Raw genomic sequence first — 57671 nt, 5'->3', positions numbered from 1 at the left:
TATGTCACATCGTGATGAATGGAATGACCGGGCGATCGAACCAGCCGAAAAATGCCGCGGGGGGCGGCAAATTCACCCACTCAGGACTGGCTAATTAGTGCCCAGATTGTGCTAGAATGCGCCACCCGGCCAAGGTGACTCCGTATGCACTGCCGGGCCAATAAATCTAAGAATTTGTGAGCACCTGCGATGTCCGCCATTGATGAAGAACCGCAACCCAGCGGTACCCTGACCCTCCAGACCCAGTCCATGCCTCGGGACACCAACCCGCAGGGCGACGTGTTTGCCGGCTGGCTGATGTCACAGATGGACGTGGCCGGTGCCATCCTCGCCCAGAGTATCGCACGCGGCCGTGTCACCACTGTCGCCGTCGGCAGCATGGTCTTCCTGCGCCCGGTACCCGTGGGCTCCACCGTCAGCTGTTACGCGGAAGCGGTTGAGGTTGGACGATCGTCCATTAAAACCATGGTGGAAGTCTGGCTGACCCGGGTAGATACCGGCGAGCAGGTGAAAGTCACTGAGGGTGAGTTTGTATTCGTCGCCATTGACGACCGCGGACGGACCCGGCCGCTGCCCTGAAGCGATCAGCAGATATCAGCTCAGATTGGGGCCGTCAGCGGCCTCAGTGCATTCCCCCCGATTCCGGCAACACCACGCCCAGGCTACGCAGTTGGGCGGCCAGCTGTGGATCATTGGTCTGTCGCCAGCGCTGGAACAGTTGCAGGATATCCGTTGCATCCATCGCCTGGTGGCGACCACACACCGTCGCCACCAACTCCAGCAGGCGGGCAAAGCGCTCCGCCAGCTCACTGAAAACACGCCGATTGTGCCGGGCATTTTCACCCAGATAGTCGTAAGCGCCTCCGCCCATCCCGATGAAATAATCCCGACTGATCCCCCGACGCGCGTAGTTTTCCGGAAAGAGCGCACCCATAAACAGAGCCAGGTCACCCAGTTGCCGCAGGATCAGACAGCGATGGTAATGACTGTCGACCTCCACCGCATCGCGATATAGCAGCGCCAGCGGACGTACAGAGATCTCACCCTGGTCATAACTGAACACCTGATCACTATCCCCAAACCGTGCCAGCAGGCTACCCAGATACCACAGAGTTTCCTCCTGTGGACGAGGGTCCAGATCGTCGGCACCGGCCTGCAGGCGCTCGCGAAAAAACTCGGCCAGTGTCTGCTCAAAGGTGGTTGGTGATACGGATGGCATCAGTTCCTCCTTCTTCTATCCGTCTCTGTAAATATAAATCTGCCTTTATCCCGCTTCTATTTTTTGACCCCGGTTTTTTATAAAAATTTTTTCTAAAAAATCCGTTTTTGGTCCCCTTGAAAAATGTTGAAGCGTTCCTATTTTCGCGATTGTCGGAAGGGCAAGCCCTTCCCGGCGACCAACCTTTAACATTGAAACATCCAAATGCTTATTGGGAGGAAATCCGATGAGTATCAGACCGCTCTACGACCGGGTGGTTGTGAAACGCCTTGCCGCGGAAACCACCACCAAGGGTGGCATCGTTATTCCGGACAAGGCCGCTGAAAAACCCACCCAGGGAGAAGTGATTGCCACCGGCAGTGGCGCTCAGCTGGATAACGGCGAGCTGCGCCCGCTGGCAGTCAAGGTGGGAGACAGGGTGCTGTTTGGGCAGTACGCCGGCACCGAACTCAAACACGACGGCGAGACTTATCTGATCGTAAAAGAATCCGACATCCTCGCCGTGCTCGAAGAGGTCACTGAAAGCGAACAGGAGAAAGCCGCATGAGTGCCAAGGTAGTCAAATTTTCTGACGACGCCCGCGAACGCATGCTTGCGGGTGTAAACATTCTCGCCGATGCCGTCAAAGCCACCCTTGGGCCCAAGGGCCGCAATGTGGTGCTGAGCAAAAGCTTCGGCGCGCCGCGTGTGACCAAAGATGGTGTATCCGTAGCCAAAGAAATCGAGCTCAAGGACAAGTTCCAGAACATGGGCGCGCAAATGGTGAAGGAGGTCGCCTCAAAAACTGCCGACGTGGCCGGTGACGGCACCACTACAGCCACCGTACTGGCCCAGGCCCTGGTGCGCGAGGGACACAAGTCCATTGCCGCCGGCATGAACCCCATGGACCTGAAGCGCGGTATCGATACTGCGGTAAAAGCCGCGGTAGAAGAGTTGGCGAAATTGTCCAAGCCCTGTGACGACACCAAGTCCATCGGCCAGGTCGGCACCGTATCTGCCAACTGGAACGAGGATATCGGCAAGATCATCGCAGAAGCCATGGAGAAGGTCGGCCGCGACGGTGTCATCACCGTGGAGGAAGGCAAGTCCCTGCAGAACGAACTGGAAGTCGTCGAAGGCATGCAGTTCGATCGCGGTTATCTGTCGCCGTACTTCGTCACCAACCAGGAGAAGATGCAGGCGGAGCTGGATAACCCCTACATCCTGCTGTTCGACAAGAAGATCAGCAATATCCGCGACCTGGTGCCGCTGCTGGAATCCGTCGCCAAGGCCGGCCGTCCGCTGGTGCTGATTGCCGAGGATATTGAAGGTGAAGCTCTCGCCACCCTGGTGGTCAACAGCCTGCGCGGCACCATCAAGGTCGCAGCGGTGAAAGCGCCGGGCTTTGGCGATCGCCGCAAGGCCATGCTGGAAGACATTGCCATTCTCACCGGCGGTACCGTCATCTCCGAAGAAGTCGGCCTCACCCTGGAGAAGGTCGAGCTGGAGCAGCTGGGCAGCGCCAAGCGCGTCGTGATCAGCAAGGACAACACCGTGGTCGTGGATGGCGCCGGCGACAAAACCGCCATCGATGGCCGCGTGAAACAGATCCGCGCGGAAATCGAGAACTCCACGTCCGACTACGACAAGGAGAAACTGCAGGAGCGTGTGGCCAAGCTGGCCGGCGGTGTTGCGGTGATCAAGGTCGGTGCCGCCACCGAAGTGGAAATGAAGGAGAAGAAAGATCTGGTGGACGACGCCTTCCACGCGACCCGCGCAGCAGTGGAAGAAGGCATCGTTGCCGGTGGTGGTCTGACCCTGGTGCGGGTTGCCGACAGCCTGCGCAAGAACGGCCTCAAAGGTGCCAACGACGATCAACAGGTGGGTATCAATATCGCCCTGCGTGCGATGGAAGAGCCTTTCCGCCAGATCATCGCCAACGCCGGTGTCGAGGGTAGCGTGGTGCTGAACAAGGTCCGCTCTAACGAGAGCGCCAATTTCGGCTACAACGCCCAGACCGGAGACTACGGCGATATGCTGGAGTTCGGCATCATCGATCCCGCCAAAGTCACCCGCTCTGCGCTGCAGAACGCGGGCTCCATCGCGGGCCTGATGCTGACCACCGAAGTGATGGTGGCTGACAAACCGGAAGACAAAAAATCAGAACCTGCGGCAGACGCCTACGACTACTGATTTTCTTCCGTAGACCCATCCCCAGTGCTTTTCTTTTTGGGGCCGCAAGGCCCCTTTTTTCTGTGGGGAAACAGACCCCGTCAATTAAATACCCCGACCTTCAGCCAGAGTCGCACTCAGGGCCTGCTTACTGATCTCGTTAACCCGGGATGAAAGTTTCAGCAGCAGATTGCGTAGAAAGTCGTGGGTGATACTGGCCGATTCTGCGATCGGCTTGAGGCCGAGAAACTGCATAATTTTCTTCACCAGCAACGCCACCAGACTTACCGAGCCAACCAGCAGCTTGACGCCGCTGTTCAACACCATGGCCAACTGATCCATCAGGGTGAAATAGGTGGTGGCGGTAAAATTGATTACGCGACCGGCGAACTCCATGCACTTTTTCACCACGTAGATGATGGCATCGTTCAGCCATTCGATGGCCGACATTGTCTGCCCGATGACCGCCTTGGAGCGCAACCAGGCTTCAACGCCGCTATCGGTGCGGGCAGCCGGGCGCATAGCTCGAATGGCTTCCCAGCTCTTGTCTTCTACCGAGTCCTGGTAAAGAGCCATATCGTGGTAGGTTTTCCACGGCACCAAGCCCGGGGAAGGCAAAAAGAAATCGCGATCGGTGCTGGGTGTGTGCACAAAGGGCCAGATGGGGATACAGGGCACAATATCGGTGCGATGGTAGGCTCGAAAGATATTGTCATCACTCAACAGGCGGGTGCACTGCTCAGAAAAGCCGATCAAGCCCACCCGAGGACTTCCGAAAGAGTAAAGTTTTGGAAAATGCGCCGTGTGTTTGCGTACCCACTCCGCAGCAATCGTGGCCAGCGCGCCACCGAGACTGTGCCCCAGACAATGGACACGGGTACCGGCCGGCAACCCGTTCACGAAAACGGAAATCTGCGGCAACATTGACTGGAACGCTTTGTTGAACCCGTCGTGAACCGGCTGGCCACTCGCAGAGGCAGACAGGGTGAGGTTGAGGTTTGTCAGCCAATCCGCCAGATATTGTGTACCCCGAAACAGAATGAAAGCGTGGCCCTTCAGGTTGTTCTGGCCCAGAAGCAGAAAGCCGAATGCCGTCCTAACCTTGATAAACCCCGGCCCCCCGGTCTTGCCTTTCAGCATATTCTCTTCATAAAACGACAGGTTACCGCCGTATTTATGATTCAGGTGGGTAATGGCATCTTGCAGAACCGGGAATTTGGTCAGGGCATATACTTCACTGGACAGACTGGCCGCCTGTTCCGGAGTCAACTCTATCATTAGAAAATATCCTTTTTAGCGTCAGGCTCTACATCCCACGTACACTTGGTAATGAATGGCTGCCGATCCACATTGATCACCTCATCGTCCTGAGTGAGCTCGCAGGTCACCACAAGTGGTTTCCCGCGCGATTCCGCATTCTCTTCACGCTTTCGCTTCACTCCAGACCAGATTTTGTATTCCTGATCGTTGTAGATCACGTTGATCAGCTGACCGACTACAAATTCCTGAGGAAGAAGATTCACCACATGCCGGGCATAGACACCGGGCATTTCAAAATGGCCGGTTTTATCCGTGACTACTTCATCCTGATTTTTACTCTGATAATCGGTAACCCTTATCACTCTGGCACCGATAGCAGGCTTTCCCTCGAAAAGAATCACACCGGATATGGGCGAAAACGTGCAAACCTTCCCCGCATCAAAAATAGACATAGACGATGCTGCCCCCGAAATAGAAACCAATAAAACGCACAGAAATAAATTGCGTAACATTATCGTAATAACCTGTACCAAGGACTGGCTTGAACCAATCCATGTGCGCCAACTATTGCTGCATACTAATAGCCCACTGACCAATGTCAAAAATATAAAATGGTGTCAGAGTCAATTTCCAAAACATGAACCATAGTACCACCTGATGGATTAATAGGTGGGCTTAACACGGTGAGAACGAGGGGATAACGTGCCGACTGAAGATTATGGCGATGTAGATTTTAGTCGGCACGCTTGGGGGAAAAGCGATGGAAAGGCGGAGTATTATTCCGGCACTCTGTTCCGGGTATTGTAATAGGCTTCTTCACTGATTCGGTGGTACGGAATCACTTGTGATTCAAACTCCCGGAAGGCTTTGTATATGCGGCTGAACTGCGGATCTTTCGCGGCAGTTTCCTGCATGATGTCCAGATTGATTTTCTTCAGATGGGCAATGACATCATCCGGCAGTTTTCGCAATTCCACCCCATGTTCTTCCATCAGCTCTTTCAGGGCCCGATTATTGCGTGCGGTGTATTCGTCGAGCATATCCTGATTGGCGTCGCGGGCGGCGGTGCGCACGATGGCCTGCAGGTCTGCGGGCAATTTCTCGAAAGCGGTTTTGTTGATGATGATTTCGAGGATTGAGCCGGGCTCGTGCCAGCCGGGGTAGTAGTAGTATTGGGCGATCTGGTGGAAACCGAACGCGAGATCATTGTACGGCCCGACCCATTCGGTGGCATCGATCACGCCGGTCTGCAGCGCGGTATAGAGTTCACCACCGGGGATGGTGACGGCGGTGCCGCCAGCACGGTTCAACACCTCGCCACCGAGTCCGGGGATGCGCATCTTGAGACCTTTCAGGTCTTCCACGGAATTGATCTCTTTATTGAACCAGCCCGCCATCTGCACACCGGTGGAGCCGCCGGCCATGGGAATCAGGTCAAACGGTGCGTAGAGCTCTTCCCACAATTCCAGCCCGCCGCCATAGTGCAGCCAACCATTCATTTCCTGGGCGTTCAGCCCAAAAGGTACCGCAGTAAAAAACTGGGCTGCGGGGATCTTTCCTTTCCAGTAATAGGCGGCACCGTGACCGACCTGGGCGGCGCCACTGGACACCGCACCGAATACCCCCATGGCCGGGACCAATTCGCCGGCGCCGAAGACTTTTATTTTCAGGCGGCCGTTGGACATCGTTTCGACATTGTTCGCGAAGCGCTCCGGGGCACTGCCGAGACCGGGGAAATTTTTGGGCCAGGTGGTGACGAGTTTCCACTCGAAGGTTTGCTGGCCCGAATTTTTCAGGTGAGAGTCTTCGATAGAGGTGACGGTCTGAACCTGATCGGAGCGGGAGATCACCAGGGTACCGAAGGTGAGCACCAGCAAGGCAAGCAGGCCGAGGATAACGGGTGGATACCAGTTTATTTTTTTCATGTCCGTTTGATTTTTATTTTTCGTTTTATTGCGTCACCCCGAACCTGGCCCGGGATCCAGCGGGAATGGCAGGGTATTTGAGGTTGCTGCCGGTTCTGTGGTTTCTGGATCCCGGATCAAGTCCGGGATGACGTTGTTGCGTAAATATACCGTTGTCGATCGTAATTACAGGGGCTGTAGTTTGGCCATGGATACTACCAGCCATTTGGCCCCGGCGTCGTCGAAGTTGACCTGTACTCGGGCGCGTGGGCCGCTGCCTTCGAACTGCACCACGGTGCCTTCACCGAATTTGGCGTGGTCGACGCGGCCGCCGAGGGCGAGCGGGGGCAGGTCGTCGTCGAACTCCGGGGCCGGGTCGGAGAACTGGCCGACACCACCGCCGAACTTGCCATAGTTGGGCTGAAACAGGGGTTTGGAGACTTCGGTTTTCAGCCGCACCTCGTGAATATATTCCACCGGAATTTCGCTCACAAACCGGGACGGCTTGTTGTAGGTCTCGCTGCCGAACAGGCGGCGGCTTTCCGCGTAGGTGATATACAGTTTCTTCATGGCACGGGTAATGCCCACGTAACAGAGGCGGCGCTCCTCTTCCATGCGCCCGGGCTCCTGCGCAGACATCTTGTGCGGAAACAGGTTTTCCTCCACACCGGCCATAAACACCAGCGGGAACTCTAAACCTTTGGCCGAATGGAGGGTCATCAGCTGCACCGCGTCAGTATATTCGTCCGCCTGGCCCTCCCCAGAATCCAGTGCGGCGCTGTCGAGGAACTGGTTGATCAGCGGGATTTCTTCCTCATCCACCACTCCATCGTCGGCATCTCCGGAGGGTTCCCCGGTGTACTCTGCGCACGCACCGATCAACTCCTGAAGGTTCTCCACCCGGGTTTGGCCCTTCTCACCTTTTTCCTTTTGGTAAAAATCGATCAATCCAGACTGCTCAATCACAAGCTCGGCGATATGCTCGAGGGTTTTGTCGGTACTCTCCTCATCCATCGCATCGATCAGGCTGAGGAAATTGGCCAGCGCATTGCCGGATCGGGCGGCGAGCACTTTTTGCTGCAGTATTTTCGCCGCGGCATCCCACATGGAGCAGCCGTGTTCACGGGCGAACTCGCGCACGGTATCCACGGTGCGCGCCCCGATGCCGCGGGTGGGGGTATTCACCACCCGCTCGAAGGAGGTGTCGTCGTGGCGGTTGGTGGTCAGGCGCATATACGAAAGCGCATCTTTCACTTCCTTGCGCTGATAGAAGCTTAAGCCACCATAAATTCGATAAGGCAACACATCGCGCAAAGCGCTTTCCAACACCCGCGACTGAGCGTTGGAACGATACAAAATAGCAACACTTTCATGACGGTTGCCATCCCGCACCCAGTCCTGGATGCGCTCGACGATAAAGCGCGCCTCATCCTGCTCGTTGTAGGCGGAGTAGAGGGAGATAGGTTCACCCTTGTCACCCTCGGTCCACAGCTCCTTGCCAAGGCGGCCGGTGTTGTGGGCGATGACCGCGTTGGCGGCGTTCAGGATGGTGCTGGTGGAGCGGTAGTTCTGCTCCAGGCGCACCGTCTGCACATCTTTCAGATCCGCCTCGAAGTGCTGGATATTCTCGATCTTGGCCCCGCGCCAGCCGTAAATGGACTGGTCGTCGTCTCCCACCGCAGTGATCGCGCATTCATCACCGGCCAGCAGGCGCAGCCAGGCGTATTGAATGGTGTTGGTATCCTGGAATTCGTCTACAAGAATGAAGGGGAAGCGGCGGCGGTAATGGGCGAGGATGCTGTCGTTGTTCAGCAGCAGCTCGTGGGCGCGCAGCAGCAGCTCGCCGAAATCCACCACGCCGGCACGCTGACAGGCCTCTTCATAGGCGCTGTATATCCGCACCATGGTCTGCAGCCAGGGGTCTCCGGTGAGCTGGATATACTGCGGGCGAATGCCTTCATCCTTCTGTGCACCGATCCACCACTGGGTCTCACGCGGCGACCACTTCTTCTCATCCAGCCCCAGCTCGTTCTGCACCCGCTTGATCAGGCGCAGCTGGTCATCAGAATCGAGAATCTGGAAGTTTTGCGGCAGCTTCGCTTCGGCCCAGTGGGCGCGCAGCAGGCGGTGGGCAAGACCGTGGAAGGTTCCTACCCACATACCGAAGGTGTTCACCCCCAGCAGTTCCTCGATACGCCCGCGCATCTCCCGCGCGGCCTTATTGGTAAAGGTCACTGCCATAATGGAGTAGGGCGACGCCCCCTCCACCTGCATCAGCCAGGCGATACGGTGCACCAGCACACGGGTCTTACCCGAGCCGGCGCCGGCCAGAACCAGTTGATTGCCCGGCGGCGCCGCGACGGCTTCGCGCTGGGGGTCGTTGAGGGGGTCTAAGAGTTCAGATACGTCCATGGGGCGGATTGTATCAGGGGTAGGCGGAGAACTGGGTATATAAACAGGGTTTTGTGGTCTGCTAGGTTCTACCACAGTGGCGGGCCTGCTACCGGGTATAGCCCCTTAGCATCAGGCGACGTGGCACCAACACTCGCCAGCACCGAGCCATGCCGCTAAACTGCACAGCTTGAACCAGAGAAGGTGTTGTCGTGAAGCCAGCGGAAGTCACGCAGAAGATCAGCGAACAGCTGAGTTCCATGCGCAAATCTGAGCGCAAGGTTGCGGAATATATCCTCGCCAATCCCGGCGAAATCATTCATATGCGGATCGTCGATCTCGCCACCGAAGCCCAGGTGAGCGAGCCCACCGTGGTGCGCTTCTGCCGCGCCGTCGGCTGTTCCGGCTTCCAGGAATTCAAGCTCAACCTGGCCCAGCAGCTCGCTTCCAGCCCCAGCTTCGGCCAGATTGCCGTTACCGAAACCGACACCATCGCCGAATACAAACGCAAGGTGTTCGACTCCACCGTCGACACCCTGCTCAACGTGCGTGACAAGATTGACGGTCGCGCCCTGGAGGCCGCCGTTTCCGCCATCGCCGCCGCCAAGCGGGTGGAATTCTTCGGTTTTGGCGCCTCAGGTGCTGTCGCGGCCGACGCCCAGCACAAATTCTTCCGCCTGCAGATGGCCACCGCCGCCCACTCCGATCACCATATGCAGAGTATGTCGGCCATGAGCATGCAGCCCGGCGATGTGGTGGTCGCCATCTCCCAGAGCGGGCGCACCTCCTCGTTGCTGCGCTCCATGGAAATGGCCAAGGCACAGGGCGCTATCGTGATCGGCCTCGGACCCAGCGGTTCACCGATGACACGCCAGTCCAGTATCCCACTGGAAGTGGACGTGGAAGAAGATATCGAGCTGTACACACCACTCTCCTCCCGTATCGCTCACCTGGTGGTGATCGATGTACTCGCCATCGGCGTCGCCCAACGCAAGGGACCACAGCTCCAGGAGCACCTGCTGAAGCTGAAAAAAGGTCTGTACAACCTGCGTGAGGAAAAGCACTAAACAGGACGGGAAATGCACGGAAGCAGCGACCAACCTACGGAAACCTTCGACGAACAACAGGGTCTCGGTCTCCCGGAAAAGCGCCTGATTGTGGTCGCGGCCCTGTGCCAGGGGTTCGCGCTCTATGCGCTCAAATTTTTCGATGCCGTAAACCACTGGTCGCCGGTGTGGCAGTTCCTCTGTTACACCGTCGCTATTGCCATGCCACCGCTGGTGATTGTCACCGTCAAACCACGCCTGGCACGGGGTTACTGGTGGGTAATTGCGGGCTATAGCGCCGTGCTCGCCCTGCTGGCCAGCTACCGGGGGTACCAATGCACTCCTGCAGATACGATCCAGTGCGGCTGGCCCCACGATTTTTGCATCGCTGTCGGGATTGCGACCTTTATCGTCGCTTTTCTGTTACGTGCCAGTGGCACAGAGCGGCTGCGCCGCCCCAGTTATCCGGCACTGTTCCATTACTCCTGGGATATTGCCCTGACTACCGGTCTCACTCTGGTGTTTACCGGTATCTTCTGGCTGATCCTGATCCTGTGGCAGGCCCTGTTCAAACTGGTGGGCGTGGCGTTCTTCGAGCAGCTGTTTGAGCAAGACTGGTTCTTTTATCCGGTCACCTGGCTGGTCGCCGGTTGCGGCGCCATTCTGTTCCGCGCTCAGCAGAGCTTTGTTCTCACGCTCAAGCGCCTGTTGCGTACCATGCTGGTGGCGCTGTTGCCGTTACTGGCGGTTCTCACCATCGTATTTCTCGCCACCCTGCCTTTTACCGGCCTGCAGCCTATCTGGGATACCGGCCGCGGCAGTGCACTGCTGCTGTGGCTGGTGGCACTGCTGCTGTTCTTTACCAACGGTGTGATCCAGGACGAGTTCCCGTTCGCCCGCTACCCCGGGTGGATCAATCGGGTACTTTTACTGGCGCTGGTGCTGGCGCCGTTTTACACCGTTTTTGCGCTCTATGGTGTAACCCTGCGGGTCCAGCAGTACGGCTGGACGCCGGAGCGGCTGTGGGGCGGAGTGGTCACACTCACCCTGGCGCTGCTGGCACTGAGTTACAGCCTCTCCATCCTGCGCTGGCGCGGTCACTGGGCGGAGCGGTTGCGGCGGATCAATACCGGGCTGGCACTGTGGGTGCTGGCGATTTGCCTGGTAACCCAGTCACCGCTGGCCAACTTCTGGCGCATCAGCGCCGACAGCCAGGTGGCGCGACTGGCGGATGGACGGGTGGCGCTGGCGGATTTCGATTTCTACTTTCTACGCAACAAACTGGGGCGACCGGGACTGGAGTCGCTTCAGGCGCTGCAGTCGCTATCGGTCGTCAAGCAGGATAAGAAAGTCGCAGCGTACATCGAACAGCTGCTGGAGAAAAAAGATCCCGTCTGGGCGCTGCGTGAAAACCCGCTACAGGTAGAAGCCAGGGAGCGGGAAATGCGCGAGATTCCGATACTGCCCGAGGGGGCGCCGCCTCCCCCGGATGCTGCCCAGTTACAGCGGGATAGCCGGCTCTGCCAGGCAGAACAGCAAAACTGCCTGTGGCTGGTTCAGGATCTGGATGGGGACGGGAAACCCGAGTACCTGTTGTTTATCCACGGGTCGCGCAGCGATGGCAACCACTGGTTGCACATTAAAGCGCACACGTCCGGGCAAGAAGGATGGCGACCGGTTTCCAGCAGCAGGCGCAATACAGAGCTTTCGTTCGCGGAGCTGCAACAAAAGCTTTCGGGCGGTCAGTTCAATCTGCGCCCCCCGCGCTGGCAGAGCCTGTATCTCGGCGATGAACTGATGTTCGACCCGACCCAGTAAACCACTGACCGCCTGTATCCACAAAATAAACGCCACTGTCATGGAAACCACAGGGCGAGGCGGCTACCATGCCCCCGCCCGCCGCTGCCTGTGCTAAGGCCAGCGCCAACCCAGTGATGTACCCGGGTGACTTTTCACCCGCTTTATACCCAAGGTTTTATGCCCCCGAATTTTTTCGACGCCGAAGGCAAGCCGCCGCGCTGGCTCGCTCCCTGTCTCGCCGCATTGGTGGCGCTGACGCCATTTGCCATCGATACCTACCTCCCGGCAATTCCCGCCATGGCCATGGCGCTGGGGGTAGAGGTGGCGCAGGTACAGCACTCGGTATCCAGTTATCTGCTGGGGTTCGCCGTGGGCCAGTTGATTGGTGGGCCACTGTCGGACCGTTGGGGGCGCATCGTTACCGGCACTATCGGGCTCGCCATCTTTATCGTCAGCTCGGCGCTGATCCTGTTTGCCAACACGGTGGAGCTGCTGGTGGCGCTGCGCTTTTGCCAGGCACTGGGCGGCGGTTTTGCCACGGTAATCTGCGGCGCCATCGTGCGCGACCTGTACCACGGCCGCGACGCGGCGCGGATCATGTCGATGATCGCCACCATGATGCTGATTGCCCCCATGGCGGCGCCGGCAATCGGCGCGACCCTGCTCACTTTTGGTGACTGGCATGCGATCTTTATCTTCCTGCTGGTGTACGGCCTGCTAATGATGATCCTGGTGCGCGGGGTGCTGCCGGAGACGGTATCCAAGTTCCGCCGCGCGCGCCGCCAGCGGGAATCCCGCCGCAGCATGCTCAAAGGCTATGCGCAGATCTTCCGCACCCCCCGTGCACTGGGATTTCTGTTCGGGCAGGCGCTGATCAGTGGCAGTATGTTTATCTACATCACCACCGCACCCTTCGTGTTTATGGAGCACTTCGGGGTATCTTCCGCCACCTTCCCCATGCTGTTTGGCAGCTGTGTGCTGGGGCTGGTGTTGATGGTGCAGCTGAATATCCGCCTGCTGAAGGTATTCGAGCCCCGCCAGATTCTGCTGGCGGGTATGGCGCTGCAGCTGGTTTCCTGCGCACTGCTGCTGGCAAGCACTTTATATTTTGGTCAGGAGCAGGTGTTGCTGGCGTGGATGGTTCCGCTGGTGATGGCGATGGGTGCCATCGGCATCATCACCCCCAATTCGGCGGCCTGCTATCTGGAGTTTTTCCCCAGGATCAGCGGTACCGCCAACGCGCTCTACGGCGCTTCGCTGTTTATCTTCGGTGGGGTTCTGGGGGGGGCGGTAAATGCGGTGCATACCGGCACACTGGTGCCGATCGCGCTGGGAATGTTGTGCTGTTCCGCCGCGGCCCTGTGTATGGCGCTGTTTGTGGCGCGGGCGCGCCAGCCGATCGAGATCGAGGAGCGGGCGCTGCGGATGTAAGCCGCGGCCGCCCGCTTGCGGCCTTCAGTTAAGGCCTTCCGCTTTCAGTGCCTTCTGCACCCCTTCGCGTTGGCGCATGTGCTCGGCAAAGGCCTTGAGCCTGGGCCAGCTGTCGGTATCCACATCCGCCTTGCTGCACCAGTTGTACACGGTAAACAGGTAGGCGTCGGCGATACAGAAATCGCTGCCCATCAGATAATCCCCGGCCACATTGTCTTCCACATACTGGAAGCGCTTGGCCAGTTTCTCCTTGGCGGCAGATTTCTCCTCGTCACTACCGCCCCAAAACAAGGGTCCAAAGGTTTTGTGAATTTCGCTGGAAATGAAGTTCAGCCACTCCAGCACCCGATAGTGATCCAGGGAGCCGTATTCCGGGGCGAGTTTTTGTTCCGGCTTCTGCTCCGCCAGAAACTGCACGATGGCGGGCCCCTCGGTCAACAGCTCGCCACCTTCCAGCTGCAGCGCCGGCACGTAGCCCTTGGGGTTCACCTCGGTGTAATCGCCGCCGCTTTCCAGCTCCTTGGTTTTCAGGTTGACCTTGCACAGTTGCAGATCGATACCCGCCTCGCAGGCGACGATATGCGGGGACAGAGAACAGGCGCCGGGGGCGTAAAACAGCTTCATGGTTTCCTCCTGATCGTGCTGATCGTGACAGTCATCCGCGACCGTGGGGCGCGGCGTAATCCAGCTCCGGACCCACGGGCACGATGCCGGTGGGATTGATATTGCGGTGGCTGGCGTAGTAGTGGGTCTTGATATGGTGGAAGTCCACCGTGTCGGCGACCCCGGGCCACTGGTAAAGCTCGCGTACATAGCCCCACAGGCTGGAATAATCCGCCAGTCGCTGCTTGTTGCACTTGAAGTGGCCGTGGTACACGGCATCGAACCGGATCAGTGTAGTAAACAGCCGCCAGTCCGCTTCCGTCACGCGATCACCGGTCAGGTAGCGATTACTCTGCAAACGCTGCTCCAGCTGTTCCAGCACTTCAAACAGCCGGTGGTAAGCGGCCTCGTAGGCCTCGGCGCTAGTGGCGAAACCGGCACGGTACACACCGTTATTGACGTTTTCGTAAACCAGCGCGTTGGTGGCATCGATGTCCCCGCGCAGATCCTGTGGATAAAAGTCCTGCTCGTCGCCGGTCAGTTTATTGAACGCGCTGTTGAGCATGCGGATGATCTCCGCGGACTCGTTACTGACGATCTGTTCGCGCTTTTTGTCCCACAACACCGGCACCGTCACCCGCCCGGAATAGTCCGCGCGGTTGCGGGTATAGATCTGGTGCAGATAGTCGCTGCTGTATAGATGATCGCCACTGCTGCCTTCGTCCTTATCGAAGGTCCAGCCGTTTTCCATCATGTAGGGGCTGACCACGGAAACGTCGATGTAGTCTTCGAGGCCCTTGAGCTTGCGGAATATCAGGGTGCGATGGGCCCAGGGACAGGCGAGGGAAACGTAGAGGTGGTAGCGGCCTTTCTCCGCCTCGAAGCCGCCCTCGCCGCTGGGGCCGGCGCTACCATCGGCGGTGATCCAGTTGCGCAGCTGCGCCGCCTCGCGCTCGAACTCACCGCCACTTTTGTCCGTGTCGTACCACTTGTCTTTCCACTCGCCGTTTACCAGCAGTCCCATCGCAGCGTCTCCTTATTTGCTCTTCACTTTGGCCATGGCGTGGTCGAAGCTGAATCGGCCCGCGCCAGCGCAAGCCAGAATCAGAAAGCCGCCGGCAATGGTGATATTTTTCATAAACATGATCTGCTGCATCTGATCACCGGGCACATTGTGGAACATCCATGCACTGATCAGACAGAAGGCGGCGATCGCCAGTGCCACCCAGCGGGTAAAGAAGCCGAACAGAATGGCGAGACCGCCACCCAGCTCCAGCAGGATTACTAATGGCAGAAAAAATCCGGGCACACCGGCGGAGGCCATATATTCCTGGGTTCCGGCATAGGCGCCGATCTTGCTGTAGCCGGCAACGATAAACATTACGGACATCAGAATACGTCCCACCAGCTTAGTGAAATCGCAAAGTACAGGGCTGTTCATAACGAAGTCCTCGTGAAGGTCCCTCAAACAGGGTATCAAAGGAGCAAGTGTATGGAGTGATAACGCTATTTAGTGTAATTCGAGATTTCGCAATGAAAACCGCAGTTTTTCGACGGAAAGGATCGACTTTTTAGAAGGGATTTTTTAGCAGGGAATTTGAATAAATACGGGAAAGCGGGGTTTAGCCAAACCCCGCCAGAATCTGGTCCATGACCCGGGAGGCCTTGCCGCCCTCAGAGCCGGCGACCGGGTGCCGGCCCGCGCCGTTCAGGTGCTTCACCATATTTTCAATATGGAAAAACTGAATATTCTCAGGGTGGGCAATATCGGCGGTTTCGCGGTCATCGCCCGCTTCGAGCTGCAGTGGATTCTCCGCAAACACGGAAAAGCGGATTGTGCCTTTGGCGCCGTAGATCACCACCTCGTCACAGTAGTCACTGGCGCCGAAATTCCAGAAGCCGGCACCGGTGGCGCCATTTTCAAATACCCAGCAGGCGGAAACCGCATCTTCAGCGTCATACAGATTCTGCTGATTGACCGCGATACCGCGGGCGTCGGCGATGTCACCGGCCAGGTGAATAAACAGATCGAGGCCGTGGCAGGCCAGATCGACAAAGTGCCCACCACCGGATACCGCCGGGTCGGTGCGCCAGTCGTACTCCGGTGACAGATCCGCGGCGGAAGGCGTGCGCGCATAGCTCCAGTTGATATGCCGGATGGCGCCAATTCGACCGCCATCAATCCACTGTTTCACCTGTGCGAAGCGGGGCAGGGAGCGGCGGTAATAAGCCACAAACAGCTGTGCATCCAGCCCGTCGAACGCCGCGGCGATTTCCTCACACTCGACATAGTTGAGCGCCATGGGCTTTTCCAGACAACAGTGTTTGTTGGCACTTGCTATCTTCAGGGCATACTCGCGATGGCTCCCCGGCGGGGTCGCCACATAGATGGCATCAATCTCCGGATCGTTGATCAGATCGTCGGCGCTGGCATGGGTTTTCGGCACACCGTGGCGAGCGGCGTAATCGCGCAGCTTTTCCTTGTCCCTGCGCATTACCGCAAGCAGTTTTGAGCCGGCCACCTTGTTGAACGCAGGGCCACTTTTCAGCTCAGTGACATCGCCGCAGCCAATAATGCCCCAGCGGATTTCAGCGCTTTCACTTGCCATCTATTCCATCCCTTCTAACCATTGGTAACCCAGCGACAATCAGCCGGTGCCATCACTCGACCAGCGGCAGGCCTTCGCGCAGCGCGCGCAGCAACAGGCAGGCTGCGGGGCCGGCACGGTCGCGGTCAGCGTACACCAGATAGACGGTGGCTTCCCGCTCCCAAGGCTCTTCGGTGCGCAGAGGTAACAGGCGGTCGGCAGAGAGGGAATCGCGAATGCGGGTCTGCGGCAGCCAGGCAAAGCCCAGTCCGCGTTCGATCAATTCAATGGAGGTATGCACGTTGGTGACGGTGATACGCTGATCCGATCCGAGCCAGCCAGCGTCCTGGCGGTTCTTCAACGCGGAATCCCGCATCACGATCTGCCGCGCCGCTTTCAGGTCCTCGCGGTTAACCGGCCGCCCCAAGTGATGCAGCGGGTGGTCAGGGTGGGCCACCGGCACAAACTTTACTCGCGAGACGGGCATCCCCACAAATCCCTGGGGCACCCGCGCGGTAAGAATGAAATCCACTTCCTGTTGCAGCAGCAGCTCCTCCCCACCGGAGAGCACCGTTTCGCGAATTTCCAGTCGGGTATGGGGGTACTCACTAGCAAAGCGCTCCACCGCGTTGAAAAGCGCCTCGTAATCAAACAGCACATCCACCGCCAGACGCAACTGCGCCTCGGTCCCCTCCGCTAGACTGGCGGCAACGGACTCCAGTGCCTCCGCCTCATCCAGCAATCCACCGGCGCGGTTCAGCAACACGCGCCCGGCATCGGTCAGTTCCGCCTTGCGCCCGCGTACCTCCAGCAGCGCTACGCCTAGACTCTCCTGCAACTTGTGCACCGCGTGATTGATCGACGACTGGCTTTTGTGCACCGCATCTGCGGCCTGGGAAAAGCCCCCGTATTCCACCACTGCCTGAAACATACGCCACTGTTCCAGCGTTACCTTGGCCATTGACTGCCCTTTGTCCGGGTTATGAGGCTGATTCCGCGGAGTAACACGGAAATCCAGTTAATTTATCGAGCCTATCGAATATTAGCTGCGATTATTTGCCATTTTCTGGCGATTTTATCGGCCTATACTGCCGGAAATGGAGGAGCAGAACCATGTCTAATTTCACACACAAGGTCACTGAGAACAGCACGGGCGACGCCCGTATTCGTCCCGCAACCCGGGTTGTGGCGGGCCATCCATCTGCCGACGGCGCCGGTGTGAAGATTCATCGGGTGGCGGGCTTCCAGTCCCCGGACTTCAGCCCGTTTCTGATGATCGACGAGATCCGCTCGGAAAATCCCGATGACTACATTGCCGGATTTCCGCCGCACCCGCACCGCGGTATCGAAACCCTCACTTATATGTTGAGCGGCGAGTTCGAGCACCAGGATCACCTGGGCAATCGCGGCGCCATTCACCAAGGCGGCGCCCAGTGGATGCGCGCTGGCCGCGGCATTATCCACTCGGAAATGCCATCCCAGGGGGAGGGTGGAATGCACGGCTTCCAGCTGTGGATCAACATGGCGGCGAAGGACAAGATGAGCAAACCCGCCTGGCGGGATATTCATCCGGAACAGGTGCGGGAAGTCGCACTGGATGAGGACGGCTCGCTGATCCGGCTGATCGCCGGCCAGTGGCAGATTGGCGGTGAGCCAGAATGTGGCCCGCTACTGGAGGCGGCGGCGGAGGCTTCGGTTGCGGATCTGCGCCTGAATGCTGGCACGGAAGTCATCCTGCCAGTCCCGCGATCCCATTCGGTGCTGGCCTATATTTACCGCGGCGCGCTGGACACTGGGCGCGGTGTGGTCGATCGAGGCAATCTGGTGTTGTTTGGTGACGGTGATTCCATACAATTGCGCGCGCCAGACAAGGGCACGGGTTTGCTGTTGCTGCACGGTGCTCCTCTGGGCGAGCCCGTCGCTCACTACGGGCCCTTTGTCATGAACTCTCGCGAAGAGATCGAGCAGGCGGTGCGCGACTACAATAGCGGCACACTGACCGATTGAAGTGACGCGGGGTTCTACACACTCTGTTTGATGAGCGCCTGATTTGCCAGGCGCCTACCCGGCACGCGAGTCAGCCTGCGCTGTTTGCCTGCCGGGCGGGCTCCTACAGTTTCTGGCAACCCATCGTTTTTTATTGGTAAGCCCCGGTATTGGAGTTCCCGCGCACACATGGACGTCTATTACATTTTCTGTTTTCTCGCCGCGGTGTCCGTGTTTCTGGGATTTATCAACCAGTATGTGTTGCGAACCCAGACCACCATCGCCATCACCGCTGGCTCGCTGGCGCTTTCCCTGATCGTCACCGGCCTCGGCAAACTGGAAGTGGTCGAACTGCGCGACTGGGTGGCGCAGCTGCTGCCGCTGATGAATCTACCGGATCTGCTGCTGAAGGGGATGCTGGGCTTCCTGCTGTTTGCTGGCTCCCTACATATCGACCTGCTAATGCTGCGCAATCAGAAAGTGGAAATCACCCTGCTGGCCATTGTCGGCACTTTGATTTCGACCTTCGCAGTCGGCTACATGCTGTATTTCTTTTTCGGCCTGATCGGTATGCCGGTCGAACTGGTGTACTGCCTGTTGTTTGGCGCACTGATCTCTCCCACCGACCCCATCGCGGTGCTCGCGATCATCAAAAGCATGAAGGCACCGGAGCAGGTTTCGATTCAGGTGGAAGGAGAGTCCCTGTTCAACGACGGCTTTGGCATGGTGGTGTTCGCGGTGATTTACGCGCTGGCGTTCCAGGGCACCGAGCCTACCGTGGCGGCGATCAGCCACCTGTTTATGGTGGAAGCCCTCGGCGGTATTGCACTGGGCCTCGCCATTGGTGGCCTGTTTCACTGGCTGATCTGCTCCACCAACGACCACAGCCTGGAACTGTTGCTGACCCTGGTGATACCCACTGCCGGTTTTGCCGCGGCCAATATGCTCGGGGTGTCCGGTGCTCTGGCGATGGTGGTGGCCGGAATCATCATCGGTAACTTCACCCGGGAAAAAGGCTTCTCACGCATGAGCCAGCACGAGCTGGATAACTTCTGGTCCATTACCGAGGAATTCCTCAACGGGATTTTGTTCCTGATGGTGGGTCTGTTCCTGATCACCATCGACTTCAAGCCCATCGACTACCTACTGATCGTCGCCGCTATCGTGATCGTGTTGCTGGGGCGGGTGGTGGCGGTCGGTTTGCCGTTCCTGTTCCTGAAGCGCCACCGCCGCTACCACCCCTACACAGAACGCATCCTGATCTGGGGTGGCCTGCGCGGTGGCCTGGCATTGGCACTGGCGATGTCAATTCCCGCCGGCTATGTGGTGGATGGCGTTCGCGAAGATGTCACCCACGATCTGCGCCACCTGTGGGTGGTGATGACCTATGGCGTGGTACTCTTCTCCATCGTGGTTCAGGGTTCCACCATCGCTCCACTTATCCGCCGCAGTCGCGAGGCCAGCTTTTCCGAAGGTACGCCACCGACACCACAATCCGATTAAAATTGCCGCACCGCGGCCCCGTTACAGCCTATAAGATTCGCCATGCCGCACGACAATTTCCTGATACAGACCGTTATCTTTCTCGCCGCTGCGGTGGTTTCGGTACCACTGGCCAAGCGGCTGGGCTTTGGCTCGGTGCTCGGTTATCTGGTCGCCGGGGTTCTGATCGGCCCCCACACCTTTGGCCTGGTGGGGGATACCAGTGAAGAACTGCATTTTGCAGAATTCGGCGTGGCGCTGATGCTGTTTCTCATCGGTCTGGAACTGCAACCGCGGAAACTCTGGGCGCTGCGTGGCGCCATCTTCGGTACCGGCGGGGCCCAGGTACTGCTGACCGCGCTTGCGATCTGCGGTCTGGCGATGGCGCTGTTCGACTTTGGCTGGCGCACCGCGACCGCTGTGGGTCTGGTGCTCGCACTTTCCTCCACCGCTATCGTATTGCAGTCGCTGTCGGAAAAAGACCTGCTTAAAACGGAGGGCGGACGCAACGCGTTCAGCGTATTGTTGTTTCAGGATATTGCCGTCATTCCGATTCTGGCTTTGCTGCCGCTGCTGGCTACCGTAGAGATTGCCAGCAACCCGGACGGCCTGCAGGGCTGGACCTATGCACTCGCGGTGCTGGGTGCGGTGGCCGGTCTGATTCTGGCCGGGCGCTTTCTGCTCACGCCGCTGCTGCGCATTGTGGTCGGCACTCGCACCCGGGAACTGTTTACCGCCTGTGCATTGCTGATCGTGCTGAGTGCCGCGGCGATCATGTCGGCGCTGAACCTGTCCCCGGCCCTCGGTACTTTCATCGCGGGTGTGGTGCTGGCAGATAGCGAGTTCCGCCACGAGCTGGAAGCGGATATCGAACCCTTCAAGGGTCTGCTGCTGGGGCTGTTTTTCCTTGCCGTTGGCGCCAATCTCGATCTGGCACTGGTCATGCAGCAGCCGCTGCTACTGCTTGGCTTGCTGGCACTGCTGGTACTGGTGAAATTCGCCATTCTGTTTGCCCTGGCGCGCCTGCGCGGTATGGCGCGGGGGGAAGACTGGCTGTTTGCGCTATCGCTGGCACAGGCGGGGGAGTTCGGTTTCGTATTGCTGGCCTATGCCAGTCAGAACCATGTGCTGCCGACGGATGTAAGCAGCGTGCTGATTGCACTGATCGCTCTGTCGATGGCATTTACACCGCTGTTACTGTTGGCCTACGAGCAACTGATCCAGCCGCGTTTTTTCAGTGGCCCACGCCAGCCGGACGTCGCGGACAGCGCACCCCACGATGATGGGTCGCCGGTCATCATTATCGGATATGGCCGCTACGGCCAGATTGCCGGGCGCCTGCTGAACGCTTGTGGTTTCGATACCACCCTGCTGGAACACAACGCAGAACAACTCGAACTGGTGCGCCGCTACGGTATCAAGGCCTATTACGGCGACGCATCGCGGGAGGACCTGCTGCACGCCGCGGGAGCGGACAACGCGAAGATCGTTATCCTTACCCTCAGCGATCAGGCCGCATCGCTGGAAATCATCAGCCGCATTCAGAAGCACTTTCCGCATCTCACCATTCTCGCGCGGGCGCGCAATCGTATGCACCAGTACGCGCTTATGGAAGCCGGGGTGAAATACATCTACCGGGAAACGGTGGACAGCGCCCTGGAAATTGGCGCCGGTGCGCTGCAGCTGCTGGGCCTCTCCAGGCACCAGGCCCAGCGCTCCGCGCGCAAATTCAAACAGCATGACCAGCGTATGCTGGAGTCACTGTTCCCCTACTGGCGCGATGAATCCCAGCACGTGGCAAAAACCAAGATTTATCGCGAGCAGTTACTGCAGGCCCTGCAGGAGGATCGCCGCGATCCCGACCTGCACCTGGATCACTACTGGGGCGACCGGGATACGCGTGCGGAGAAGGGGAAAAACGACAAGGCCAGAAAGGTGCAGCCAGGTCTGTAGCCGGCGCTACCCACCGCTCGGTCACTGTTGTTTTTGCGGGGCGGCAAATTGCTTGCGCAGGTAGAACATCAGCCGTTTGAGCTGCTCTTCGTTCAGCTCATCGGCAAACCCCGGCATCATGATTTCCTCACCATTCACTGTACGGCGTATGCCCTGCAGTATGGCCTGACGTAGATTGTGGTCGTCTTCGGCACCCACAGTGGAGTTGTGTACCAGTGACGGGTAGTACCCGTCTTTGCTGCCGGTGCCATCCACCCCGTGGCAGGCGGCACACAGCCCCAGATACAGACGCGAGCCGTCTGCGCTCAGCTTCGGATTCAGCTCGTGCACCAGAGGATTGCCGCGCATGATGATGACGTCTGTGGCGGGAGATCCGCGCTGCTGACGGGGGACCCGCGCTTTGCCTTTGACCGGCGGAATGGTGCGCAGGTAGGTGACCATGGCGTTGATATCTCCATCATTCATCCGGGAAAGGCTGAACTGGATGGCCTCCCCCATGGGGCCACCGGCCTGCGCCAGGCGATTAACGTGGCCGGTTTTTAGGTATTGGGTCAGCTGCTCTGCACTCCAGTCCCCAATGCCGCTATCGCGATCCGGGGTGATGTTGTAGGCCTCCCAACCATCCAGCACCGGTCCTCCCCCGAGAAAACCTTTTTCGGTTTCATCGTACGCCTTTTGTTGAAATGCCAGCCCGCGGGGAGTGTGGCATTCGCCACAGTGTGTCAGAGCCTGAACCAGGTAGGCGCCGCGGTTCCAGGACTCACTCTGTTGCGGATCGGGTTCGAAGGGCCCGGTGGGTGTGAACAGATAGTTCCAGATTTTCAGTGGCCAGCGTGCGCTCAGTGCCCGTGGGATTTTGTTCGGCGGCGGCGTATCGTGGACCGGTGCCACACCAAACAGAAAATAGGCATACAGTGCCTGAATATCGGCATCGGTAATTTTGGTGTAAGACTCATAGGGCATGGCGGGGTAGAGGTTGCGCCCACCCTTTCCGACTCCCTGGCGCAGCGCGCGGTCAAACTCCTCCAGTGTCCAGGTGCCGATACCAGTGTTGATATCCGGGGTGATATTGCTGCTGTAAAGCGTGCCGAGCATTGGAATGGACATGGGGCGGCCGCCCGCAAACGGAGTACCACCGGTGCGGGTATGACAGGCCTGACAATCCCCGGCGATCGCCAGGTAACGCCCCTTCGCAATCAGTTCAGGCCGGTTCAGTTCCGTATTCACTTCCGACACTGCCGCCTTGTCCCATACCTCCTGCGCGTACAGTAGCGCCACCGGCAGCAGGCAACTGACAGCCACCAGCCACATCCCACGCACCCCCATCATCACACCTCCTTGAGCAGGGTATCCGCCAGACGCAGGGCGAGGGCAGCGATGGTGAGGGTGACATTGACGGTGCCCACCGTGGGCATTACGGAGCTGCCGGCAATAAATAGATTGGGGTGGTCGAAGGTGCGGCAGTCCTTGTCCACCACCGAGTCCGCCGCATCGGCCCCCATAATGGTGGTGCCGGTAATATGGTTGTTGGGCGCGAATTCATCACTGAAGGTGACATCGGTGCCGCCCATCACTCTAGCGATTTCCCCGTAGGTTTCCCGGGTGTGCGCAGCACTCTTCGCCACGTAATCGTCAATGCTGTAAGTGATTTCCGGGCGCGGTATACCGCTGGCATCCTTCTCTGAGGTACTGGGACGAATCCGGTTGTTGGGCTGCGGCAGTATTTCGTGGAAGCTGTTGAACTCCACGTAACGGGCCGCGCGTTCGCGGATACGTGTGTTGAGCTCGGGAATATTGATCGTATCCTGCTGGCGCAGTACACCGCGGGCGGTTTTTTCCACAGCAGACATATTCGACAGGTGCAACTTCTTACCGGCATACTCCGCGCGAAACTCGCCGTCCCGGAAACCAACCACCGAGGTCATTTCCTGGGGTCCACGGCCCGGCCATAGAGGCTCGTCAGCGTAAAAATGTACGCCGGTGCCCGGGTGATCCATCAGGTTACGGCCCACCATATCGGAGCGATTACCGACACCGGTGGGGTGCTTGCGGCCGTAGGAAATCAGCATCAGTTTTGGCGTTTCGATACCGTTGGCGGCGAGGATGAAGTGCCTGCCGGAAACCCGATGATCCATGCCCATGGGGTCCTTGTACTCCGCGGCAATAATGCGATCGCCCTCACTCACCAACCGGTTTACCACCGCACTGTGAATCAATTCGGCGCCGTGCGCCTCCGCCTTATCCACGTGCACAATACCGTTGTACATGGCGCCGATGGGGCAGATGGGCATGCAGTTGTTATTCCCGCAACAGGTGGGGCGGCCATCGTACGGGCGGCTATTACGTGCCACCGGCTCGGTGACCACTTTCCAGGCGGGATTGTGGCTGTTCATACGCCTTTTTACGCGGGCTTCATTAAATGACAGCGGTAACGGCTGCATTGGGTAGCCGGTACTGCGGGGTGAACCCAGGTCTTCCTCTTTTGGGCCCCAGACCCCCAGCTCCTGCTCTGCACGGTGGTACCAGGGTTCCAGATCGCTGTACTCGATAGGCCAGTCACGGCCCACACCGTAAAGGCTTTTTAATTTGAAATCGCTGGGGAGAAAGCGCCAGCAGGAAGCCGCCCAGTGCCAGGTGGTACCACCTACCGCGCGAATATACTGAGAATTGAACGGGTGGCTGCCCTTGAGGATCAGGTAGTCATTGGCAAACTCGCCATATTCGGGATGCGGTGCCCAGGACGGTGAGCGGTAGGCCGCCATAAAGTCAGACTTGTCTGGCTGATTGCGAAAACGTTCCACAGTCTGCCAGCGGGGTATGCGGGGCCCAGCCTCGAGAATAATCACCGATTTACCCGCTTTAGCGAGCGTACTCGCCACCAGGGCGCCCGCCACCCCGGACCCGACCACGACGAATTCGGCTTCCCTGCCTGCCAAAATCTAGACCCTCCCGAGTTTCAGGTTGGGTGCACTGGACCAGTCGCCCGGTTTACCGGTGCAGTAACTGGGTACCGGGAGCGCATCAGCGGTGAGCCGATATATCAAGGCGCGCTCGAAGGTTACCAGCGTCTTACCCACCGTACCCAGATACCAGGCGGCGACAATCAACCGCGCCACCGGCGAGCGGCGATCCGCGGAGCTCGGGTCTTCAGGCAGGAGATCCAGCTGTTGGGCAAAGGATGGATACTCGCTGTTCAGGGCAGCCAACAGGCGTGTGGCGACACGGCGATCAATATGAGTATTCACCGGCAGTGGATGCAGAAGTTTCTGCGACACAGAGAAAAATTTACTGAGCCGGTGCCCGGCTTCTTTGGCGCTGTCTGGTAGCTTGTCCGCCTGTACCGCAGGTAGGGAGCTGGCGCCTGTCAGTAGTCCACAACCGAGGTAGAGCTGCGTGCGAATGAATCGGCGCCGATCGGCTGCCGGAAAATCATCGGCGCGCTCACCGCCATTGGATCTCACCCCGGAATTTGAAATACCTGCGCCCACGCCGCCTCCCGCCCGCAAAATGCTCCGCTACAGGGAGTATAGGAAAGGCTGCTGCGACCGCATTCTGAAAACACCAGGCTCCCGGTACCGGGAACGGTAGTACCTCATTTGTTTCACTAGTGCGGTGGCGCCGGATTACTTCTGGGGTTTCTGAGCCACTAGAATCAGTGCCTCCGTGTCAAAACCCAGCTCTCTCGCCCGGCGCACGTACCGCTGCAACACTGCGTCCGGTACCGTGGGCGTGCGCGACAGCAACCAAAGATAGGAACGGTCCGGCCCGGACACCATGGAGTAGCGATAGTCCTCATCCAGCTCAAACACGATATAGGAGCCATAAAAAGGCCCGAAGAATGAGACCTTCAGGTGCCCCACATTCGGAGCATCGACGAAGTAGGCTTTGCCTTCCGCCTCCTGCCATTTGGCGTTCTCGGCATCAAATCCACGATTCACTACCTTCACACCGCCGTCTTCACGCAGGCTGTATTGAGCGGTTACCTGGCTGAGGCCCCGCTCGAAGGAATGATCCAGACGCGCGATTTCATACCAGGTACCCAGGTAGCGGTTGATCTCGAAATCCTCCACCGGTTCCACACCATCGGGAACACCGGTACAGGCGGACATCAACATAGTCGCGGCAATCAACAAACACCGTATCAGGTAGGGCACATCAGCATCCTTTCGCCGGTTAGGTTTTCCAGGGGTTACTGTCGGTAAAAGTCGCGATATACAGCGCCTCTACCTTTTCCCTGGCCCATGGGGTTTTACGCAGAAACTTCAGACTGGATTTCACCGAGGGGTCATTGCAGAAGCAATTTACCGGCACACGATCCGCAAGCCCTTGCCAGCCGTAGTGCTGCTCGAGCTGCAACACGATGGTTTCCAGCGTTACACCGTGCAGGGGATTATTGGGTTGTGGATGATGCATCTTAAGAAGCGTCACTCTGTGAGGTTGCGGGCGGAGTCTACGCAGATATGAGTGAAAAGAAACGGGGGTGTCGGCCGGGGCCAGCTTCAGGGCGCCAGCCACCATTTCAGAATGAGTGACACACCGCCCAGCGCCGACACACTCATCAACCAGATTGCCAGCATCCAGCCCAGCCGCTTCCAGGTGGCACCTTCCTGCTTCATCAGTGATAACCCTCGGTGCCGACTTTGCCACGAAACACCCAGTAGGCCCACCCGGTATACCCCAGGATCACCGGAATGATAAACACCGCGCCCACCAGTAAAAACAATTGGCTATCGCGCGGCGCGGCGGCCTCCCAGAGCGTAATCGACGGCGGAATCATGTTGGGAAAAATACTGATACACAACCCGATAAAGCCCAGTAGGAACAGCGCCAGCGCCATCAGGAACGGCAGCAGTTCATGACCCTTTTTCAGGCTCCAGAAAAATACACCGGTGCAGATAATCACCAGTAAAGGAACCTGCGCGGTTAACAGGACCTGGGGCATTTCAAACCAGCGGCGCCAGTATTCATTACTCAGAAACGGAGTTGCCAGGCTTACCGCAACCAGTGCCCCTACGGTGGCTATCCCCAACCCGTAGGCGAGACGGTGTGCATGCCGCTGGCATCCACCCTCAGTTTTCCGAATCAACCAGGTGGCACCCAGCAGCGCATAACCGATTACCACAGCAATACCGGTAAGCACGCTGAACGGGCTCAGCCAGTCGAGCCAACCGCCAGCATAGGCGTTGTTCTCCACCTCAATACCCTGCAGGATGGCACCAATGGTAATGCCCTGTGCCAGCGCTGCCACGGTGGAGCCCACGGTAATTACCAGATCCCACAGCGGCTGGTGGGCGGGATCCCGCCAACGGAATTCAAATGCCGCTCCGCGAAATACCAGCCCCAGCAGCATGGCGATCATCAGTGGATAGGTCGCCGGCAGGATGATGGAATACGCAAGGGGGAAAACCGCCAGAAGTCCGCCACCACCCATGACCAGCCAGGTTTCATTCCCATCCCAGAACGGGGCAATGGAATTGATCGCCTGGTCGCGCTCCTGCCCCGGTGCCAGTACGGGAGAGAGAATACCAACACCCAGATCAAAGCCATCCAGCACCACATAAGCAAAGACGGAAAAGCAGATCAACCCCGCCCAGATCAGTGGTAGATCAAGACTTTCCATGGGTACCTCCCTCGTGATCTGACGTGGCTGGCGCCAGGCTCGATGCCGGCGTGATACCCGCAGCGTAAGTCGGTACCTTGTCCGGCCCTGATTCACCGCGACTCGGCGGGTGCGCCATCAGGCGCAGCAGGTAAAAAATCCCCATACCAAAAATTGCCGAGTACACCACGATAAAGGCGATCAGCGACGCCGCCACCGCCGGCGCATCCAGCGGCGAGGCGGAATCCACCGTTCGCATCAAGCCGTATACGGTATATGGCTGACGACCGACCTCGGTAGTGATCCAGCCGGCGATTACCGCCACGAACCCGGCAGGGCCCATGCACACAGCAGCCCGATGCAAACTCCGCGACACGTACAGGCGCTTTCGCCTCCGTGCGATCAGGCTCCAGATTCCCAGCGCCAGCATGGCGAAGCCGATCGCCACCATCACCCGGAAAGACCAGAATACCACCGCGACCGGCGGCCACTCCTCGCGCGGAAAATCTGTCAGACCCGGCAATGGCGCATTCGGGTCGTGTTTAAGAATCAACGAACCCAGCTTGGGTATGGCAACCTTGTAGTGCACTTTGGCCGCCTCTTCGTCCGGAAATCCGAACAGGATCAACGGAGCGCCATCGGGACTGGGGTCGAAATCCCCCTCCATCGCAAGCACTTTTACCGGCTGATGTTCCAGTGTGTTCAACCCGTGCATATCCCCCGCCAGGATCTGCACCGGGGTGACAATTACCGCCATCCACATGGCCATCGAAAACATTTTGCGGGCGCCGGCATTACTGCGATCCCTGAGCAAATGCCAGGCACCGACACCACCCACTGCAAATGCGGTGGTAAGGTACGCCGCAGTGACCGTATGTACCAATCGGTATGGGAAGCTCGCGGTGAAAATTACGTCCCACCAGGAGTCGCCAACAATAAACTGGCCCTGATCATTGATTTCAAAGCCCGCGGGTGTCTGCATCCAGGAATTCACCGACAGAATCCAGAACGCGGAAACGAAAGTACCCAGCGCCACCATACAGGTCGCGAAAAAGTGCAGGCGCTTACCCACCTTGTTGATACCAAACAGCATCACGCCGAGAAACCCCGCCTCAAGGAAGAAGGCTGTGATCACTTCATACCCCATCAGCGGGCCGATCACCGGACCGGCCTTGTGGGAAAACTCGGACCAGTTGGTGCCGAACTGGTAGGACAGCACGATGCCCGACACCACACCCATGCCAAATCCCACCGCAAAGATTTTCAGCCAGTAGCGATACAGGTTTGCATAGACGCCGCGGCCGGTTTTTAGCCACAGTCCCTCCAGCACCATCAGATAGCTGGCCAGACCGATGGAAAAAGCCGGAAAAATAAAGTGGAAAGACACGGTAAATGCAAACTGCACCCGCGCGAGAAAAACGGCGTCTAGATGCTCGAACACGACCTGAGTACCCTGGTGAATGACTTTATCTGCCCTGATAAAAAGTAGTCGCCCGCGAGGCACTGTCTAGCCGTTCGCATGCAAATAGCTAGTACTCACAGCGCACCAGGCACAAACTGGTCAACCAATTTCCGTAGAAATTCCTGAAATTTACAGTTTTCACCCGGCGATGATGCAAAAATCGGTGCCTCAGATTTTCTATCCAGGCGCTCATATAAACCGGGCGCTCAGTCTGAATACCTGTAATCTGATATCGGTCGATGTAATGCTAAAAACTCAACACTATTTTTCCTCCGTCACTTCTTCACTCAAGTTCACCACCATTGCCGCCAGCTGTATGTTGTTGTCCGCCTGCCAGAGCGAGCCGCAGCATCCCGACACGGCCCGCGACGATGCCGTACACAGTGCCCAAGTTGTTCCAGGTTCACTGATCGACCTGAGCCACTGGAAAATCACCCTGCCCATGGACAGCAACGGTGATGGCAAAATTGACGAAGTGGGCCCGCCACAGATTTTGCGCCTGTATGAGCCGCGTTTCTTTTACGGAAACCACGAGGGTGAAGTGGTATTTACCGCCCCCAACAAGGCCATCACCACAGCCAACTCCACCAATACCCGCAGTGAACTGCGGCAGATGATTAACCCGCAAGGCGCCAAGACCAAAGCGCCGGGAAACAACTTTGCACTGGCCGCGCACCCTCAGGCAGCGAATTTTGGTGCAGTGGGTGGACGTCTTTCCGCAACTCTCGCGGTCAATCACGTCGCGGTGAATGCCGCGCATCCCGACAAGCCCCCTGCGTATTCTGTCGTGGTCGGCCAGATACACGCGGGCAAGGATGAAAGCCTGCTCAGCCAAGGCTTTGGCTACGGCAACGAGCCACTGAAGATCTACTACAAAAAATTCCCCAACCACGCGTACGGCTCGGTTTTCTGGACCTATGAGCGCAACCTGGCAAAAGACGATCCCAACCGCACCGATATCGCCTATCCGGTGTGGGGCAACACCTGGGAATCCGCGGAAAACCCGGGTCAGAAGGGCATCAAGCTCAACGAGTCGTTCAGCTATACGGTCAACGTGGTCGGCAATATCATGCAGCTGGTTTTTGAGGCACCCAACAAACCGCGAGTGGAGTACGCCATTGACCTGTCGAGCAATACGGATGCATACGGCAAGGTCGACAGCCTGGACAACCCTGCAGGCTACAGCGGCGACTGGTTTTACTTCAAGGCGGGCGCCTACAATCAGTGCAGCAGCAAAGACCAACAGGGCATGTGGTATGCCGGCTGCGCCGGTTCAGGGGTTTGGGAAGAGGATTTCCGTGAGGGCAATTATGCCCAGGTGAGTTTTTCCTCCATCGTACTGAAGTAGACGGTTATCGCCTCCTTCCAGAAGCGAAAAAGCCGGTGGGGTTACCACCGGCTTTTTCGCGTATCGTAATTGCTTTAGTAGGCCACTCTTCAGCAGGCCGCTCTTCAGTAGGTCGCTCTTCAGTAGGTCGCTCTTCAGTAGGTCGCTCTCCGACGCCACAGACCGCCCAGGGCCAGCAGTAAAAGTAACCAGAGGCCGACACTACCGCCACTGGAACCGCCACCACTGCTTCCACCGTTATTTACCGGAGTCTGGCCGCCGGTGCTGATGCCGTCAGAAGAATCGTCATCCCCACCATTGTCGGTATCGCCGTTGTCGGTATCGCCGTCACCCTGGTCACCACTGTCCGAACCACCGTCATCAGTTCCTCCATCGTCGGAAGCCGCGGCTTCCTGCAGGGTAAAGGTGAAGATCTCTTCTTCGGAAGACAGCATCGGATTGCCGTCATCGGTCACCACAACGCGTGCGCTGTACTCACCGAGAGCCATGGACAACGGATCAAAGGAGAAGGAAGCCTGATCGCCGGGTGTTACCGGCAGCTCCTCGGTATACCACTGATAGCTGTGGCTATCGCCGCCGTTTACATCTTCAACAACGGCGGTCAGCGTGATCTCTCCGGCGTCATTGATAAATACCGTGCCGTCCTCTCCTGCCTGGGATCCTGTAACGGTTACCGTGGGCGCCACGTTATTGTCGGTAATAGTCATCCGGTGGTTGCTGCGTGAGTCGTCAATCGGCATGACAAAACCATCGGCGCTACCGGCTATTGCCGAAACCAGTGCAATAGAAAGAACCTCGTCCGTTTCTTGCAGGCCGTCGCCTACCACCGGAATCCGCACAGCGGCATTTTCCAGCGCTTCCACGGAGTCGATAGTGACAAGCAATTCACTCGGGTCTACACCGCTTTCACCTTCGGTAACCATATCGTCGGTGGTGGCGGTGCTTTCAGATTCCACCCAGGTGGCCAGAATGGATATCGGATAGACGGGGGATGGGCCCGACAGCTCCACTGCTAGCAGCGCATCCCGGTCTTCACCGGTAATGGATTCGTCCTGAGTAAAGCGCACCTGCGGGTATACGTTGACCGCTTGTGACAGGGGCTCAGAGCGATTCCCCGCGTCGTCGACCGCAAACCAATCCAGGCTGAGGGCGCCGCTTGGCAATGACACCTGCTGATCGGCATTGATCGCAAGTAATTCACCATTCAGCTCTACCTGATAGTCCAGCTCATCGTCGAAATTATCGATGGCCTGAGCTTCGTTCACGTTCAGAGTGACCAGTGTGCTTTCACCAGTGGCCGCAACGCTAATTGCCACCGGTACCTGGAGGATTTCTGGAGCGTCCTCGTCCTCAGTGCGTGTCGGGTCGGACGGATAGGGATCCTCACTGTTCACCAGGCCATCGTTGTCGGTATCGTTCAGCGATTCATCCAGTGTCAGCCCTGACCCAGACTGGCAATCGCTGTCGCAATCCTCATGCCAGGCATCAGGCAAACCGTCATTATCGGCATCCACAGATGCGGCACTGTTGGTTGCAAACGCGTCCTCGTCATTTACCACACCATCGTTGTCGGTGTCATTCAGGGAGGCATCCAGTGTCAGGCCGGAGGTGGACTGGCACTCGCTATCGCAGTTCTCCAGCCACGCATCTGGAAAGCCATCACCATCATCGTCCACGGCTGCGGCAGCATTGGCAATGAACGCATCGCTGTCGTTCTCGACCCCGTCGTTGTCGGTATCGCTCAGGGAAGGATCCAGTACAAGACCCGATTCGGACTGGCAATCGCTGTCGCAACCCGCCAGCCAGGCATCCGGAAAACCGTCACCATCCAGGTCGACGGAAGCGGCCTGATTCGCCGGAAAGGCATCATCTTCATTCGCAACGCCATCATTGTCGTTGTCGTCGTCCAGAGTGAGGCCTGAGGAGGACTGACAGGCGCTGTCGCAGTCGCTGTTCCACTGGTCTGGCATACCATCCAGATCGGTATCCAGTGCAGCAGCGGGGTTGCTGGGAAACTGATCTAGCACTAGGCCGCTCGTGCTGCGACATTCGTCCTCGCAGCCTGACTTCCAGAAATCCGGTGAACCGTCGCCATCGCTATCGACACTTGCCGCGAATTGCGTAGGAAAATCGTCAAAGTCCGCTTCGCTGCCATCTCCGTCGGCATCCCGATAAACACGACCTCCCATACGCAGTCCAGGAAGCTCTGTGTTGGTACCGAAATCCCAATAACCGTTCCCCTGCTCGTCAGTAAAACTACTCCAGGTTTCGTACAGAACCTTCGCTGAGCAGTTTGTATCATCCGCGCTCGTAGGACACTGGAGCTCCGCAAGCGTTGCTGGAGTGCCTCCATAGCTGATATTTTGTCCAGACGCATCAGTAGCCCAATAGCTCACAGAGGTTTTGGTGTGGTCGCCTGACCAGCTATACCCCACCAAACCTCCGACTACGCGGCTTTGAACATAGGCGGTAGACATACTGGCAATCACATTCGCGCCCAAGCGATACCCGAGTAAGCCGGCTATGTCGTTATCTCCATCTCCTCTTACGAATCCTGTGACATAGCTGGCGACAATATCGGTTCCGGTAGTAGAGCCAACTAAGCCACCAACACCACCTCCCGTACCATGAACGTAACCACTGACAAAGGTTGCGGTAATCTGACCTCCCTGCGCATAACCGACCAATCCTCCCACCACGTTCCGCCCCTGCACACGCATAAGTGGTCCAGATAGGCCAAGTTCTTTTACCGTGGCATCTATAATAATGCCGAACAAACCTTGCGAATCCGAGGTTGGTCTAGCGATCATCAAGTTGCGAATCAGATAACCGTTGCCGTGAAAAATACCGCTAAAAGCCTCATCTCTGGAGCTACCTATCGGTTGCCAGCCGGCACCGCTATTCCAGAAAGTATCTTCAACATTCAGTACCCCATCCCCATTGGTATCAAAATCCAGATCCGTGGTTAGCTCGAAACCAACACAACCCTCCGCAGGACAACCCTCACTGCTGCCATAGAGCGATGTGCCATCCAGGTTATTGCGAACCTCATTCAGGTCGGCCCAGTCGTTGATTTCGATCAGGCCGTCGTCGTCGAGGTCATAATCTGAGCGGCCGTCAGCGGACCAGGCTTGTTGAGCGGAAATCAGCAGGGAAAGAATTAGCGAAAAAAATAGGGAAATAGCGCGAGGCATCACACTCTCCATGTTGGAAACTATTGGGCTTCCGGCCCGATCAGTTCTAATTTTGAATACCGCAGAAGTAAGCACGGTAGAAAAGGCTGCCGACCTTAACAAATAATGGCTGTGCGAAAAAAGTTAAACACTTGGATTTATTGAACATCATCCAAATAATTGGCGCGCATTTACTCCTTGATTTTTTCACTATTATTTTAAAGTTGAAAATTACACGAAATTACGCCTAGTTAGCACCAGAGTACTTATTATTTTGTGATTAATTATCGAGAATTATCAGAAGGCAGAAGCATCTATTTTTGAGTGAAAATAGTCTGAAATAAATTAAATGGAACGATGGTTTCATTCTTTTATTTTGTAAATTGTAAAACGAATATGGGCCGCAATAGCGACCCATATTTCACGAAATAAATTTTTGAATTATTCCACCGTAACCGATTTAGCCAGATTTCGCGGCTGATCCACGTCGGTACCTTTCAGCAGGGCCACGTGGTAACTCAATAATTGCAATGGCACCGTATATAAAATGGGAGATAGGCTTTCCGGTGCTTCCGGGACTTCCACTACGGTTACGCCTGGCTCGCTGTTAAAGCCCGATTGCGGGCTGGCGAATACAAATAGTTCGCCGCCCCGTGCGCGTACTTCCTGCAGGTTGGATTTCAGTTTTTCCAGTAGCTCATCGTTCGGTGCAACGACGATCACCGGCATGTCTGCATCCACCAGTGCCAGTGGGCCGTGTTTGAGTTCGCCGGCGGGGTAGGCTTCGGCGTGGATGTAGGAAATTTCTTTCAGTTTGAGCGCGCCTTCCAGAGCGATGGGGTATTCGACGCCGCGACCTAAAAAGAGTGCGTGATTTTTTTCCGCGAAGGCTTCACTGGTGGCTTTTACCAGAGCGTCGAGGCCGGTGAATTTTTCCATCAGTTTCGGAAGCTGATGCAGTGCGTCGATCAATTCCGCTTCGCGCTCGCCGCTCATGCCGTTGGCTTTGGCCAGGGCGATGCAGAATATCTGCAGGGCGACCAGCTGGGTGGTGAAGGCTTTGGTGGAGGCGACGCCGATTTCTGGGCCCGCTTCGGTCATCAGGTGCAGTTCGGATTCGCGCACCAGCGAGCTGTTGGGCACGTTGCAGATGGTCATGGAGGCGAGGTAGCCGAGCTCTTTGGCCTGCCGCAGTGCGGCGAGGGTATCGGCGGTTTCGCCGGACTGGGAGATGGTGACAAACAGAGTGCCCGGGCGCACGGCGGTTTTGCGGTAGCGGATTTCGCTGGCGACTTCGACGGAGCAGGGCACGCCGGCCCAGTCTTCGATCCAGTAACGGGCAACGAGGCCGGCGTGGTAGCTGGTACCACAGGCGACGATCTGTACCTGTTTTACCTGCGGCAGAATTTCGTTGGCGGCGGTACCGAGGGCCTGGGACAGTACCGAATGTTCGCCGATGCGGCCGGCCATGGTGGCTTCGACCACTTTAGGCTGCTCGAAAATTTCCTTCTGCATATAGTGGCGGTAGCGGCCCTTGTCGGCGGCGTCGTGCCCGCCCTGCAGTTTGTTCACCGGGCGGCTGACCTCTTCGCCAGTCTTGTCCCAGATGGCGATGCCGTCGCGGGTGACTTCGGCAATGTCACCCTCTTCCAGAAAAATAAAGCGGTCGGTGACCTGTTGCAGGGCCATGGGGTCGGAGGCGATAAAATTTTCGTCATAGCCGACGCCGATCACCAGGGGACTGCCGAGGCGGGCGCAAACCAGGCGCTCGGGTTCGGTGGAACAGACCACCCCGAGGGCGTAGGCGCCGTGGAGTTTTTCGGTGGCGGCGGAGACGGCCTGCAGCAGGTCGCGGTTGTCTTTGGCGAGCTCGTGGATCAGATGGACGACGACTTCGGTGTCGGTCTCCGACTGGAATTCATAGCCTTTGCTGATGAGTTCGTCACGCAGTTCCTGATAGTTTTCGATGATGCCGTTGTGCACCAGGGCGAAGTTGCCGGAGGCGTGCGGGTGGGAGTTTTTATCCGAGGGGACGCCGTGGGTGGCCCAGCGGGTGTGGGCGATACCGAGCTGACCGGCGGTGGGGCTGTCGTCGAGAGCGGATTCCAGGTCGGCGACCTTGCCCTGGGTTTTGCGCAGTTGCAGTTTGCCGTCGCCGTTGACGAGACACACACCGGCGGAGTCATAGCCGCGGTATTCCAGTCGGCGCAGTCCTTCCAGCAGGATTCCGGTTACGTTGCGTTGGCCCAGGGCACCTACGATTCCACACATATTTCTTACCTCGGTATTTGTTTTTTGCCTTCGGATCTTTGTCCTGTGGCGGTGGCGCTACCGGGTGGGCCTTTGTGAGACACGGACTAGGCGTCCCCCCTCAACCCATCCATGGGGGCTCTTCCGCGAGGTCCCTCTCGCGGAAGGTCTCACAAAGGCCCACCCGGCATCGCCACCTTCGCGATTAACTTCAGTTTTCTATTCGGACTCGTGTTCAGACATCAGCACAGATAACCCGCAGGCCCCTGCTTTCCAGTTGTGCACAAACCTTGTCTTCGATGCCGCTGTCGGTCACTAAAGTGCCGAACATGTCCCAGCTCAGTTCCAGATTCGGAATCCGTCGCCCCACCTTGCTGGACTCCGCCATCACCACCACTTCGCGGGCGACATCGGCCATGACGCGGGACAGGCCGATCTGCTCGTTGAAGGTGCAGGTGCCGCGCTCGAGGTCGATACCGTCGGCGCCGATAAAGGCCTGGTCGAAGTCGTAGCCGCGCAGGACCTGTTCGGCGACCTGGCCCTGGAAGGCTTCGAAGTGGGGATCCCAGGTGCCGCCGGTCATCAGCAGGGTGGGTTCGTTTTCCAGTTCCCGCAGCTGGTTGGCGACGTGCAGGGAGTTGGTCATGACGACAAGGCCGCGCTTGTGGTTGAGCTCGGGGATCAGGCCGGTAGTGGTGCGGCCGTAGTCGATGACGATGCGGTTGTGGTCGCGGATCAGCTCGGCGGCGGCGCGGCCAATGGCGCGTTTGGTCTGGGACAGGGGGTCTTCGGCCACCAGTTCCCTGGGCAGGGGGATGGCGCCGCCGTGGCGGCGCAGCAGCAGGCCGTTGTCTTCCATGGCCGCCAGATCCTTTCGGATCGTAACTTCGGAGGTTTCGAACTGGCGCGCCAGTTCTTCGACACTGGCTTCACCGGCTTCGTTGATCTGGCTGAGTATCTGGTGGCGGCGCTGTTGGGTATTACGCTTGGACATGAGCGTTTGGACATGCTCGCTTAAGTTTCGTTTCGTAAGTTAAGCATAGCAAACCGAAACTGAAGTTCACACCTGACTTTTGCTGAGGTGGGCTTTTACGGCTTTCAGGAATCTGGCCAGTTCACCGCCGGTAACCGCGCGATGGTCGGCGGTTATCGACAGGGGCAACAGTTTGCGCACCCGGGCCTTCCCTTTGTGGGGCAGTACCGCCTTGTGAGCGCGGCCGGCGCCGACGATACACACCAGTGGCGGCACCACCACCGGGGTGGCGAAGCGGCCCGCCAGACTGCCAAAATTGGAGAGGTGGATGGTGGCGCCCTGTAGATCCTGCTGCGGGATGGCACCTTCATTGGCCTGCTGTTTGAAGCGGGCGATGGTTTCCAGCAATTTCTCTTCACCTAGGGCGCCGACGTCTTTGATCACCGGCACGAACAGGCCCTTGGGGGCGTCCACCGCCAGACCTACGTTGACCGGAGATTTCGGCTCCAACACGTCGTTTTCAAAGTGGGCATTGAGGTTTGGCTCGTCCGCAGCAGCGAGCGCGATGGCTTTGAGCAGGCGCAGGGTGGCGCTGGTGCCTTTGGGCCAGTCGGATATATCCACCTCGTCGAACAGGGTCATGGGGCAGACTTGGTCGCGGGCGCGGTTCATGGCCAGCAGCATAGCGCGGCGAGCGGGGGCCATTTCACTGGATTCGGTTGGGGATTTTTTGCACTCTTTAACGACGGTTTCGTCGCTTTTCTCCGGTTTTTCGCTCCAGCGCGGCAGGTTTTCTCCGCGCGCTGCGGCGCGCACTTCCGCTTCGCTGAAACGGGCGCCGGACGGATGCAGATCGGCCAGATCAACCTTGAGCCGGCGGGCGAGGGCGCGGATCGCCGGGGTGGCGCAGCGGGGGCGGTTGGCGATGGGGCGCTGTTCTACAGCCAGAGCCTCGCTGCCCTGTTCAATCTTGCCCACCACGGTGCCGCTGTCGCTGTTGAGTTCACTTGCAGGTTTGCTTTCCGGCTCTGGCGCTGAACCCGGCTCCGCACCGGCAAATCCGATCAGCGGCTGGCCGGTTTCCAGTGTCTCGCCTTCCGCGGCAAACAGGATTTCCACTGTGCCGGAATAGGGGGAGGGAACCTCTACCAGTGCTTTGGCGGTTTCCACGGTCACCAGGGTCTGATCCGCTTTGACGCTGTCACCCTCGTCCACATGCCATTCGCGAATCACCGCATCCGGCAGGCCTTCACCCAGGTCGGGGAGCTTGAAGATCTTCATCGGCCTCCCTCCGCTCCGGTTGCGCGAACACCGTCACGAACCCCATCACGGACATAGCCGAGCGCAGAGCGGGCGCCCGCCAGGATGCGCTCGACGCCGGGCAGATAGGCATTTTCCAGCTGGTAGTACGGCATCACCGTGTCGTATCCGGTAACCCGCTGCACCGGTGCATCAAGCAGGTCGAAGGCGTATTCCTGAATTTGTGCAGCGATCTCCGCCCCCAGACCACCAAAGCGCGCGGCTTCGTGGACCACCACGCAGCGGCGGGTTTTCTCCAGGGAGTCGATGATGGTGTGGATATCCAGCGGTTTCAGCGTGGAGGGGTCGATGACTTCCGCCTCTATGCCGTCGCGAGCCAACTGTTCAGCGGCAGCGAGAGTCTCGCGGACGCTTGCGCCCCAGGCCACCAGGGTGAGATCACTGCCCTCGCGCAGGACAAAAGCGCGATCCAAGGGCAGGGCCTCGCCGTCGTCCGGTACCGGCTGTCTGGCCGCGCGGTAGATGCGCTTGGGTTCGAGAAAGATCACTGGGTCTGGATCGCGGATGGCCGCCAGCAACAGGCCATAGGCCCGCGCGGGAGACGAGGGCACCACCACCCGCAGACCGGGAATATGCGCAAAAATCGCCTCGGTACTTTCACTGTGATGTTCCGGCGCGTGAATGCCGCCGCCGTAGGGCGCGCGGTAGACGATGGGACAGCTAAGGCGGCCGCGAGTGCGATTGCGCATGCGCGCGGCGTGGCTGAGGATGTGATCGAGGCCGGGGTAGATAAAGCCCATAAACTGGAACTCGGCCACTGGGCGAAGTCCCTGGGTGGCCATGCCCACGGCAATGCCGGCGATCATGGTTTCGGCCAGTGGGGTGTCCAGCACCCGGTCTGCACCGAAGGTTTTCTGCAGTCCGTCCGTTGCCCGGAATACGCCGCCGTTCGCACCAATATCCTGCCCGAATACCACCACTTCCGGGTTATTTTTGAGCTCGTAGGCCAGCGCTTGGGTGACCGCTTCCACCAGGGTGATCGCACTGTTTTGTTCCGCCATCTAACCCTTTCCCCCAATCACCGTGCCCTGCTGTTCGTCACGCAACTGGTCGTACTGCTCGTACAGCCCTTCCGGCAATTGCGCGTAGAGATGATCGAAGATGGCGGTCACCGGTTCCGGCGCGCGGGATTCCCAGTTATTCAGCGCCGCTTCCATAATCTGCGCCAGCTCGCGGTCTAGGTCCTGCTGCTTGGCATCGCTCCACAGGCCCTGATCCCGTAAATAGGTATCCAGCCGTTTGATCGGTTCCCACTGCCAGGCCTGCTCCAGCTCTTCGGCACCGCGGTAGCGGCTGGCGTCATCGGCGGTGGTGTGGTCGCAGAGTCGGTAACTGATGGCCTCAATCAGCGCCGGACCTTCCCCTTGCCGCGCCCGCTGCATTGCGTCCCGCACCGCCCAGGCCACGGCCACCGCATCATTGCCATCCACTTGCAGCGCCGGGATACCGGCGGCGATGGCTTTCTGGGCGATGGTCTGGGTACCGGTTTGCGCGGCGCGCGGCACTGATATGGCCCATTGGTTGTTGTTCACCACAAACACCATGGGCAGCTTCCACACCCCGGCGAGGTTCATGGCCTCGTAGAAGTCCCCCTTGGAAGTGGCGCCTTCGCCGGAGCTGGCAACCGCTACCTGTAGAGGAATGCCCTGCTGCTGGTGGCGATATTTCAGGGCAAAGGCCACACCGGCCCCGTGCAGCATCTGGGTGGCGATGGGTACGCAGATGGGCAGATCCTTCGGCGCGTGCTGGAAATTCTGCCCACGCTCGTCGCCGCCCCAGTTGGCGAGGATTTCTTCGATTTCCACACCTCGCTCAAGCAGGGCGCCGGTTTCCCGGTAGTAGGGGCAGTAGACGTCTTCGGCCATCAGCGCATTGCCGGTGGCGATGCCGATGGCTTCCTGGCCGAGGGTGGAGGGATAAGTGCCGAGGCGGCCGGTGCGCTGCAGTTTTACCGCGCGATCATCCACCAGCCGGGCCAGCTGCATTTGGCGGTGGCAGTGGGTGAGCCAGTCGGGGGTGGCGAACTCGGGCAGGGGCTGTGTCTCCCGGCCCTGTTTGTCCAGGTACTGGAGATAGGCGATATCGAAGGAAGCCTGGAGCTGCAGGCGAGGTTTATGCATCGGCGGGGTTCCTTGGATTCCGATGCTTTTAGTGTAGTTGGGGGTTTTCGGGGTCTTTGGGTTGTGGGGTTCGTTTTATTCTTCGGCCGTGGCGGCAAATCACCGGGTATTCGTTTTCGAAACCGCTGTGAACCCATCCCTGGGCGCTGCGGCGGCGACGTCCTGTCGCCGACGCTTTCGAAAACGAATACCCGGCACTTTGCCTTCTCATGACCCATGGACTTCGTTAGTGGACCAGGAAAGTTCTTACGAAGTGAATTGGGTTCGAAAGAAGGTGGAGTGCTGGGTGCGGCTTTTCAGGAGCGTCGCTAACAGGATGTTTGCGCCGCAGCGCCCAGGGATGGGTTCACAGCGGTCCTGAAAAGCCGCACCCAGTGATCCACCGCCACCGGGCCAGCTTCAGAGCACCATTCTGCGGGCTTAACTTTTTTTCGTAGGCCGTTGCCAACCACTGATATTGCGCTGCTTCCCACGGGCTACAGCCAGTTCGTCAGCACTCACTTCGTGGGTGATGGTTGAGCCAGCACCAATGGTCGCGCCGGCGCCGATTTCTACCGGGGCAACCAGCGCAGAGTTGGAGCCAATAAAGGCGCCGTCGCCGATTACGGTTTTGGACTTGTTCACGCCATCGTAGTTACAGGTGATTGTGCCGGCGCCAATGTTCACGCCTTCGCCCACTTCCGCATCTCCGATATAGGAGAGGTGGTTTACCTTGCTGCCAAGGCCGATCCTGGCCTTTTTGGTTTCGACGAAGTTGCCCACCTTTGCACCATTAGCCAGCTCAGTGCCCGGGCGCAGGCGTGCAAAGGGGCCGATGGTGCAGGTTTCGCCGACGATGGCGTCTTCGATAATGGAGTTGGCTTCTACCACTGTGCCCGCGGCCAGCTGGCAGTTTTTCAGCAGACAATTCGGGCCGATCTGCACGTTGTCGCCGAGGGATACTTCGCCGTCGAAAATACAGTTGATATCGATGGAGACGTCAGCGCCGCAGGTGAGATTGCCACGCACATCAATACGAGCGGGATCCAGCAGGGTGACGCCGGCAGTCATCAGCGCATTGGCAGTGTCCGCCTGCAGCGCGCGCTCCAGTTCCGCCTGTTGGGCGCGGCTGTTGACGCCGGCCACCTCAAAGGGATCGTCGGCGATCACGCCGGTAATGGCGATGTTCTCGCTGACCGAGCGCGCGATCACATCGGTAAGGTAGTACTCACCCTGGGCATTGTCGTTCGAGAGCTCCGGCAGCCACTGGGCCAGCAAATTGCCCGGTGCGGCGAGGATGCCGGTATTGATCTCGCGGATGGTGCGGATGGCGTTGTCGGCGTCCTTTTCTTCCACAATCGCCTGAACCGCGTTGAGCGAGTCGCGCACGATGCGGCCGTAGCCCTTGGGATCATCCATCACTACCGACAGCAGGGCGGGGCCATTTTCCGATGCCTGTAGCAGATCCTGCAGGGTTGCGGTTTTTACCAGAGGGACGTCGCCGTAAAGCACCAGCACCGTGGCGCCTTCGCGGAAATTCGGTATGGCCTGGGCCACCGCGTGGCCGGTGCCCAGCTGTTCGGTCTGCTCCACAAACTGCACGCCGCTGTCGGCAAATCGCTCACGCACCAGCTCGGCACCGTGGCCGATCACCACGGTAATCGATACATCCCCCAAACCTTTCGCGGCGTTGATCACCCGCCCCAGCATGGGCACTCCACCGATGGGATGCAGTACTTTGGGTAGATCGGAGCGCATGCGGGTGCCTTTGCCGGCGGCGAGGATAACGACATCGATGGTCATGAGATTACCTGAAGGAGTGACAGTTCTTTTGATCGGGCCCGGATTGTCCCGAGTTGCACAGCTTATCGCAACCCGGCACAGGCACTCGGCCGGTCGCCAATCGGCTCAATGGCTATTGCGAATGGAGCTGTACTTGACCCGTCCAACAAATACCGAACCGCCGATGATATTGCCGGCGGTTGCGATGGCGAGAAACTGGAGTACATCAAGCATTCCAATAACCACCAGCATGAAACCCACGGGATAGCTCATTGCTGCCAACAGATACATCAGCTGATGAGATATACCGGCGTGAAGGTGGCTGTAGAACGCCGCGATGAGAAACACACTGAAGCCAATCTCCATGCCCGCTCCGATTGAAGAGAGCAACAGTGACCGGTTATTGCGGTTATATTCCTGCAGGCTCTCGTCCATTTGCTCCGAGAGAATCTGGCGATCACTCTTGGGACGGTCGCGGTGCTTGTAATGACTCATTGGGGGTTCCGAATTGTCTGTGTGCGCCGTTGCAGCCCCCATATAACCCAGTTTAGTCAGCGCAATTCCAGGTCAGGACCCGCGCCAAACCCCTGTATTACTGCGAATATCACCTGGAGGTTTACAGGCGATAATCCTGCGACTGCTGGATATCCCGAGTTTTCTCCCATTCGACGCAGTTTTATTGCCAAGCGGCAATATTTCGGTAATTTGGCAGGTAGTTTTTTATTCGGCGCCGCTCTACCCGGGCGCGACCGACCTCAACGCCCGCAACCCCAATTACCCAGGGAGCCCAGATGATAAAAACCAGAATGCGCAAGCTCGCGCGCCTGATCGGCGGCGCCAGCCTCGCCATGTCCCTGCCGCTGGTAGCGGTGGCGGAAGAAGCCAAAAAAGAAGTAGACAAATGGGATGTGAACAAGCCGCCGTTCGAGTTCAAGGCCATCTCCCTGGATACCCGCGAGACCACCTGGAGCAACCTGGATATCAGCCCCGACGGCGAGACCATCGTCTTCGATATGCTGGGCGACATCTATGAAATGTCGGTAAATGGCGGCGAAGCCACTGCGATCACCAGCGAAATCGCATGGAACATCCAGCCGCGCTTCAGCCCCGACGGCAAGTCCATCGTGTTTGTCAGCGACCGCGACGGTGCTGACAATATCTGGATCATGGACCGCAACGGCGAGAATCTGCGCCAACTGACCACCGAGAAAGAAAACCTGGTACACGCCCCCAACTTCAGCCCGGATGGCCAGCACTTGGTGGCGCGCAAGGGCTTTATGAGTGGCCGCAGTATCCCCGCCGGGGAAATCTGGATGTACCACTACGGCGGTGGTGAAGGTCGCCAGATCAAGGCGCGCATCGGCGGCGATATCGCGCAGAAGAATATCTCCGACGCGGTTTTCTCCCCGGATGGCCGCTACATCTATTACGCCATCGACACCACCCCGGGCACGGTCTGGGAGTACAACAAGAACTCCACCCAGCAAATCTTCGCCATCAACCGCTATGATCTGCAGGACGGCAAGGAAGAAACCTTTGTCTCCGGCCCCGGCGGTTCCATCGCCCCGGTACCGTCACCGGATGGTGAAAAGCTGGCGTTTATCCGCCGCCAGGACGACCAGACCTCCATGTTTGTGAAAGACCTGAACAGCGGCCTGGAAAAACCCATCTATACCGGCCTCGAACGGGATCTGCAGGAGACGTTTGGCTCCCACGGCAACTACGTGCACTACGACTGGATGCCGGACGGTAAATCCCTGATCGTGTGGAGTGGCGGCAGGTTCCTGCGCATCAACGCCGATGGCAGCAGCCTCGAGCGGGGCGCCCGCGAGATAGTCGCGCATATCAAGACCGAGAAGAAAGTGGCCGATGCGGTACGCTTCCCGGTGGATGTAGCCCCGGAACAGTTCGACGTGAAGATGATCCGCTGGGCGCAGAAGTCTCCGGACGGCAAGCAGATCGCCTTCCAGGCCCTGGGCAAAATCTACGTTCAGGACGTGAACAGCGGTGAACGTCGCCGACTGACCCGCCAGGATGAGCACTTCGAGTTCTACCCGAGCTGGTCCCGGGACGGCAAGCAGATCACCTACGTGACCTGGGACGATGAGAAACTCGGGCAGGTGCGCGTGGTATCCGCACGCAGTGGTCGCGGCAAGACCATCACCGATGAACCCGGCCTGTATGTGGAGCCGAGCTTCTCCCCGGATGGCGAAACCGTAGCCTTCCGCCGCTTTACCGGCGGCTACCTGCTGAGCCCGGAATACTCCCTTGAGCCCGGCATATACCTGGCGGACGCCGACGGCGACTGGCAGCGCCGCATCAGTAAATCCGGCTACGAGCCGCACTTCGGCGCCGATGGCGACCGTATCTACTTCTCCGAGTATGTCTACGGCGATGGCGGCAAGCGCGTGTTCAAGAGCGTCGATGTCAACGGCAAGGACGAGCGCGAGCACTTGCACGGCGCCGAGATCACCTCCTTCCGCCTGTCCCCGGACGGCCGCTGGGTCGCCTTCACTCAGGACTTCAAGGCCTTTGCCGCACCGTTTATGCACACCGGCAAATCCGAGTCCATCGGTCCCAACGCCACCGCCGTAAAAGTCACCCAGGTGTCCAAGCGCGCCGGTGAAAACCTGCACTGGTCCGGCGACAGCGAGACCCTGGGCTGGGCCCACGGACCGAAGCTCTATGAGCGCGAACTGAAAGACGCGTTTGATTTTGTCGCCGGCGCCCCGGAGCAATTGCCGGAGCCGGTGAGCGAAGGTATCGATCTCAGCTTCAAGCAGCCGTTCTTCAACAGCGACAAACTGGTGGCGCTGACCGGCGGTACCGTGGTGACCATGCGCGATGCGGAGTCCGCCCAGGAAGTGATCGAAAACGGTGTGGTGCTGTTCCGCGGTAATCGCATCGTGGCAGTGGGTGCGCAGAGTGAGGTGGAAATCCCCACCGGTACCCAGCGTATCGATGTCACCGGCAAGACCGTTCTGCCAGGGCTGGTGGATGCCCACGCCCACGGTGCCCAGGGCCGCGAGGAGATCATTCCGCAGCAGAACTGGAACCTGTATTCCAGCCTGGCGTTCGGTGTGACCACCATTCACGACCCGTCCAACGACAGCAGCGAGATCTTCTCTGCTGCGGAAATGCAGAAGGCCGGCATCATCAATGGCCCGCGTATTTTCTCCACCGGCACCATTCTGTACGGCGCCAAGGGCCCCGGCTACAAGGCCAAGATCAACAGCCTGGAGGACGCCGAGTTCCACGTGAGCCGCCTGAAGGAAATGGGTGCGATTTCCGTGAAGAGCTACAACCAGCCGAGAAGGGAGCAGCGCCAGCAGGTACTGGAAGCGGGCCGCAAGCACGGCATCATGGTGGTGCCGGAAGGCGGCGGTAAGTACCAGCACAACATGAACATGATTGTGGATGGCCACACCGGTGTGGAGCACTCCCTGCCCATCGCCAATATCTATTCCGACGTGGAACAGATGTGGAGCCAGACCAGCGTGGGTTATACCCCTACGTTTGTGGTGGCTTACGGCGGCCTCTCCGGTGAGTACTACTGGTACGACCGCACCGAGGTGTGGAAGAACGAGCGCCTGACCAGCTTTACTCCGGACTTTATCGTCAACCCGCGTTCCATCCGCCGCCCCACCGCGCCGGATCACCACTACAACCACGTGGACGTAGCCAATCACGCAAAACAGCTGCGTGACAAAGGCGTCACCGTGCACATTGGCGCCCACGGCCAGCGCGAAGGTCTCGGCGCCCACTGGGAAATGTGGATGATGGCACAGGGCGGTTTCACCCCGTGGGAAGCCTTCCGCGCCGGCACCATCGATGGCGCCCGCTACCTGGGTATGGATAAGGACATCGGCAGCCTGGAAGCGGGCAAACTGGCGGACATCATTGTGGTGGACGGCAATCCGCTGGAGGACCTGCGCCTGTCCGAGAAGGTGAAATACACCGTGATCAACGGCAAGGTGTTCGACGCCGCCACCATGAACGAGGTGGAAGGCGACGAGCGACTGGCGTTCTTCCACGAGCGTTTGCCGGTGAGCGCCATGCCCACACCGACCGCGGAAGCGATTCAGGAGAAGCAGGAACGGCACCACTGGGTGCACTGATTGTTCGGATCGGTTTATCCAACAAAAAGCCCGCCGTGAAAACGGCGGGCTTTTTTATTTTCGCTCCTCTTTATTTTCGTCGCTCGAGCAGCGCTTCTGCACGTGCGCGAAGATCTTCAGAGTGACTCCAGGCCACAACCCGCTCCAGGTATTCCCGGGCCAAAGCGTCCTTTTCAAGATGCGCAAGGTAAAACCCCAGTGTGGCGTTCAGGTTCAGGTGACTGGGTTCCTGGTGATAGGCGCTCAGCATGATCTGCAAGGCATCTTCGCTTTCACCTTTGAGTTGGTATGCGGTCCACAGGGTGCGATAGCCGGGCAAATAATTGGGACCCATCTGCACGGCGATTTTTCCGTACTTCACCGCCGACTCATAAAAGTCCTCATCCCATTCGCGGGTCAGCGTCAATGCCTGCAAGCGCAGCAAATAGAATTGCGCGAGATTGGCGGCGGTGAGGTGGCTGATCTGGCCGTGCTCGCCAATTTCCTCCACCACTTTTTCACCGAGTTTGTAGTTCTTTTTTTCCGCTTCAATCACCGCCATGGCGGTCAGGTTTTCCGACCAGCCCAGGCCCTGTTGCTCGCTGCGCTTCAGATACTCCAAGGCGAGCTGTGGTTTGTCGAAATCCATGGCCTCGGCGGCAAGCAGAAACAGCTGCTCGTTTTCGGTCAGTTCGCGGCGCGGGATGGAGTAGGTGTACTCGGGGATCTCCAGTTGGTAGCGCTGAATATCATCACGCATATAGGCGAGCATTTCCCGTCCAATCACTTCGATAGATTTCCCGAAATGTTCTTCGAAGATTGCAAAAGGATTTTCACCTGCGGCCACCGCCTTGAGGTAGCTCGTAGTAGCGGCCCGGTAGTCTGGGTGGCCAGCGGTGTGGCCTAACTGTAAATAGTGAGTAAGCAGCCAGGCGCTGGCGTAGTAGTTGTTCCAGTAGCGGCTATTGTCTTCGCCATTTTGCGCAGCAAGCGGAGGAGGGGCCAGGAGCTGCTCGATGGTCAGGGGATCATTTTCTGCCCAGGCGCTCAATCGCCACTCCGGCAGCCCCCCGACCAGTACGGTTTTTTTATGCAGTTCCGCACTGGCCAGCAGCTCGGCGAATCCTTCGGAGTACCAGCGCGGGTAGGTCATGCCACTGCGCTCGCGCATCAGATGGTGGACGTATTCGTGGAAGATCAATCCGGAGCCGGAAATGCCATGGCCGCCGTCGCGGGAAAAGATAATCGGTCCCTCCCAGGTTTCCCGGTAGAGACCGGCGATCTTGCGATCCCCGGTAAACCGCTCGAACTCGCCGGAGTCGCGGAAGTGGAACACCCGTAATTTCTGGTTTTCCGGTGTTTCTTCCTGGCCGGTAAATGACAGGGCGGTACGGCGAAAACGCTCCAGATCTCGCATCAGTTCATAGACGCGACGCTCGGGCACATCGGAATACACGGTAAAATTTTCAGACTGGTATTCGTACCAAGCCCCTGCACTGGCGCCCACACTGACAAGCAGGGTCAGGGCGCCAAACAGTCGAAGCAGAGTGCGCAATCGCCAGTGTCCGTACATTTCGTTATCCCTGATCCACCATATCTTCGATCCAGGTGCGCAGACGACGGGCTTCTATTTCACCGGCCTCAATGGCCTCGGTCGCGCGGGAAAATTCCATGCCCCCCACTTCACCCACCTTGGGCATTACCAGTACGTCCGGAGGTGAACCCATCATACGGGTGCGCTTATGGCGTCGCTCGAGAATCGCCATGGCCTGGTGCATGGTGTCGAACATACCTGGCGGTGCGATTTTCGGGCGCTTGCGCAGCTCTCGAAACTGGGTCAGCTGCTCTTTACCCTGTTCCAGTAGTCTCGCCAGTCCGTTGGATGGGTTGCTCTGCTCAGCCTCCGCGAGTGCCTTATCCTCATCATCACCAGCCTCCGGATGAGACATTTCTGCGCGCTCCTGCTGCAGAGAGGGCATGTCTTCCACCGTGGATTTCTCACTCACGATGCTCGCCACCTCCCGGTGCTCCCGATTCAGCAGCGGGGCGCCATCTTCCATCACATCTATGGCGATTACGCGAGTGGCGCCCATGGCGCGGCAAACGTCGACTGGCACCGGGTTGACCACCGCACCGTCCACCAGCCAGCGGCCAGACAGTGCCTTTGGTGATAGCAGCCCTGGTATGGAACAGGAGGCACTGACCGCGTCCTGAAGGTTACCCTGCTGTAACCAGATTTCCTGACCACTGTGTAAATCGGTGGCGACAGCGGTGAAGGGAACCGGCAAATCTTCGATGTTGTCGAAATCGAATCCCTCGAAGAAGGTGCGGAATGGTTTGATACCACCAATCACACCGCCGCTCAGGGTCCAGTTGATATCCAGCAGGGAGAACACCTTCCAGTTATCCAATTGGCGTACCCACTCTTCCAGCTTGTCGAGTTTGCCGGCGGCAAAGGCGGCCCCAACAAAAGCGCCCATAGAGGTACCGGCAATCACATCAGGGCGAATGCCCATTTCGCCCAGCACCTTGAGTACGCCAATATGTGCAAAACCTTTGGCCGCTCCGCTGCCGAGCGCCAATCCGATAACGGGTTGTGGGGCATTCACGAATTCGATTTCCTGTTTCTGATGGGTCGAGATGTCCTAAGCAAAACACACGGGCACAAAAAAAGCAGCCGAAGCTGCTTTTTTTGATTGCCTGTAATATACAGGCTCCTACAGAAAGTAGGTTACTTGCCAGCGGCGCGGCGAATCGCCTGCATGGTGCGCAGACGAGCTTCGGCTTCGGCAAGTTGCGCGGAGATACGGGCATAGTCGATATCCGCCGGGGCGCTGCGCAGGGCGTGTTCCGCCTCTTCGCGGGCCTTTTTGGCTGCATCTTCGTCGATTTCGCGCTCGGCGAGATCGGCGAGGATGGTCACCATGTTCGGCTGGATTTCGGCATAGCCGCCGCTCAGGAACAGCACCTCTTCATCACCATTGTCTTTGATGATGCGAACCGGGCCGGGCTTGAGGGCGGTGAGCAGCTGTGCGTGACCGTAGGAGATACCGAGTTCCCCTTCGACGCCGCTGACAATCACCATCTTCACCAGACCCGAGAAGAGGGATTCCTCTGCGCTAACGATGTCGCAATGTACTGTCATAGCCATAAGGCTACCTCAATCTCATTTGTTTGCCTTGTGGCATCGCACAAAATCTACTGTACGCCTGCCTGATGGCGTCCGGCGGTGCTCGGCTGCTCATGTATTTATATACACTCCGCTGCCTGCGCTCCGGCGGCCACCGCCAGCCAGCCGCTCGCTACGATTTTGAGCGAGCCATGATCCCCAGACACCTGGGGATCTACGTGCGTGCCTTACTTCTTGTTGGCTTTCTCGACGGCTTCGTCGATGGTGCCGACCATGTAGAAGGCCTGCTCCGGCAGGTGGTCGTAATCGCCGTTCAGGATGCCCTGGAAGCCACGGATGGTTTCTTTCAGGGAAACGTATTTGCCCGGCGCACCGGTAAATACTTCCGCAACGTGGAACGGCTGAGACAGGTAACGCTCGATCTTACGCGCGCGGGCTACGATCTGCTTGTCTTCTTCAGACAGCTCGTCCATACCCAGAATCGCGATGATGTCCTTCAGCTCTTTGTAGCGCTGCAGTACAGACTGTACGCCACGGGCGACAGAGTAGTGCTCCTCACCAATCACCTGCGGATCCAGCTGACGGGAAGTGGAGTCGAGCGGGTCAACGGCCGGGTAGATACCCTTGGCGGCGATGTCACGGCTCAGTACTACGGTGGAGTCCAAGTGGGCGAAGGTGGTCGCCGGAGACGGGTCGGTCAAGTCATCCGCCGGTACGTATACCGCCTGGATGGAGGTGATGGAGCCGGTCTTGGTGGAGGTAATACGCTCCTGCAGAACACCCATCTCTTCCGCCAGGGTCGGCTGGTAACCTACCGCAGACGGCATACGGCCGAGCAGTGCGGATACTTCGGTACCGGCCAGGGTGTAACGGTAGATGTTGTCCACGAACAACAGTACGTCACGACCTTCGTCACGGAATTTCTCGGCCATGGTCAGGCCGGTCAGGGCTACACGCAGACGGTTACCGGGCGGCTCATTCATCTGGCCGTAAACCATCGCTACCTTGGACTTGGAAAACTCTTCGACGTTAACAACGCCGGCTTCCTGCATCTCGTGGTAGAAGTCGTTACCTTCACGAGTACGCTCACCAACACCCGCGAACACAGACAGTCCGCTGTGCTCGGTGGCGATGTTGTTGATGAGTTCCATCATGTTTACGGTTTTACCTACACCGGCACCGCCGAACAGGCCAACCTTACCACCCTTGGCGAACGGACATACCAGGTCGATTACCTTGATGCCGGTCTCCAGCAGTTCCGTGGAGCTGGACTGCTCTTCGTAGGTGGGTGCCGCGCGGTGGATAGAGGAGCGCTCTTTCTCACCGATCGGACCACATTCGTCAATTGGGTTGCCCAGTACGTCCATGATGCGGCCCAGGGTCTCGGTACCTACCGGTACGGAAACTGGAGCGCCGGTGTTCTTTACCGGCAGACCGCGGGAGATACCCTCGGAAGAACCCATGGCGATAGCACGTACAATGCCGTCGCCCAGCTGCTGCTGCACTTCCATGGTGAGGTCTTTACCCTCAACCACGAGTGCATCGTATACATTCGGTACGGCGTCGCGCGGGAATTCCACGTCGATGACCGCGCCGATAACTTGCACAATTTGCCCGTTACTCATTTCCCGATCCTCAAAGTTCAAATCTTTCTGCGGTGCTCTGATTACTCGAATCAGACCGCCGCGGCGCCGCCAACAATCTCAGACAGCTCTTGGGTAATCGCTGCCTGGCGCGCCTTGTTGTAAACCAGCTGCAGTGCGTCGATCAGCTCACCGGCGTTATCGGTGGCGCTCTTCATCGCAATCATACGTGCCGCTTGTTCACAGGCCTTGTTTTCAACCACCGCCTGATACACCTGGGATTCGATGTAACGGGTCAGCAGACCGTCGAGAAGCTCGACCGGCTCTGGCTCGTACAGATAGTCCCATTCGTGCTGCAGTTGCTCGTCTTCGTCTTTTTTCAACGGAAGCAGCTGCTCAACCTGCGGCTTCTGGGTCATGGTGTTCACGAATTCGTTGGACACCAGGAAAAGACGGTCGATTTCGCCATCGGCGAACTTGTCGAGCATCACCTTGACGGAGCCGATCAGCTGCTTGGCCTGAGGCTGGTCGCCCAGGTCGCGCACTGCGGCTACGACGTTGCCGCCGATGTTGTTGAAAAAGCTGGCCGCCTTGTTGCCGACTGCACAGATATCCACGCCCACACCCTGCTTATCCCAGGAGTGCATGTCGCGGATCGCTGCCTTGAACACGTTGATGTTCAAGCCACCGCAGAGACCGCGATCGGTAGATACCAGGATGTAGCCCACACGCTTCACTTCGCGTTCCTGCATGTAGGTGTGCTGGTATTCCGCGTTGGCGTTGGCCACGTGGCCAATCACCGCGCGAATGCGGCTTGCGTAAGGGCGCCCCAGTGCCATGCGATCCTGAGCCTTACGCATCTTGCTCGCCGCAACCATTTCCATGGCCGAGGTGATTTTCTGCGTGCTCTTGATGCTGGCAATTTTTGTGCGTACTTCTTTTCCGCCTGCCATAGTCAGTTACCTTTTTGCCGGAAGTTAACCTGCAGGAACAAATCGTCAGACCTGCTCCTGCACATGGGTACTTACCAGCTACCGGTAGCGACGAACTTCTCGATCGCGGCCTTGAAGGCGTTGTCGATTTCGTCGTTGTAGTTACCGGTGCTGTTTACCTGTTGCATCAGCTCTGCGTGTTCGCTGTTCATGTAAGCGAGCAGGGCGGATTCGAAGTCCAGCACTTTGTTAACTTCTACGTCGTTCAGGTAACCCTTGTCCGCGGCGTAAACGGAAACAGCCATGTCCGCGATAGACAGCGGGGAGTACTGCTTCTGCTTCATCAGCTCGGTTACGCGCTCACCGTGGTCCAGCTGGGCTTTGGTGGCTTCGTCCAGGTCAGAGGCGAACTGGGAGAAGGCCGCGAGCTCGCGGTACTGGGCCAGGGCGGTACGGATACCACCGGACAGCTTCTTGATGATCTTGGTCTGGGCGGAACCACCAACGCGGGATACGGAGATACCCGGGTTGATCGCTGGACGTACACCGGAGTTGAACAGGTCGGTTTCCAGGAAGATCTGACCATCGGTAATGGAGATTACGTTGGTCGGTACGAATGCGGAAACGTCACCCGCCTGGGTCTCAATGATCGGCAGTGCGGTCAGGGAGCCGGTTTTGCCTTTCACTTCACCGTTGGTGAACTTCTCTACGTACTCGGCGTTTACACGCGCGGCGCGCTCCAGCAGACGGGAGTGCAGGTAGAAAACGTCACCCGGGTAGGCTTCACGGCCCGGAGGACGCTTCAGCAGCAGGGAGATCTGACGGTAGGCCCAAGCCTGCTTGGTCAGGTCATCGTAAATGATCAGGGCGTCTTCACCGCGGTCGCGGAAGTACTCGCCCATGGTGCAGCCTACGTACGGCGCCAGGAACTGCATCGCTGCCGGGTCGGCAGCACCGGCGGCAACCACGATGGTGTGGTCCATTGCGCCGTGCTCTTCCAGTTTGCGTACCACGTTGGCAATAGAGGATTGCTTCTGGCCTACGGCAACGTAGATACACTTAATGCCGGTACCTTTCTGGTTGATGATCGCATCGATCGCAACCGCAGTCTTACCGATCTGGCGGTCGCCGATGATCAGCTCACGCTGGCCACGACCGATCGGAATCATGGTGTCGACCGCTTTCAGACCGGTCTGTACCGGCTGGTCAACGGACTGACGGGCAATTACGCCGGGGGCTACTTTCTCAACTGCGTCGGTCAGCTTGTTGTTCAGCGGACCTTTACCGTCGATTGGGTTACCCAGTGCGTCTACCACGCGACCCAGCAGCTCTGGTCCAACCGGGGCTTCCAGGATGCGGCCGGTACAACGGCACTTCTGGCCTTCGGCCAGGGATTTGTAGTCACCGAGAACGATGGCACCAACGGAGTCGCGCTCCAGGTTCAGTGCCATACCGGTAACGCCGCCTTCGAACTCGATCATCTCACCGTACATCACGTCGGCGAGGCCGTGGATGCGGATGATACCGTCGGATACGGAAACAATGGTGCCCTCATTCTGGGCTTCGGTGCTCACATCGAGATTGTCGATGCGGCTCTTGATAATTTCACTGATCTCAGAGGGATTCAGTTGCTGCATGCTCTGTTCCTCGAATTCCCCTCAACCGCGTGCGGAAGAGGGGACGATAATTTAGGAGTTCATCGCCTCGGCGAGTTTGGCCAGTCGACCGCGCACGGTGCCATCAATAACCGTGTCGCCAGCGCGAATGATCGCGCCGCCCAGCAGGGTTTCGTCCACCGCGCTGTGCAGGTGCACCTCGCGGGAGAACTTCTTGCTGAGAGCCTGGGTGAGGCGTTGGGACTGTTCGTCGCTGAGCGGGCGGGCAGAAATGACTTCCACTTCGAGGGTGGCTTCTGCCTGGGCCTTCAGGTCTTCGAACAGTTCGGAAATTTCCGGCAACAGCGGCAAGCGGTGGTTTTCCGCCAGCAATCTGATGAAATTCTGTTGCGGCCCATCAAAATCGCCACAAACAGTCAGAAATTTATCCGCACGCACCTCACTGGTCAGCTGCGGGTTATCCAGCAGCTCGCCAATTTTTTCGTTCTGGCTGACCACCGCTGCGGTTGCCAACGCCTGACTCCAACCGGAAAGGTCGGAGGCCTGCTGGGCGTGGGCAAAAGCCGCTTTTGCGTAGGGCCGGGCCAGTGTGCTGAGTTCCGCCATGGGTTCCTCGCTTACAGCTCGGCTGCCAGTTTCTCGATCATGTCATCGTGCGCTTTGGCATCGATATTGACCGAGAGAATTTTCTCGGCGCCGGCAACAGACAGGGCAGCAATACGCGAGCGAAGCTGTTCTTTCGCACGGTTTACTTCCTGTTCGATTTCCGCCTGGGCGGCAGCTTTCAGGCGATCGCCTTCACTGCGCGCGGCCTCTTTGGCTTCGTCAACGATCTGATTGGCGCGCTTGTTGGCGCCATCGATGATTTCCGCAGCCTGGGCTTTGGCTTCTTTCAGTTGCTCGACAGCTTTGCGTTGAGCCAGCTCAAGATCTTTCTCCGCACGCTCGGCTTCTTGCAGACCGGTCGCAATTTTTTGCTCGCGCTCTTGCATAACACCCAGCAGGGCCGGCCAGACAAACTTCCAGCAGAACCATACGAAGGCGAGAAAGGTGATCGACTGGCCGATCAGAGTCAGGTTGATATTCACACCGACACCTCTTGCTCTTTCAAAAATGGGTTAAAGGGCAATTGGAACGGGGAATTAACCAGCCAGACCAGGAGCTACCGCGAAAATCAGGTACATAGCGATACCAACACCGATCATCGGAACGGCGTCGAGCAGACCAGCCATCAGGAACATTTTGCCCTGCAGAGCCGGAGCCTGTTCAGGCTGACGTGCAGAACCTTCCAGCAGTTTTCCACCCAGGGTGCCGAAACCGATAGCAGTACCCAGTGCGCCCAGACCGATCAGCAGTGCAGCAGCTACGTAAACCAGACCTAATGCTTCCATTGTTTTCTCCAAAAGTAAGTTAAGAGTTGTTGAAGTTGAAAGTGAGTGAAGAAAGTCAGTAAACCGACAGAAATCGTTGCCCCCGGCCAGGCCGGGGGCGGCGCGACCTTAGTGGTCGTGCGCGTGTTCATCTTCCCGGTCGTGCGCCATGGCCATGTACACGGTGGTCAACACCATGAATACGAAGGCTTGCAGGGTAATTACCAGGATATGGAAAATGGCCCAGCCCATCTGCAGCAGACCGGCGCCGATAAAGCCCAGAACACCAACGCCAAAGACGATGGCGATCAGGATAAAGATCATCTCACCTGCGTAGAGGTTACCGAACAGACGCAGGCCGAGAGACACGGGCTTGGCGATCAGGGAAACCGCTTCCAGCAGGAAGTTGAACGGGATCAGGAAAATATCGATGTACCACTTGCCGGAATGGAAGGGGTGCAGGGTCAGTTCTTTGACGAAGCCCACCAGGCCCTTTTCTTTCACGCTGAAGAAAATCATCAGCGCGAACACCGCCAGCGCCATACCGAGGGTGGCATTCAGGTCGGTGGTGGGAACGACTTTGAAGTACACGTGATGGGGATCAGCACCGGTCAGCGCGGACACGCCCTGGGCGTACGCCATCGGCAGCCAGTCCACCGGAACCAGGTCCATCAGGTTCATCAGGAACACCCACACGAAGATGGTCAGCGCCATCGGGGCGACCATGCTGTTGCGGTGGGGGAAGGTGTCTTTAACGGTCTTGTCGATGAAGTCGACAATCACTTCCACAAAGCTCTGGAAACCGGTGGGAACGCCGGCAGTGGCTTTCTTCGCGGCGCGCGCGAACAGGAAGCAGAAGATCATTCCGAGACCAATGGACCAACCGAGGGTGTCCAGGTGCACGGCCCAAAAGCCCATATCGGCGGCTTCCTGACTGCTGTGCGCAATGGTCCAAGTGGATTCGGAGAGTACGGTTCCATCGGCACGGGTGTAACCCGCGGGAAGTTTACCGTAAGCCAGATTTTGCAGGTGGTGCTGGATATAACCCGTCGCGGTTTGTTCGGCAGCCATAGTTCCTCAACACGTTTTAAGATAAAAAATCTGTTTCGCGGAACCTCTCGTCTGCGCGGCCGTCTATTTTCCGGCTCACTCAATCAGCGCAGATCCAATCGGAGGCTCCCCGGCCCCTGCTACTTCGTTGCATGCAGTCGGGCCACGAGAATCCAGTGCAAAATCACGCACAAGCCGTAGCTGATAAACAGCGCCGCGGGGTTCAGCGTTTTGACGCTGGCAAATACCACCGCAAACCCCACTAGGGTCATTACGAACTTGCCGGTTTCGGCGCGGTAGAAACTTCCTACCGCGCGCTGGCTCGCGCGGGCACCGCGAACCTTGCCGCGATTCGGCCCCAAAAGCTCAAAGGCGCGCAGGCCAAAATACAGATTGGGCAGCGCACACAGGACGCCGCCGAGCAGGGCGGAGAGGGCAACCACGCGCCCGATCGCAAATTCGAGACTCAGCGCAGCGAGCAAAATCACTGCCAGCTGGATCAGCGAAATCTTTACTACCGGGGGATTACGCATAGGCGGGAGCAGTCCGGCCAGAATTAATTCTCCGCCCAAATTTTGGGCGTGCGAATTATGTCTGAACCCGCCTGCCGGTTCAACTGGCAAATCTAGTCAGTTGGTATGGCGTTCGCGTTCTTTCGCCACAGGATAGGGCGATAGTGAGCACTCACTTTCACCTCGCAATTACCCCTGCCAGATATAAAAAATGCGCCAAAACGTCGCACTGTTTTGGCGCATTTTTTACAGAAACGTTGCAATAGTAACGTTTCCAGCGGGGTGTGTTATTTCGGAGGTCAGTCTTCACTGTACCCCATATGCGCGAGAATACCGTCCAGCTCATCGAGACTGGAGTATTTCAGCACCAGCTTTCCGGCGCCCTTTTCTCCGTGATCGATAGCGACCGGCACGCCAATTTTTTCCGCGAGACGCTCTGTGAGACGACGAATATTCGGGTCGACTTCCGGTTTTTTCGGCTTCGGCTTGCCCGCCTGTTCCTGGATACTGCGCACCAACGCTTCCGTCTGGCGCACGGTGAGGCCGCGATCCACCACCTGGCGGGCGGCGGATTTCTGGCTTTCGCCGGCAAGGCCGAGCAGGGCCTTGGCGTGGCCGGTCTCGATATCACCGCGCTCTAGGAAGGTACGCACTTCCTCGGTCAGGCTCAGCAGGCGCAGCAGGTTGGTGACTGCGGTGCGGGACTTGCCCACCGCTTCCGCCACCTGCTGCTGGGTGAGTTCGAACTCATCCTGCAGGCGCTTAAGGGCAATGGCTTCTTCCACCGGGTTCAGGTCTTCCCGCTGGATATTCTCGATCAGCGCCATGGCGATGGCGGCTTCGTCGGACACCTCGCGGATCAGCGCGGGGACCTTGTCGAGCTCCGCAATCTGTGCCGCACGCCAACGGCGCTCACCGGCGATGATCTCGTACTTGCGCTCGCCGATAGGACGCACCACGATGGGCTGCATAATGCCCTGGGCGCGGATGGAGTCGGCGAGTTCTTGCAGCGATTCCTGCGGGAAGTCGCGGCGCGGCTGGTAGCGGCCGCGCTGCAGGTATTCGATAGGCAGCTCCTTGAGCTCGCCGTCGACGCGCTCGACAATATCGCCGTTGCGCTCACCGGTGGCCACGGCAATGGCTTCACTGGCGTTATTGCTGATCAGGTGGGAAAGTCCTTTCCCGAGGCCCTTGCGTTTGCCGGCCATAAGTCTATTACCTCAGTCTTAAACCGCTTCCGCTACCGGGCGAGGTCCGCTGCTTTGATTGCTGTTGTTCTGTTTGGCCGCACTGTCGCGACGGGTGATCTCGCCGGCGAGTGCGAGATAGGCAATGGCGCCCTTGGAGCTGCGATCGTAATCCAGTGCAGGCTTGCCGAAGCTGGGAGCCTCCGCCAGGCGCACGTTGCGCGGGATACAGGTGCGATACAGACGCTCGCCAAAGTACTCGTTCAACTGCTCCGACACATCGCCGGTGAGGCTGTTGCGCGGGTCGTACATGGTGCGCAGTATGCCTTCGATTTTTAAGCTTGGGTTGGCCGCCTGCTGCACCTGGGTAATGG

General features: G+C 58.3%; 51 protein-coding genes (2 of these 51 cut by a window edge). 12 read left to right on the top strand and 39 right to left on the bottom strand.

The window, feature by feature from the left end; translation table 11 throughout:
• A protein-coding gene (locus tag AU11_RS13935; RefSeq protein WP_043319903.1) for a TRAP transporter large permease subunit crosses the window boundary here: on the top strand, nucleotides 1–15 show its 3' end. The gene continues 1347 nt to the left of window position 1, outside the view; 15 of the gene's 1362 nt are visible here — the last part of the coding sequence; its start codon lies beyond the left edge, outside the window; its stop codon occupies nucleotides 13–15.
• Between the two features lie 174 nt (nucleotides 16–189).
• Complete coding sequence (locus AU11_RS13930) at nucleotides 190–579, top strand: acyl-CoA thioesterase (RefSeq protein WP_043319902.1); 390 nt, start codon at nucleotides 190–192, stop codon at nucleotides 577–579.
• A 43-nt stretch (nucleotides 580–622) separates the two neighbouring features.
• On the opposite strand, the gene AU11_RS13925 is transcribed toward AU11_RS13930, so the two are convergent.
• Nucleotides 623–1219 (bottom strand): hypothetical protein, encoded by a 597-nt coding sequence (locus AU11_RS13925; RefSeq protein WP_043319901.1) that lies wholly within the window; start codon nucleotides 1217–1219, stop codon nucleotides 623–625.
• A gap of 226 nt (nucleotides 1220–1445) precedes the next feature.
• Between AU11_RS13925 and groES the strand changes: the two genes are divergently transcribed.
• Nucleotides 1446–1766 carry a co-chaperone GroES gene (groES, locus tag AU11_RS13920; RefSeq protein WP_043319900.1) on the top strand — a complete coding sequence of 107 codons (321 nt, stop codon included), beginning with the start codon at nucleotides 1446–1448 and terminating at the stop codon, nucleotides 1764–1766.
• Nucleotides 1763–3391 (top strand): chaperonin GroEL, encoded by a 1629-nt coding sequence (groL, locus tag AU11_RS13915; protein WP_043319899.1) that lies wholly within the window; start codon nucleotides 1763–1765, stop codon nucleotides 3389–3391. Before groES ends, groL begins: the two co-directional genes overlap by 4 nt.
• Before the next feature lie 84 nt (nucleotides 3392–3475).
• Here groL and AU11_RS13910 read toward each other — a convergent pair whose 3' ends face one another.
• The 4 genes from AU11_RS13910 to uvrD all read right to left on the bottom strand — a co-directional run bounded on the left by AU11_RS13910 (nucleotide 3476) and on the right by uvrD (nucleotide 8946).
• Nucleotides 3476–4648 (bottom strand): lipase family protein, encoded by a 1173-nt coding sequence (locus AU11_RS13910; protein WP_043319898.1) that lies wholly within the window; start codon nucleotides 4646–4648, stop codon nucleotides 3476–3478.
• Nucleotides 4648–5082, bottom strand: a complete 435-nt coding sequence (locus tag AU11_RS13905; protein ID WP_051687260.1) for a DUF6795 domain-containing protein — start codon at nucleotides 5080–5082, stop codon at nucleotides 4648–4650. The genes AU11_RS13910 and AU11_RS13905 overlap by 1 nt, the downstream gene beginning before the upstream one ends.
• A gap of 324 nt (nucleotides 5083–5406) precedes the next feature.
• Nucleotides 5407–6555 carry a TRAP transporter substrate-binding protein gene (locus AU11_RS13900; RefSeq protein ID WP_043319896.1) on the bottom strand — a complete coding sequence of 383 codons (1149 nt, stop codon included), beginning with the start codon at nucleotides 6553–6555 and terminating at the stop codon, nucleotides 5407–5409.
• 165 nt (nucleotides 6556–6720) lie between these two features.
• Nucleotides 6721–8946 (bottom strand): DNA helicase II, encoded by a 2226-nt coding sequence (uvrD, locus tag AU11_RS13895; protein ID WP_043319895.1) that lies wholly within the window; start codon nucleotides 8944–8946, stop codon nucleotides 6721–6723.
• 191 nt (nucleotides 8947–9137) lie between these two features.
• Between uvrD and hexR the strand changes: the two genes are divergently transcribed.
• The 3 genes from hexR to AU11_RS13880 all read left to right on the top strand — a co-directional run bounded on the left by hexR (nucleotide 9138) and on the right by AU11_RS13880 (nucleotide 13202).
• Nucleotides 9138–9992 carry a transcriptional regulator HexR gene (gene hexR / locus AU11_RS13890; protein ID WP_043319894.1) on the top strand — a complete coding sequence of 285 codons (855 nt, stop codon included), beginning with the start codon at nucleotides 9138–9140 and terminating at the stop codon, nucleotides 9990–9992.
• A gap of 12 nt (nucleotides 9993–10004) precedes the next feature.
• Nucleotides 10005–11789: a DUF4153 domain-containing protein gene (locus AU11_RS13885; protein ID WP_043319893.1), complete on the top strand. Its 1785-nt coding sequence runs from the start codon at nucleotides 10005–10007 to the stop codon at nucleotides 11787–11789.
• Between the two features lie 159 nt (nucleotides 11790–11948).
• Nucleotides 11949–13202, top strand: coding sequence for a multidrug effflux MFS transporter (locus AU11_RS13880; RefSeq protein ID WP_043319892.1), 1254 nt, complete (start codon nucleotides 11949–11951; stop codon nucleotides 13200–13202).
• Nucleotides 13203–13226: 24 nt separating this feature from the next.
• Here the strand turns inward: AU11_RS13880 and gstA are convergent, their stop codons facing one another.
• The 5 genes from gstA to AU11_RS13855 all read right to left on the bottom strand — a co-directional run bounded on the left by gstA (nucleotide 13227) and on the right by AU11_RS13855 (nucleotide 17354).
• Complete coding sequence (gene gstA, locus AU11_RS13875) at nucleotides 13227–13826, bottom strand: glutathione transferase GstA (RefSeq protein ID WP_043319891.1); 600 nt, start codon at nucleotides 13824–13826, stop codon at nucleotides 13227–13229.
• Between the two features lie 31 nt (nucleotides 13827–13857).
• A complete protein-coding gene (locus AU11_RS13870; protein WP_043319890.1) occupies nucleotides 13858–14829 on the bottom strand; it encodes a glutathione S-transferase family protein in 972 nt (323 codons plus the stop codon).
• A gap of 12 nt (nucleotides 14830–14841) precedes the next feature.
• Complete coding sequence (locus AU11_RS13865) at nucleotides 14842–15246, bottom strand: DoxX family protein (RefSeq protein ID WP_043319889.1); 405 nt, start codon at nucleotides 15244–15246, stop codon at nucleotides 14842–14844.
• 181 nt (nucleotides 15247–15427) lie between these two features.
• Nucleotides 15428–16414, bottom strand: a complete 987-nt coding sequence (locus AU11_RS13860) for a Gfo/Idh/MocA family protein (protein WP_043319888.1) — start codon at nucleotides 16412–16414, stop codon at nucleotides 15428–15430.
• 52 nt (nucleotides 16415–16466) lie between these two features.
• On the bottom strand, nucleotides 16467–17354 hold the full coding sequence (locus AU11_RS13855) for a LysR family transcriptional regulator (RefSeq protein ID WP_043319887.1): 888 nt from the start codon (nucleotides 17352–17354) through the stop codon (nucleotides 16467–16469).
• Nucleotides 17355–17506: 152 nt separating this feature from the next.
• Here AU11_RS13855 and AU11_RS13850 point away from each other — a divergent pair, with 152 nt between their 5' ends.
• The 3 genes from AU11_RS13850 (at nucleotide 17507) to AU11_RS13840 (ending at nucleotide 21814) form a co-directional block, all read left to right on the top strand.
• On the top strand, nucleotides 17507–18400 hold the full coding sequence (locus AU11_RS13850) for a pirin family protein (protein ID WP_081848123.1): 894 nt from the start codon (nucleotides 17507–17509) through the stop codon (nucleotides 18398–18400).
• 168 nt (nucleotides 18401–18568) lie between these two features.
• Nucleotides 18569–19882, top strand: a complete 1314-nt coding sequence (locus AU11_RS13845) for a sodium:proton antiporter (protein WP_043319886.1) — start codon at nucleotides 18569–18571, stop codon at nucleotides 19880–19882.
• Nucleotides 19883–19924: 42 nt separating this feature from the next.
• On the top strand, nucleotides 19925–21814 hold the full coding sequence (locus tag AU11_RS13840) for a monovalent cation:proton antiporter-2 (CPA2) family protein (RefSeq protein ID WP_043319885.1): 1890 nt from the start codon (nucleotides 19925–19927) through the stop codon (nucleotides 21812–21814).
• A 21-nt stretch (nucleotides 21815–21835) separates the two neighbouring features.
• Here AU11_RS13840 and AU11_RS13835 read toward each other — a convergent pair whose 3' ends face one another.
• The 8 genes from AU11_RS13835 to AU11_RS13805 form a co-directional block, all read right to left on the bottom strand.
• Nucleotides 21836–23143 carry a cytochrome c gene (locus tag AU11_RS13835; protein ID WP_156035328.1) on the bottom strand — a complete coding sequence of 436 codons (1308 nt, stop codon included), beginning with the start codon at nucleotides 23141–23143 and terminating at the stop codon, nucleotides 21836–21838.
• A complete protein-coding gene (locus tag AU11_RS13830) occupies nucleotides 23143–24750 on the bottom strand; it encodes a GMC family oxidoreductase (protein ID WP_043319884.1) in 1608 nt (535 codons plus the stop codon). Before AU11_RS13830 ends, AU11_RS13835 begins: the two co-directional genes overlap by 1 nt.
• Nucleotides 24751–24753: 3 nt before the next feature.
• Nucleotides 24754–25302, bottom strand: a complete 549-nt coding sequence (locus AU11_RS17835) for a sugar dehydrogenase complex small subunit (protein ID WP_051687259.1) — start codon at nucleotides 25300–25302, stop codon at nucleotides 24754–24756.
• A gap of 135 nt (nucleotides 25303–25437) precedes the next feature.
• A complete protein-coding gene (locus tag AU11_RS13820; protein ID WP_051687258.1) occupies nucleotides 25438–25929 on the bottom strand; it encodes a lipocalin family protein in 492 nt (163 codons plus the stop codon).
• Between the two features lie 58 nt (nucleotides 25930–25987).
• Nucleotides 25988–26227, bottom strand: coding sequence for a VF530 family DNA-binding protein (locus tag AU11_RS13815; RefSeq protein WP_043319883.1), 240 nt, complete (start codon nucleotides 26225–26227; stop codon nucleotides 25988–25990).
• A gap of 86 nt (nucleotides 26228–26313) precedes the next feature.
• Entirely contained in the window at nucleotides 26314–26430 is a 117-nt protein-coding gene (locus tag AU11_RS18150) for a DUF2474 family protein (RefSeq protein WP_081848121.1), read from the bottom strand.
• Entirely contained in the window at nucleotides 26430–27434 is a 1005-nt protein-coding gene (cydB, locus tag AU11_RS13810; RefSeq protein WP_043319882.1) for a cytochrome d ubiquinol oxidase subunit II, read from the bottom strand. The genes AU11_RS18150 and cydB overlap by 1 nt, the downstream gene beginning before the upstream one ends.
• Nucleotides 27421–28854, bottom strand: coding sequence for a cytochrome ubiquinol oxidase subunit I (locus tag AU11_RS13805; protein WP_043319881.1), 1434 nt, complete (start codon nucleotides 28852–28854; stop codon nucleotides 27421–27423). Before AU11_RS13805 ends, cydB begins: the two co-directional genes overlap by 14 nt.
• Before the next feature lie 265 nt (nucleotides 28855–29119).
• Between AU11_RS13805 and AU11_RS13800 the strand changes: the two genes are divergently transcribed.
• On the top strand, nucleotides 29120–30223 hold the full coding sequence (locus tag AU11_RS13800; protein WP_043320551.1) for a polysaccharide lyase family 7 protein: 1104 nt from the start codon (nucleotides 29120–29122) through the stop codon (nucleotides 30221–30223).
• A 134-nt stretch (nucleotides 30224–30357) separates the two neighbouring features.
• Here the strand turns inward: AU11_RS13800 and AU11_RS13795 are convergent, their stop codons facing one another.
• The 8 genes from AU11_RS13795 to AU11_RS13760 all read right to left on the bottom strand — a co-directional run bounded on the left by AU11_RS13795 (nucleotide 30358) and on the right by AU11_RS13760 (nucleotide 42315).
• Entirely contained in the window at nucleotides 30358–33417 is a 3060-nt protein-coding gene (locus AU11_RS13795; RefSeq protein WP_156035324.1) for a hypothetical protein, read from the bottom strand.
• Nucleotides 33418–33837: 420 nt separating this feature from the next.
• Nucleotides 33838–35667: a glutamine--fructose-6-phosphate transaminase (isomerizing) gene (glmS, locus tag AU11_RS13790; protein WP_043319879.1), complete on the bottom strand. Its 1830-nt coding sequence runs from the start codon at nucleotides 35665–35667 to the stop codon at nucleotides 33838–33840.
• A 214-nt stretch (nucleotides 35668–35881) separates the two neighbouring features.
• Entirely contained in the window at nucleotides 35882–36640 is a 759-nt protein-coding gene (locus tag AU11_RS13785; RefSeq protein ID WP_043319878.1) for a DeoR/GlpR family DNA-binding transcription regulator, read from the bottom strand.
• 66 nt (nucleotides 36641–36706) lie between these two features.
• Nucleotides 36707–37900, bottom strand: a complete 1194-nt coding sequence (locus AU11_RS13780; protein WP_043319877.1) for a dihydrolipoamide acetyltransferase family protein — start codon at nucleotides 37898–37900, stop codon at nucleotides 36707–36709.
• Nucleotides 37897–38940, bottom strand: coding sequence for an alpha-ketoacid dehydrogenase subunit beta (locus tag AU11_RS13775; protein WP_051687257.1), 1044 nt, complete (start codon nucleotides 38938–38940; stop codon nucleotides 37897–37899). Before AU11_RS13775 ends, AU11_RS13780 begins: the two co-directional genes overlap by 4 nt.
• Entirely contained in the window at nucleotides 38941–40059 is a 1119-nt protein-coding gene (gene pdhA / locus AU11_RS13770) for a pyruvate dehydrogenase (acetyl-transferring) E1 component subunit alpha (protein WP_043319876.1), read from the bottom strand.
• Between the two features lie 420 nt (nucleotides 40060–40479).
• Complete coding sequence (gene glmU, locus AU11_RS13765) at nucleotides 40480–41841, bottom strand: bifunctional UDP-N-acetylglucosamine diphosphorylase/glucosamine-1-phosphate N-acetyltransferase GlmU (protein ID WP_043319875.1); 1362 nt, start codon at nucleotides 41839–41841, stop codon at nucleotides 40480–40482.
• Nucleotides 41842–41946: 105 nt separating this feature from the next.
• Nucleotides 41947–42315, bottom strand: coding sequence for a formate/nitrite transporter family protein (locus tag AU11_RS13760; protein ID WP_051687256.1), 369 nt, complete (start codon nucleotides 42313–42315; stop codon nucleotides 41947–41949).
• 296 nt (nucleotides 42316–42611) lie between these two features.
• On the opposite strand from AU11_RS13760, the gene AU11_RS13755 reads away from it, so the two are divergent.
• The gene (locus tag AU11_RS13755; RefSeq protein ID WP_043319874.1) at nucleotides 42612–45938 is read left to right on the top strand and encodes an amidohydrolase family protein; all 3327 of its coding nucleotides are present in this window, start codon (nucleotides 42612–42614) and stop codon (nucleotides 45936–45938) included.
• Between the two features lie 70 nt (nucleotides 45939–46008).
• Here AU11_RS13755 and AU11_RS13750 read toward each other — a convergent pair whose 3' ends face one another.
• From AU11_RS13750 to AU11_RS13690, 13 genes are all read right to left on the bottom strand, one after another.
• Nucleotides 46009–47490, bottom strand: coding sequence for a lipopolysaccharide assembly protein LapB (locus AU11_RS13750; RefSeq protein ID WP_043319873.1), 1482 nt, complete (start codon nucleotides 47488–47490; stop codon nucleotides 46009–46011).
• A 4-nt stretch (nucleotides 47491–47494) separates the two neighbouring features.
• Nucleotides 47495–48526: a patatin-like phospholipase family protein gene (locus tag AU11_RS13745; protein WP_043319872.1), complete on the bottom strand. Its 1032-nt coding sequence runs from the start codon at nucleotides 48524–48526 to the stop codon at nucleotides 47495–47497.
• Nucleotides 48527–48648: 122 nt separating this feature from the next.
• Nucleotides 48649–49068 (bottom strand): F0F1 ATP synthase subunit epsilon, encoded by a 420-nt coding sequence (locus tag AU11_RS13740; RefSeq protein ID WP_043319871.1) that lies wholly within the window; start codon nucleotides 49066–49068, stop codon nucleotides 48649–48651.
• A 206-nt stretch (nucleotides 49069–49274) separates the two neighbouring features.
• On the bottom strand, nucleotides 49275–50672 hold the full coding sequence (atpD, locus tag AU11_RS13735; protein WP_043320548.1) for a F0F1 ATP synthase subunit beta: 1398 nt from the start codon (nucleotides 50670–50672) through the stop codon (nucleotides 49275–49277).
• A 50-nt stretch (nucleotides 50673–50722) separates the two neighbouring features.
• Nucleotides 50723–51583, bottom strand: a complete 861-nt coding sequence (gene atpG, locus AU11_RS13730; RefSeq protein ID WP_043319870.1) for a F0F1 ATP synthase subunit gamma — start codon at nucleotides 51581–51583, stop codon at nucleotides 50723–50725.
• Between the two features lie 71 nt (nucleotides 51584–51654).
• A complete protein-coding gene (gene atpA, locus AU11_RS13725; RefSeq protein WP_043319869.1) occupies nucleotides 51655–53199 on the bottom strand; it encodes a F0F1 ATP synthase subunit alpha in 1545 nt (514 codons plus the stop codon).
• 51 nt (nucleotides 53200–53250) lie between these two features.
• A complete protein-coding gene (locus AU11_RS13720) occupies nucleotides 53251–53784 on the bottom strand; it encodes a F0F1 ATP synthase subunit delta (RefSeq protein WP_043319868.1) in 534 nt (177 codons plus the stop codon).
• Nucleotides 53785–53795: 11 nt separating this feature from the next.
• On the bottom strand, nucleotides 53796–54266 hold the full coding sequence (locus AU11_RS13715; protein WP_043319867.1) for a F0F1 ATP synthase subunit B: 471 nt from the start codon (nucleotides 54264–54266) through the stop codon (nucleotides 53796–53798).
• Nucleotides 54267–54320: 54 nt separating this feature from the next.
• On the bottom strand, nucleotides 54321–54569 hold the full coding sequence (atpE, locus tag AU11_RS13710; protein ID WP_010131056.1) for a F0F1 ATP synthase subunit C: 249 nt from the start codon (nucleotides 54567–54569) through the stop codon (nucleotides 54321–54323).
• A gap of 108 nt (nucleotides 54570–54677) precedes the next feature.
• Nucleotides 54678–55619: a F0F1 ATP synthase subunit A gene (gene atpB, locus AU11_RS13705; RefSeq protein ID WP_043319866.1), complete on the bottom strand. Its 942-nt coding sequence runs from the start codon at nucleotides 55617–55619 to the stop codon at nucleotides 54678–54680.
• Between the two features lie 119 nt (nucleotides 55620–55738).
• Nucleotides 55739–56131, bottom strand: a complete 393-nt coding sequence (locus AU11_RS13700; RefSeq protein WP_043319865.1) for an ATP synthase subunit I — start codon at nucleotides 56129–56131, stop codon at nucleotides 55739–55741.
• A gap of 278 nt (nucleotides 56132–56409) precedes the next feature.
• A complete protein-coding gene (locus tag AU11_RS13695) occupies nucleotides 56410–57318 on the bottom strand; it encodes a ParB/RepB/Spo0J family partition protein (RefSeq protein ID WP_043319864.1) in 909 nt (302 codons plus the stop codon).
• Between the two features lie 18 nt (nucleotides 57319–57336).
• A protein-coding gene (locus AU11_RS13690) for a ParA family protein (RefSeq protein ID WP_043319863.1) crosses the window boundary here: on the bottom strand, nucleotides 57337–57671 show its end. The gene runs 487 nt beyond the window's last position; only the last 335 of its 822 coding nucleotides appear in the window; the start codon falls outside the window, past its right edge — the gene reads right to left on this strand; it ends in the stop codon at nucleotides 57337–57339.

Origin of the sequence: Microbulbifer sp. HZ11 (assembly GCF_000708675.1) — a bacterium.
Classification (GTDB): domain Bacteria; phylum Pseudomonadota; class Gammaproteobacteria; order Pseudomonadales; family Cellvibrionaceae; genus Microbulbifer.
The sequence above is the reverse complement of the archived record's forward strand: the minus strand, read 5'-3'. Positions and strand labels throughout refer to the sequence as shown.

Excerpts from the sequence above, each read along its gene's own strand:
- pdhA (WP_043319876.1), bottom strand. The coding sequence starts at position 40,059 with ATGCATAAACCTCGCCTGCAGCTCCAGGCTTCCTTCGATATCGCCTAT.
- atpB (WP_043319866.1), bottom strand. The coding sequence starts at position 55,619 with ATGGCTGCCGAACAAACCGCGACGGGTTATATCCAGCACCACCTGCAA.
- AU11_RS13860 (WP_043319888.1), bottom strand. The coding sequence starts at position 16,414 with ATGGCAAGTGAAAGCGCTGAAATCCGCTGGGGCATTATTGGCTGCGGC.
- AU11_RS13910 (WP_043319898.1), bottom strand. The coding sequence starts at position 4,648 with ATGATAGAGTTGACTCCGGAACAGGCGGCCAGTCTGTCCAGTGAAGTA.
- AU11_RS13760 (WP_051687256.1), bottom strand. The coding sequence starts at position 42,315 with ATGAGTCATTACAAGCACCGCGACCGTCCCAAGAGTGATCGCCAGATT.
- AU11_RS13720 (WP_043319868.1), bottom strand. The coding sequence starts at position 53,784 with ATGGCGGAACTCAGCACACTGGCCCGGCCCTACGCAAAAGCGGCTTTT.
- AU11_RS13840 (WP_043319885.1), top strand. The coding sequence starts at position 19,925 with ATGCCGCACGACAATTTCCTGATACAGACCGTTATCTTTCTCGCCGCT.
- AU11_RS13845 (WP_043319886.1), top strand. The coding sequence starts at position 18,569 with ATGGACGTCTATTACATTTTCTGTTTTCTCGCCGCGGTGTCCGTGTTT.
- atpG (WP_043319870.1), bottom strand. The coding sequence starts at position 51,583 with ATGGCAGGCGGAAAAGAAGTACGCACAAAAATTGCCAGCATCAAGAGC.
- AU11_RS13695 (WP_043319864.1), bottom strand. The coding sequence starts at position 57,318 with ATGGCCGGCAAACGCAAGGGCCTCGGGAAAGGACTTTCCCACCTGATC.
- uvrD (WP_043319895.1), bottom strand. The coding sequence starts at position 8,946 with ATGGACGTATCTGAACTCTTAGACCCCCTCAACGACCCCCAGCGCGAA.
- AU11_RS13900 (WP_043319896.1), bottom strand. The coding sequence starts at position 6,555 with ATGAAAAAAATAAACTGGTATCCACCCGTTATCCTCGGCCTGCTTGCC.
- AU11_RS13905 (WP_051687260.1), bottom strand. The coding sequence starts at position 5,082 with ATGTCTATTTTTGATGCGGGGAAGGTTTGCACGTTTTCGCCCATATCC.
- AU11_RS13740 (WP_043319871.1), bottom strand. The coding sequence starts at position 49,068 with ATGGCTATGACAGTACATTGCGACATCGTTAGCGCAGAGGAATCCCTC.
- AU11_RS13775 (WP_051687257.1), bottom strand. The coding sequence starts at position 38,940 with ATGGCGGAACAAAACAGTGCGATCACCCTGGTGGAAGCGGTCACCCAA.
- AU11_RS13755 (WP_043319874.1), top strand. The coding sequence starts at position 42,612 with ATGATAAAAACCAGAATGCGCAAGCTCGCGCGCCTGATCGGCGGCGCC.
- AU11_RS13795 (WP_156035324.1), bottom strand. The coding sequence starts at position 33,417 with ATGCCTCGCGCTATTTCCCTATTTTTTTCGCTAATTCTTTCCCTGCTG.
- atpA (WP_043319869.1), bottom strand. The coding sequence starts at position 53,199 with ATGCAGCAACTGAATCCCTCTGAGATCAGTGAAATTATCAAGAGCCGC.
- AU11_RS13930 (WP_043319902.1), top strand. The coding sequence starts at position 190 with ATGTCCGCCATTGATGAAGAACCGCAACCCAGCGGTACCCTGACCCTC.
- AU11_RS13880 (WP_043319892.1), top strand. The coding sequence starts at position 11,949 with ATGCCCCCGAATTTTTTCGACGCCGAAGGCAAGCCGCCGCGCTGGCTC.
- atpE (WP_010131056.1), bottom strand. The coding sequence starts at position 54,569 with ATGGAAGCATTAGGTCTGGTTTACGTAGCTGCTGCACTGCTGATCGGT.
- AU11_RS18150 (WP_081848121.1), bottom strand. The coding sequence starts at position 26,430 with ATGAAGCAGGAAGGTGCCACCTGGAAGCGGCTGGGCTGGATGCTGGCA.
- AU11_RS13835 (WP_156035328.1), bottom strand. The coding sequence starts at position 23,143 with ATGATGGGGGTGCGTGGGATGTGGCTGGTGGCTGTCAGTTGCCTGCTG.
- cydB (WP_043319882.1), bottom strand. The coding sequence starts at position 27,434 with ATGGAAAGTCTTGATCTACCACTGATCTGGGCGGGGTTGATCTGCTTT.
- AU11_RS13800 (WP_043320551.1), top strand. The coding sequence starts at position 29,120 with ATGCTAAAAACTCAACACTATTTTTCCTCCGTCACTTCTTCACTCAAG.
- AU11_RS13855 (WP_043319887.1), bottom strand. The coding sequence starts at position 17,354 with ATGGCCAAGGTAACGCTGGAACAGTGGCGTATGTTTCAGGCAGTGGTG.
- AU11_RS13865 (WP_043319889.1), bottom strand. The coding sequence starts at position 15,246 with ATGAACAGCCCTGTACTTTGCGATTTCACTAAGCTGGTGGGACGTATT.
- gstA (WP_043319891.1), bottom strand. The coding sequence starts at position 13,826 with ATGAAGCTGTTTTACGCCCCCGGCGCCTGTTCTCTGTCCCCGCATATC.
- AU11_RS13700 (WP_043319865.1), bottom strand. The coding sequence starts at position 56,131 with ATGCGTAATCCCCCGGTAGTAAAGATTTCGCTGATCCAGCTGGCAGTG.
- AU11_RS13785 (WP_043319878.1), bottom strand. The coding sequence starts at position 36,640 with ATGTCCAAGCGTAATACCCAACAGCGCCGCCACCAGATACTCAGCCAG.
- AU11_RS13815 (WP_043319883.1), bottom strand. The coding sequence starts at position 26,227 with ATGCATCATCCACAACCCAATAATCCCCTGCACGGTGTAACGCTGGAA.
- groES (WP_043319900.1), top strand. The coding sequence starts at position 1,446 with ATGAGTATCAGACCGCTCTACGACCGGGTGGTTGTGAAACGCCTTGCC.
- AU11_RS13925 (WP_043319901.1), bottom strand. The coding sequence starts at position 1,219 with ATGCCATCCGTATCACCAACCACCTTTGAGCAGACACTGGCCGAGTTT.
- atpD (WP_043320548.1), bottom strand. The coding sequence starts at position 50,672 with ATGAGTAACGGGCAAATTGTGCAAGTTATCGGCGCGGTCATCGACGTG.
- AU11_RS13885 (WP_043319893.1), top strand. The coding sequence starts at position 10,005 with ATGCACGGAAGCAGCGACCAACCTACGGAAACCTTCGACGAACAACAG.
- AU11_RS13850 (WP_081848123.1), top strand. The coding sequence starts at position 17,507 with ATGTCTAATTTCACACACAAGGTCACTGAGAACAGCACGGGCGACGCC.
- AU11_RS13750 (WP_043319873.1), bottom strand. The coding sequence starts at position 47,490 with ATGTACGGACACTGGCGATTGCGCACTCTGCTTCGACTGTTTGGCGCC.
- groL (WP_043319899.1), top strand. The coding sequence starts at position 1,763 with ATGAGTGCCAAGGTAGTCAAATTTTCTGACGACGCCCGCGAACGCATG.
- glmU (WP_043319875.1), bottom strand. The coding sequence starts at position 41,841 with ATGACCATCGATGTCGTTATCCTCGCCGCCGGCAAAGGCACCCGCATG.
- AU11_RS13820 (WP_051687258.1), bottom strand. The coding sequence starts at position 25,929 with ATGTTGATGTCCGCCTGTACCGGTGTTCCCGATGGTGTGGAACCGGTG.
- AU11_RS13870 (WP_043319890.1), bottom strand. The coding sequence starts at position 14,829 with ATGGGACTGCTGGTAAACGGCGAGTGGAAAGACAAGTGGTACGACACG.
- glmS (WP_043319879.1), bottom strand. The coding sequence starts at position 35,667 with ATGTGTGGAATCGTAGGTGCCCTGGGCCAACGCAACGTAACCGGAATC.
- AU11_RS13780 (WP_043319877.1), bottom strand. The coding sequence starts at position 37,900 with ATGAAGATCTTCAAGCTCCCCGACCTGGGTGAAGGCCTGCCGGATGCG.